At 68.9% G+C, this 49,011-nt stretch carries 42 protein-coding genes and 1 tRNA gene; 15 read left to right on the top strand and 28 right to left on the bottom strand.

Annotated elements, in window-relative coordinates:
* Positions 1–196: 196 nt before the first annotated feature.
* Both FFS52_RS18705 and metH read right to left on the bottom strand, forming a co-directional pair.
* Positions 197–964 carry a crotonase/enoyl-CoA hydratase family protein gene (locus FFS52_RS18705; RefSeq protein WP_137810578.1) on the bottom strand — a complete coding sequence of 256 codons (768 nt, stop codon included), beginning with the start codon at positions 962–964 and terminating at the stop codon, positions 197–199.
* Positions 965–1,002: 38 nt separating this feature from the next.
* Positions 1,003–4,593 (bottom strand): methionine synthase, encoded by a 3,591-nt coding sequence (gene metH / locus FFS52_RS18700; protein WP_137810577.1) that lies wholly within the window; start codon positions 4,591–4,593, stop codon positions 1,003–1,005.
* 51 nt (positions 4,594–4,644) lie between these two features.
* On the opposite strand from metH, the gene FFS52_RS18695 reads away from it, so the two are divergent.
* Positions 4,645–5,523, top strand: a complete 879-nt coding sequence (locus FFS52_RS18695) for a PAC2 family protein (RefSeq protein WP_058250418.1) — start codon at positions 4,645–4,647, stop codon at positions 5,521–5,523.
* A 28-nt stretch (positions 5,524–5,551) separates the two neighbouring features.
* Here the strand turns inward: FFS52_RS18695 and FFS52_RS18690 are convergent, their stop codons facing one another.
* From FFS52_RS18690 to FFS52_RS18665, 6 genes are all read right to left on the bottom strand, one after another.
* Positions 5,552–5,860 (bottom strand): hypothetical protein, encoded by a 309-nt coding sequence (locus tag FFS52_RS18690; protein ID WP_058250417.1) that lies wholly within the window; start codon positions 5,858–5,860, stop codon positions 5,552–5,554.
* Between the two features lie 54 nt (positions 5,861–5,914).
* Entirely contained in the window at positions 5,915–7,168 is a 1,254-nt protein-coding gene (gene mshC / locus FFS52_RS18685) for a cysteine--1-D-myo-inosityl 2-amino-2-deoxy-alpha-D-glucopyranoside ligase (RefSeq protein WP_137810576.1), read from the bottom strand.
* Positions 7,169–7,234: 66 nt separating this feature from the next.
* Positions 7,235–8,089: an SCO1664 family protein gene (locus tag FFS52_RS18680; RefSeq protein ID WP_137810575.1), complete on the bottom strand. Its 855-nt coding sequence runs from the start codon at positions 8,087–8,089 to the stop codon at positions 7,235–7,237.
* On the bottom strand, positions 8,061–8,795 hold the full coding sequence (locus FFS52_RS18675) for a DUF3090 domain-containing protein (RefSeq protein WP_065632197.1): 735 nt from the start codon (positions 8,793–8,795) through the stop codon (positions 8,061–8,063). Before FFS52_RS18675 ends, FFS52_RS18680 begins: the two co-directional genes overlap by 29 nt.
* A 25-nt stretch (positions 8,796–8,820) precedes the next feature.
* A complete protein-coding gene (locus FFS52_RS18670; RefSeq protein ID WP_137810574.1) occupies positions 8,821–9,582 on the bottom strand; it encodes an MSMEG_4193 family putative phosphomutase in 762 nt (253 codons plus the stop codon).
* A gap of 67 nt (positions 9,583–9,649) precedes the next feature.
* Positions 9,650–10,492, bottom strand: coding sequence for an undecaprenyl-diphosphate phosphatase (locus FFS52_RS18665; protein ID WP_058250412.1), 843 nt, complete (start codon positions 10,490–10,492; stop codon positions 9,650–9,652).
* Positions 10,493–10,698: 206 nt separating this feature from the next.
* Between FFS52_RS18665 and FFS52_RS18660 the strand changes: the two genes are divergently transcribed.
* The 3 genes from FFS52_RS18660 to FFS52_RS18650 are packed head-to-tail and all read left to right on the top strand — an operon-like array spanning position 10,699 to position 13,184.
* Positions 10,699–11,673 (top strand): hypothetical protein, encoded by a 975-nt coding sequence (locus tag FFS52_RS18660; RefSeq protein ID WP_249358712.1) that lies wholly within the window; start codon positions 10,699–10,701, stop codon positions 11,671–11,673.
* A gap of 33 nt (positions 11,674–11,706) precedes the next feature.
* Positions 11,707–12,054 carry a DUF5703 family protein gene (locus FFS52_RS18655; protein WP_058250410.1) on the top strand — a complete coding sequence of 116 codons (348 nt, stop codon included), beginning with the start codon at positions 11,707–11,709 and terminating at the stop codon, positions 12,052–12,054.
* Positions 12,048–13,184 carry a quinone-dependent dihydroorotate dehydrogenase gene (locus FFS52_RS18650; RefSeq protein WP_137810572.1) on the top strand — a complete coding sequence of 379 codons (1,137 nt, stop codon included), beginning with the start codon at positions 12,048–12,050 and terminating at the stop codon, positions 13,182–13,184. Before FFS52_RS18655 ends, FFS52_RS18650 begins: the two co-directional genes overlap by 7 nt.
* 54 nt (positions 13,185–13,238) lie before the next feature.
* On the opposite strand, the gene FFS52_RS18645 is transcribed toward FFS52_RS18650, so the two are convergent.
* Together FFS52_RS18645 and FFS52_RS18640 are read right to left on the bottom strand one after the other, a co-directional pair.
* Entirely contained in the window at positions 13,239–13,784 is a 546-nt protein-coding gene (locus FFS52_RS18645) for a YbhB/YbcL family Raf kinase inhibitor-like protein (protein WP_137810571.1), read from the bottom strand.
* Between the two features lie 106 nt (positions 13,785–13,890).
* Entirely contained in the window at positions 13,891–15,225 is a 1,335-nt protein-coding gene (locus FFS52_RS18640) for a M20/M25/M40 family metallo-hydrolase (RefSeq protein ID WP_137810570.1), read from the bottom strand.
* A 120-nt stretch (positions 15,226–15,345) separates the two neighbouring features.
* On the opposite strand from FFS52_RS18640, the gene FFS52_RS18635 reads away from it, so the two are divergent.
* Positions 15,346–15,434, top strand: a tRNA-Leu gene (locus FFS52_RS18635).
* A 66-nt stretch (positions 15,435–15,500) separates the two neighbouring features.
* On the opposite strand, the gene FFS52_RS18630 is transcribed toward FFS52_RS18635, so the two are convergent.
* Both FFS52_RS18630 and FFS52_RS18625 read right to left on the bottom strand, forming a co-directional pair.
* On the bottom strand, positions 15,501–16,430 hold the full coding sequence (locus FFS52_RS18630; protein WP_065632191.1) for a mechanosensitive ion channel domain-containing protein: 930 nt from the start codon (positions 16,428–16,430) through the stop codon (positions 15,501–15,503).
* Positions 16,431–16,523: 93 nt separating this feature from the next.
* Positions 16,524–17,786 (bottom strand): M23 family metallopeptidase, encoded by a 1,263-nt coding sequence (locus tag FFS52_RS18625; RefSeq protein WP_137810569.1) that lies wholly within the window; start codon positions 17,784–17,786, stop codon positions 16,524–16,526.
* A 112-nt stretch (positions 17,787–17,898) separates the two neighbouring features.
* Here FFS52_RS18625 and FFS52_RS18620 point away from each other — a divergent pair, with 112 nt between their 5' ends.
* Both FFS52_RS18620 and FFS52_RS18615 read left to right on the top strand, forming a co-directional pair.
* Positions 17,899–18,969, top strand: a complete 1,071-nt coding sequence (locus FFS52_RS18620; RefSeq protein ID WP_137810568.1) for a nucleoside hydrolase — start codon at positions 17,899–17,901, stop codon at positions 18,967–18,969.
* A gap of 4 nt (positions 18,970–18,973) precedes the next feature.
* The gene (locus tag FFS52_RS18615; protein WP_137810567.1) at positions 18,974–19,924 is read left to right on the top strand and encodes an LLM class F420-dependent oxidoreductase; all 951 of its coding nucleotides are present in this window, start codon (positions 18,974–18,976) and stop codon (positions 19,922–19,924) included.
* A gap of 144 nt (positions 19,925–20,068) precedes the next feature.
* Here FFS52_RS18615 and meaB read toward each other — a convergent pair whose 3' ends face one another.
* From meaB to FFS52_RS18600, 3 genes are read right to left on the bottom strand one after another with little or no spacing between them, the layout of a single operon-like run.
* A complete protein-coding gene (gene meaB / locus FFS52_RS18610) occupies positions 20,069–21,067 on the bottom strand; it encodes a methylmalonyl Co-A mutase-associated GTPase MeaB (protein WP_058250405.1) in 999 nt (332 codons plus the stop codon).
* Positions 21,067–23,343: a methylmalonyl-CoA mutase gene (scpA, locus tag FFS52_RS18605; RefSeq protein WP_137810566.1), complete on the bottom strand. Its 2,277-nt coding sequence runs from the start codon at positions 23,341–23,343 to the stop codon at positions 21,067–21,069. The genes meaB and scpA overlap by 1 nt, the downstream gene beginning before the upstream one ends.
* Entirely contained in the window at positions 23,340–25,286 is a 1,947-nt protein-coding gene (locus FFS52_RS18600; protein WP_137810565.1) for a methylmalonyl-CoA mutase family protein, read from the bottom strand. Before FFS52_RS18600 ends, scpA begins: the two co-directional genes overlap by 4 nt.
* Positions 25,287–25,431: 145 nt before the next feature.
* Between FFS52_RS18600 and FFS52_RS18595 the strand changes: the two genes are divergently transcribed.
* From FFS52_RS18595 to FFS52_RS18585, 3 genes are all read left to right on the top strand, one after another.
* Positions 25,432–26,214, top strand: coding sequence for a TVP38/TMEM64 family protein (locus tag FFS52_RS18595; RefSeq protein ID WP_058250402.1), 783 nt, complete (start codon positions 25,432–25,434; stop codon positions 26,212–26,214).
* A gap of 82 nt (positions 26,215–26,296) precedes the next feature.
* A complete protein-coding gene (locus FFS52_RS18590) occupies positions 26,297–26,902 on the top strand; it encodes a hypothetical protein (RefSeq protein WP_137810564.1) in 606 nt (201 codons plus the stop codon).
* Positions 26,899–27,537 carry a hypothetical protein gene (locus FFS52_RS18585; protein WP_137810563.1) on the top strand — a complete coding sequence of 213 codons (639 nt, stop codon included), beginning with the start codon at positions 26,899–26,901 and terminating at the stop codon, positions 27,535–27,537. Before FFS52_RS18590 ends, FFS52_RS18585 begins: the two co-directional genes overlap by 4 nt.
* Positions 27,538–27,544: 7 nt before the next feature.
* Here the strand turns inward: FFS52_RS18585 and FFS52_RS18580 are convergent, their stop codons facing one another.
* The 3 genes from FFS52_RS18580 to FFS52_RS18570 form a co-directional block, all read right to left on the bottom strand.
* Positions 27,545–28,777 carry an SPFH domain-containing protein gene (locus FFS52_RS18580; protein ID WP_065632229.1) on the bottom strand — a complete coding sequence of 411 codons (1,233 nt, stop codon included), beginning with the start codon at positions 28,775–28,777 and terminating at the stop codon, positions 27,545–27,547.
* A 44-nt stretch (positions 28,778–28,821) separates the two neighbouring features.
* Complete coding sequence (locus FFS52_RS18575; RefSeq protein WP_065632182.1) at positions 28,822–29,250, bottom strand: NfeD family protein; 429 nt, start codon at positions 29,248–29,250, stop codon at positions 28,822–28,824.
* Between the two features lie 82 nt (positions 29,251–29,332).
* Positions 29,333–30,160, bottom strand: a complete 828-nt coding sequence (locus FFS52_RS18570) for a DUF3097 domain-containing protein (RefSeq protein WP_137810562.1) — start codon at positions 30,158–30,160, stop codon at positions 29,333–29,335.
* A gap of 149 nt (positions 30,161–30,309) precedes the next feature.
* On the opposite strand from FFS52_RS18570, the gene FFS52_RS18565 reads away from it, so the two are divergent.
* Entirely contained in the window at positions 30,310–31,164 is an 855-nt protein-coding gene (locus FFS52_RS18565; protein ID WP_137810561.1) for a serine/threonine protein kinase, read from the top strand.
* Between the two features lie 26 nt (positions 31,165–31,190).
* On the opposite strand, the gene FFS52_RS18560 is transcribed toward FFS52_RS18565, so the two are convergent.
* The 9 genes from FFS52_RS18560 to FFS52_RS18520 form a co-directional block, all read right to left on the bottom strand.
* Positions 31,191–31,715 (bottom strand): hypothetical protein, encoded by a 525-nt coding sequence (locus FFS52_RS18560; RefSeq protein WP_349291570.1) that lies wholly within the window; start codon positions 31,713–31,715, stop codon positions 31,191–31,193.
* A 410-nt stretch (positions 31,716–32,125) separates the two neighbouring features.
* Positions 32,126–33,265 (bottom strand): ferrochelatase, encoded by a 1,140-nt coding sequence (locus tag FFS52_RS18555; protein WP_137810559.1) that lies wholly within the window; start codon positions 33,263–33,265, stop codon positions 32,126–32,128.
* A complete protein-coding gene (gene inhA, locus FFS52_RS18550) occupies positions 33,262–34,101 on the bottom strand; it encodes an NADH-dependent enoyl-ACP reductase InhA (RefSeq protein WP_137810558.1) in 840 nt (279 codons plus the stop codon). The genes FFS52_RS18555 and inhA overlap by 4 nt, the downstream gene beginning before the upstream one ends.
* A 93-nt stretch (positions 34,102–34,194) precedes the next feature.
* Complete coding sequence (gene fabG1 / locus FFS52_RS18545) at positions 34,195–34,929, bottom strand: 3-oxoacyl-ACP reductase FabG1 (RefSeq protein ID WP_058250394.1); 735 nt, start codon at positions 34,927–34,929, stop codon at positions 34,195–34,197.
* 87 nt (positions 34,930–35,016) lie between these two features.
* On the bottom strand, positions 35,017–35,985 hold the full coding sequence (locus tag FFS52_RS18540; protein WP_137810557.1) for a VWA domain-containing protein: 969 nt from the start codon (positions 35,983–35,985) through the stop codon (positions 35,017–35,019).
* A gap of 4 nt (positions 35,986–35,989) precedes the next feature.
* Positions 35,990–36,928, bottom strand: a complete 939-nt coding sequence (locus tag FFS52_RS18535) for a DUF58 domain-containing protein (RefSeq protein ID WP_137810556.1) — start codon at positions 36,926–36,928, stop codon at positions 35,990–35,992.
* The gene (locus tag FFS52_RS18530; RefSeq protein WP_137810555.1) at positions 36,918–38,117 is read right to left on the bottom strand and encodes a MoxR family ATPase; all 1,200 of its coding nucleotides are present in this window, start codon (positions 38,115–38,117) and stop codon (positions 36,918–36,920) included. The genes FFS52_RS18535 and FFS52_RS18530 overlap by 11 nt, the downstream gene beginning before the upstream one ends.
* A gap of 184 nt (positions 38,118–38,301) precedes the next feature.
* The gene (locus FFS52_RS18525; protein WP_137810554.1) at positions 38,302–39,816 is read right to left on the bottom strand and encodes an NlpC/P60 family protein; all 1,515 of its coding nucleotides are present in this window, start codon (positions 39,814–39,816) and stop codon (positions 38,302–38,304) included.
* 371 nt (positions 39,817–40,187) lie between these two features.
* The gene (locus FFS52_RS18520) at positions 40,188–40,799 is read right to left on the bottom strand and encodes a DUF6676 family protein (RefSeq protein ID WP_137810580.1); all 612 of its coding nucleotides are present in this window, start codon (positions 40,797–40,799) and stop codon (positions 40,188–40,190) included.
* A gap of 380 nt (positions 40,800–41,179) precedes the next feature.
* Between FFS52_RS18520 and FFS52_RS18515 the strand changes: the two genes are divergently transcribed.
* Positions 41,180–43,981, top strand: a complete 2,802-nt coding sequence (locus tag FFS52_RS18515; protein ID WP_137810553.1) for an aconitate hydratase — start codon at positions 41,180–41,182, stop codon at positions 43,979–43,981.
* 15 nt (positions 43,982–43,996) lie between these two features.
* Positions 43,997–44,563, top strand: coding sequence for a TetR/AcrR family transcriptional regulator (locus FFS52_RS18510; protein ID WP_058250388.1), 567 nt, complete (start codon positions 43,997–43,999; stop codon positions 44,561–44,563).
* 2 nt (positions 44,564–44,565) lie between these two features.
* Here the strand turns inward: FFS52_RS18510 and FFS52_RS18505 are convergent, their stop codons facing one another.
* On the bottom strand, positions 44,566–45,438 hold the full coding sequence (locus tag FFS52_RS18505; protein ID WP_137810552.1) for a hypothetical protein: 873 nt from the start codon (positions 45,436–45,438) through the stop codon (positions 44,566–44,568).
* A gap of 195 nt (positions 45,439–45,633) precedes the next feature.
* On the opposite strand from FFS52_RS18505, the gene FFS52_RS18500 reads away from it, so the two are divergent.
* Positions 45,634–47,199, top strand: coding sequence for a GMC oxidoreductase (locus FFS52_RS18500; protein ID WP_137810579.1), 1,566 nt, complete (start codon positions 45,634–45,636; stop codon positions 47,197–47,199).
* 112 nt (positions 47,200–47,311) lie between these two features.
* Complete coding sequence (locus tag FFS52_RS18495) at positions 47,312–48,874, top strand: AMP-binding protein (protein WP_137810551.1); 1,563 nt, start codon at positions 47,312–47,314, stop codon at positions 48,872–48,874.
* Positions 48,875–49,011 lie beyond the last annotated feature (137 nt).

Below are 49,011 nucleotides of genomic sequence, written 5' to 3'. Positions count from 1 at the left end.
AAACCCCACCATCATCCATCCCGCAGCCACCACCGGCCGCCGGGCCACACCCCCACGCCCACACCCATCACAGGACCCTGTTGACACAAACCCTCATAGGCTGCTCAGGGAGCAGGGGCAGGGCGTTCTTTCGGATCCGGGAGCAGGGCTGGTGAGTAGCTTGGCGCGTCGAGACGTTCCGCATTCGTCGGTTCGCCTAACAGCCCACGCCCTCCCCGTGCCGACCCGCCCGACCGGCGAATCTGCTTGCGCCGGCCAGGGTGTCGGTGGCGAGCGAGACCATGCCGTGTCGGAGTTCGTTGGCGATGGCCGCGTCCGTGTCCAGGCCGTCCTGTTCGAGGACCGACATCCGGTCCTCGCGCATGCACGTCTGCGGGAACGCGGCGATCTCGGCGGCCAGCGCGATCGCGGCCGGTAGCGCGGTCCCGGACGGGACGACGCGATTGGCGAGCCCGATCGACAGGGCCTCACTGGCGGGTACCGCCCGGCCGGTCAGCACGAGGTCCATTGCCCGGCTCTCACCGATCAGGCGCGGAAGTCGAACGGTCCCACCGTCGATCAGCGGGACGCCCCAGCGCCGGCAGAACACCCCGAAGACGGCGTCGTCGTCGACCACACGCAGGTCCGCCCACAGCGCCAGCTCCAGTCCGCCGGCCACGGCGTGCCCGGAGATCGCCGCGATGACCGGCTTGGACAACGTCATCCGCGTCGGACCCATGGGGCCGTCACCGTCGGGTGCCACCCGATTCGGGTCACCGTCCGAGATGGCCTTGAGATCGGCTCCGGCGCAGAAGGTCCCGCCTTCGCCGTAGAGCACCGCGACCGACACCGAGTCGTCGGCGTCGAACCGCCGGAAGGCATCCGCCAGCGCATCGGCCGTCGCCCGGTCGACGGCGTTGCGACGATCCGGCCGGTCGATCCCGATGATCCGCACCGGCCCCTCGGACCGCTCCAGAACCGTCATCGCCTGTCCCCCGTCCCTCGATCCGGTGGCGAAGTGCGTCAGGTGTTGAAGTACTTCGCCTCCGGATGATGCAACACGAACGCGTCGGTCGACTGCTCGGGATGCAACTGCAACTCCTCGGACAGTTCGACGCCGATCCGTCCCGGCTCGAGCAACTCCATCATCTTCGCGCGGTCCTCGAGGTCGGGGCAGGCGCCGTAACCGAACGAGAAACGCGCGCCGCGGTATTCGAGGTCGAAGAAGCCCTGGGCGTTCTCCGGGTCCTCGCTGGCCATCGTGCGGTCGCCGAACGCGAGTTCGCTGCGCACCCGCTGGTGCCAGTATTCGGCGAGCGCCTCGGTCAGCTGCACGCCGATGCCGTGCACCTCGAGGTAGTCGCGGTAGGCGTTGTCGGCGAACAGCTTGTTGGCGAAGTCGGCGATCGGCTGTCCCATGGTGACGAGCTGGAACGGCAGCACGTCGACCTTGCCGGCCGCCTTCGCGTCAGCGCGGGACCTGATGAAGTCCGCGATGCACAGGAACCGCGACCGCTGCTGACGCGGGAACGTGAAGCTGAACCGCACCGGCGCGTCGGGTTCCGGCTCGGTGAGCACGTGGACGGTGTCGCCGTCGCTGACCGCCGGGTAGTACCCGTAGACCACCGCGGCGTGCTGCAGGATGTTCTCGGTCGACAGGCGATCGATCCAGTACCGCAGTCGCGGGCGGCCCTCGGTCTCGACGAGGTCCTCATACGACGGCCCGTCACCACCGCGGGCGCCCCGAAGACCCCACTGACCCAGGAACAGCGCGCGCTCGTCGAGGAGCTGCATGTAGTCCGCGATCGGGACGCCCTTGACGATCCTCGACCCCCAGAACGGCGGGGTCGGGATCTCGTTGTCGGCGGCCACATCCGAGCGGGCCGGTACCTCGACGGGTTCCTCGGCGGCCTTGCGCTTGGCCGCGATGCGCTTCGATCGCTCATGGCGGGCCTTGCGTTCGGCGGCCTTCTCCGCCGCGGCTTTCGCCTCGTCGCTGTCCGGGTCGGGTCCCCCGCCACGCTTGGTCGCCATGATGTCGTCCATCAGGCGCAGACCCTCGAAAGCGTCACGCGCATAGTGCACGTCGCCCTCGTAGGTCTCGGAGAGATCGTTCTCGACGTAGGAGCGGGTGAGTGCGGCGCCGCCCAGCAGCACCGGGTACTCGTCGGCGAGCCCACGGGAGTTGATCTCCTCGAGGTTCTCCTTCATCACCACGGTCGACTTGACCAGCAGCCCGGACATCCCGATGACGTCCGCCCGCTTGTCCGCGGCGACGTCGAGGATGGTCGCGATCGGCTGTTTGATGCCGATGTTGACGACCTCGTAGCCGTTGTTGGACAGGATGATGTCGACGAGGTTCTTGCCGATGTCGTGCACGTCGCCCTTGACGGTGGCGAGGACGATGCGTCCCTTGCCGTCCTCGCCGGTGGCCTCCATGTGCGGCTCGAGATGCGCCACCGCGGTCTTCATCACCTCGGCGGACTGCAGCACGAACGGCAACTGCATCTGGCCCGAACCGAAGAGTTCGCCGACGGTCTTCATCCCGGCCAGCAGCGTGTCGTTGATGATCGTCAGCGGCGGGACCTGGGTCATCGCCTCGTCGAGGTCGTCGGTCAGACCGTTGCGCTCACCGTCGACGATCCGGCGCTCCAGGCGCTCGAACAGCGGCAGCTTCGCCAGTTCCTGGGCCCGCGACTCACGCGCCGAGGCGGCCGAGACACCCTCGAACAGCTCCATGAGCTTCTGCAGCGGGTCGTAACCCTCACGTCGACGGTCGTAGACGAGGTCGAGGGCGACCTCGCGGTGCTCCTCCGGGATCCGGGCCATCGGCAGGATCTTCGACGCGTGCACGATCGCGGTGTCGAGGCCGGCCTGTACGCACTCGTGCAGGAAGACCGAGTTGAGCACCTGTCGCGCAGCGGGATTGAGCCCGAAGGAGATGTTCGAGATGCCCAGCGTGAAGTGCACGTCGGGGTGGGCCTCGTGCAGCCGGCGGATGGCCTCGATGGTCTCGATGCCGTCGCGTCGGACTTCTTCCTGACCCGTCGAGATCGGGAAGGTCAGCGTGTCGAGGATGATGTCTTCTTCGGCGAGTCCCCAGTTGCCGGTGATGTCGGCGATCAGCCGCTCGGCCACCCGGACCTTCCAGTCCGCGGTACGCGCCTGCCCCTCCTCGTCGATGGTGAGCGCGACGACCGCCGCCCCGTGTTCGACGACGAGCTGCATGATCTTGGTGAACCGCGAATCCGGTCCGTCGCCGTCCTCGTAGTTGACCGAGTTCACCGCGCAGCGCCCGCCCAGCGACTCCAGACCGGCTCGGATGACCTCCGGCTCGGTGGAGTCGAGCATGATCGGCAGCGTCGACGAGGTGGCGAACCGGGTGGCGAGAGCCGTCATGTCGGCGGCACCGTCGCGACCGACGTAGTCGACGTTGAGGTCGAGCATGTGCGCGCCGTCGCGGGTCTGGTCCTTCGCGATGTCGAGGCACTTCTGGTAGTCCTCGGCGATCATCGCCTCGCGGAAGGCCTTGGAGCCGTTGGTGTTCGTGCGCTCACCGATCACCAGGAAGCTGGCGTCCTGGTCGAAGGGCACCGCGGAGTACAGCGACGACGTCTCCGACTCGTGTTCCGGGGTCCGGGTCGCCGGGGTCACCTCGGACACCGCGTCCGCGACCTGCCGGATGTGTTCGGGTGTCGTGCCGCAACAGCCGCCGACGAACTGCAGGCCGAACTCGCCCACGAACTGCGACATGGCCTGCGCGAGTTCCTCGGGCGTCAGCGGGTACTCGGCGCCGTTGGCACCGAGGACCGGCAGACCGGCATTGGGCATCACCGACACCGGGATGCGCGCGTGCTTGGAGAGGTACCGCAGGTGCTCGCTCATCTCGGCGGGACCGGTGGCGCAGTTCAGGCCGATCAGATCGATACCGAGCGGCTCCAGCGCTGTCAGCGCGGCACCGATCTCCGAGCCGAGGAGCATCGTGCCGGTCGTCTCGACCGTGACGTGGGAGATGATCGGGATCCTGCGGCCCACCCGCTCCATCGCACGGCGGGCGGCCACCACCGCCGATTTCACCTGCAGCAGATCCTGCGAGGTCTCGATCAGGATCGCGTCGGCACCGCCCTCGAGCATGCCGATGACGCATTCCAGGTAGGCGTCGCGGATGTCCGCATACGTGGTGTGGCCGAGGCTGGGCAGCTTGGTGCCCGGCCCGATCGAACCCAGGACGAAACGGTCGGTGCCGTCGGCCGAGGGACCCATCTCGTCGGCGACGTCGCGCGCGATCGTCGTTCCCTTGTACGACAGCTCCCGGATCCGGTCCGCGATGTCGTAATCGCCCAGATTCGAGAGGTTGCACCCGAAGGTGTTGGTCTCCACGGCGTCGGCGCCGGCCTCGAAGTACGCACGGTGGATGCCCTCGAGGACGTCGGGCCGGGTGTCGTTGAGGATCTCGTTGCAACCCTCGAGGCCACGGAAGTCGTCGAGCGTCAGATCCGCGGCCTGCAGCATGGTGCCCATCGCCCCGTCGCCGATCAGTACCCGACGCGACATCGCCGACAGAAATGTCGTGTCGAAATCGCGTGGATCGGTTCCGGAGAAGTCAGGGGACATGGTTGACAGCGTAGTTCGCCCTCTCTGCGTGTTCGGTCGTAGGCTGGATCGGTGAACGCTGAGCAGACGTCGAACCTTCCCCAGCTGCGCAGACCCATTCTGCTCGCGGCCTTCGAGGGGTGGAACGACGCCGGGGACGCCGCCAGCAGCGCTGTCGAGCACCTGGCACTCGAATGGGACGCCCGACCCCTCGCCGACATCGACTCCGATGAATACTACGACTTCCAGGTCAATCGCCCCACCGTGAATCAGATCGACGGGGTCACGCGCCGGATCGACTGGCCGACGACGTCCATCTCGTACTGCAGCCCGCGGGGCGCCGACCGCGACATCGTGCTGGTCCGCGGCATCGAACCCAACATGCGGTGGCGGGCGTTCTGCGCCGAGATCGTCGACCTCGCGCAAGAGCTCGGTGTCGAGACCACGGTGATGCTGGGCGCGTTGCTCGCCGACACCCCGCACACCCGCCCGGTGCCGGTGACCGGCGCGGCCTACAGCAGCGAGTCCGCGGCCCGGTACAACCTCGCGGAGAGTCGCTACGAGGGACCGACCGGCATCACCGGCGTGCTCCAGGATCTCTTCGTCCAGGCGGGTCTGCCGGCCGTCTCGTTCTGGGCGGCCGTCCCCCACTACGTGTCGACGCCGCCGAACCCGAAGGCCACGGTGGCGCTGCTGACCCGGGTCGAGGAGGTCCTCGACATCGAGGTGCCGCTCGGCACCCTCCCCGAGCAGGCGGAGGAATGGGAACGCGCGGTCACCGAGATGACGGAAGACGACGAGGAGATCGCCGACTACGTGCGCGGGCTCGAGGAGCGCGGGGACGCCGAGGTCGACACCGACGAGGTCATGGCGAAGATCGACGGCGACGCGCTGGCCGCGGAGTTCGAGCGGTATCTCAAGCGTCGCGGCCAGGGCCCGTTCGGACCCTGAACCAGGCGTCCGGCCGGAATCCGGGTCGTCAGCCGATCTTCTCGATGGACACCACGGGGGTGGTGATCCGCCACGTGCGGACGTCGGGATCGTCGGCGGCGCGCACCCAGAATTGCGCGGACTCCCCCAGGCGACAGGACTTCACCCCGAGCAGCGGGATGTCCTCGGAGTCGCGTCGGAGCCTGCTGACCGTCCAGTCCTCGTTCTCGGTGCCGCCGACCCCGGGGGCCCGGAGCAGCGTCATCTCGGTGAAATCCAGCAGGTAGGTCGACGTCCGGGTGACGACGGTGTACACCCCGGCGTCGGTCTCGGGTCGGATCTCTTGCACGCGCGCCACGTCAGCACTCTACCCAGACGTCGGCGCGCGGACATCCGGGCGTGGGGACAACGCCTATCGGACGTCGGGGACGAGCGGGATTCCCAGCAGCGCGTCGACCGCGGCCGCGAGTTCGGCGGGCGCCGTCGTCGACGAACCGATTCCGTTGCGCACATCCGCGCACCAACCGTCCACTGCGGCAAGCGCTTTGGGGGTGTCGAGATCGTCGGCGAGATGCTGGCGGAGCCGCGCGATGACCGGTTCGGCGTCGGGTCCGGCGCCGGCGCCGAGCGCCGCACGCCAGCGACCGAGGCGTTCGACGGCCGTGTCCAGGACCGCGTCCGTCCACATCCGGTCACCGCGGTAGTGGTCGGCGAGCAGTGCGAGTCGGATGGCCGCGGGGTCCACGCCCTCGCGACGCAGGACCGACACGAACACGAGATTGCCACGACTCTTCGACATCTTCTCGCCGTCGAGCCCGACCATCCCGGTGTGCACGTAGTGCCGGGCGAACCGCCGCGAGCCGGTGAGGGCCTCCCCGTGGGCCGCCGAGTACTCGTGGTGCGGATAGATGAGATCGTTACCGCCGCCCTGGATGTCGAACTCGATCCCGAGCCGGTTCAGCGCGATCGCCGAACACTCGATGTGCCAGCCCGGCCGGCCCGGACCGAACGGCGACTCCCACGACGGCTCACCCGGACGTTCGGCGCGCCACAGCAGCGCGTCGAGCGGATCGCGCTTACCGGGACGATCGGGATCGCCGCCGCGCTCGGCGAAGAACCGTTCCATGGTCTCGCGGTCGTATCCCGACTCGTAGCCGAACTGTTCGGTGGCATCGGCGCGGAAATAGACGTCCGGGAACTGCGCGTCGTCGACGGTGTAGGCGGCCCCGGAGGCCAGCAGCTTGCCGACGACCTCGACGACCTCGTTGACCGACTCGACCGCGCCGATGTAATCGCGCGGGGGCAGGACGCGCAGAGCGGTCATGTCGTCGCGGAACAGCTGCGTCTCCCGCGCCCCGAGATCACGCCAGTCGACGCCGTCCCGGTCCGCCCGTTCGAACAGCGGGTCGTCGACGTCGGTGACGTTCTGCACGTAGTGGACCTCGTGGCCCTGATCGCGCAGGATCCGGTTGACCTGGTCGAAGGTCACATAGGTGGCGGCGTGCCCCAGGTGGGTCGCGTCGTAGGGGGTGATGCCGCACACGTACATGGTCGCGGTGGCCCCGGGGGCGACGGGACGGACCGCACGGTCGGCGGTGTCGTAGAGACGGAGGGCGGGTCCACTGCCCGGTACGGCGGGGAGTTCGAGATCGGGCCACATCTGCATGCGTCCACTGTATTGCCCACCGCGCGCAGGCCCTTCACGGCCTCGTCCGGGACGGAGCGCACTCGCTCAGAACGGCGGCCACGGGATGGGCCGGTGACCGGGCGGGTGCGGCATGGTCGCGCTCTCGGCGACCACGATCGCGCGGATCGCGAGCGACTCGATCTCGTCGGGCGTGATGTGTTCGGCGAGCTGTGCGCGCAGCGCCGAGCCGTCGGTCGCCAGGCGTTCGGCGAGTTCGGCGACATCGGCGACGAGGTGCCCGGGTACCGGTTCGCCCGCCCAGCCCCACAGCACCGTGCGCAGCTTGTCCTCCTCGTGCAGGCAGATGCCGTGGTCGATCCCGTAGACGGTGCCGTCCAGACCTTCCAGGACGTGACCGCCCTTGCGGTCGGCGTTGTTGAGGATGACGTCGAGCACCGACATGCGCTGTAACCGCGGGTCGTCGGCGTGCACCAGCACGACGGGGTCGCCGTACGGGTCGTAGGCCTGCAGGACCGCGAGGTAGCCGGTGGGTACCGCGCCCACCGGGCACAGGTCGACCAGGTCGACCCGCGGTTCGGTCTCCGGGATCGGGTGATCGGTGTTGTCGGGTGTATCGACCCAGCGCTGCACCATCCCGGGCCCGAGCGGCCCGTCGCGGTGCACCGTGGTCGGGATCGTGTCCCACCCCAGCGCCTCCGAGATCAGATACGACGCCACTTCCCGTCCGGCGAGCGTGCCGTCGGGGAAGTCCCACAGCGGCACCTCACCGCGCACCGGTTTGTACACACAGCGCACCGAGGTCCGGTCGTCGAGCACCGCATCGCACACGAGCGTCGCGTTGCTGGCCGAGGGGATCCGGCCGAGGATGGTGAGTTCGCCGTCGCGGAGGACGTGGTCGACCGCGGGCTCGTCAGTCACGTGCGGAAGAGCCGGCGTCACCGGGCTCGTCGGGGTCGTCCGGGTCACCGGACGGCGGGGTGTCCCCCGCCTGACCGAAGGGGTCGTCATCAACCGCCAGGCCCGGATCATTCTGTGCGGCAAGGCTGTTGAAGACATCGGGGTCGATGAAGTCGAGGGATTTGCTCAACTCCGCGGCCCGTTTGTACCCGTTGGTCCGGATACACAGGTGACCTTCGGGATCGAGCGGTTCGCTGCACAGCGGGCACGGCTGTCGTCCCGCGGATATCACCCTCGACGAACGGGCGGCGAACTCACGGGCCGCCGCGGTCGTCAGGAAGACCCGCACCGCGTCCGGGCCCTCGTCGGTGTCGTCGAGGACCACGCTCTCGTCGAACTCCCCCTCGGTGATGGCGAGCAACTCGACCACCACCGCCTCGGATTCGGCGTCCCAGCCGAGACCCATGGTGCCGACCCGGAACTCGGCGTCGACCGGCATCACCAGCGGACTCAGGTCACCGACCCGGTCGGTCTCCGGCGGGATCGGCGTGCCGAAGCGTCGGTGGATCTCGTCGAGCAGGGCACCGATCCGGTCGGCGAGGATCTGGACCTGCTGCTTCTCCAGCATCACGCTGATGATGCGGGCCTCGTGGACCGCCTGGAGGTAGAACGTGCGGTCACCGGGCTGCCCGATCGTGCCCGCCACGAAGCGGTCCGGGCTCCGGAACACGTGAATCGCTCGAGACATCACACCTCCTTCGTCGTCTGGTTCATTATCCCGATGTCGCCGGGATCGTCGCGGCACCGTTGGCGGACGGCGCGACATCCGCGCCCGTGTCGCCGCCCACCACCGCGTCGTCGGACGGTCGCTGCCCGTCCTGCGCCGGCGGCGGGGGCTTCGGGATGGACAGCAACTCGGTCGCATTCACCGTATGGACATACGGACGCGACGGCGTGTAGCGGATCACGCTGATCGACGCCGGTTCGACGACGATGCGCTGGAAGGCGTCGAGGTGGCTGCCCATGGCGTCGGCGATGATCGACTTGATCACGTCACCGTGCGAGCAGGCGATCCACACCCCCGAACCGTCCGGGCCGCCGTGGACGCGGTCCAGTTCGCGGATGGCGCGTACGGCCCGTGCCTGCACATCGGCGAGTCCCTCCCCGTCGGGGAAGATCGCGGCCGACGGCTGCCGCTGCACGACCTTCCACAGCGGTTCGGTCAACAATTCCGAGATCGGACGCCCGGTCCACCCGCCGTAGTCGACCTCGGCGAGATCGTCGACGACGATCTCGGGTGGCGCCTGCCCATCGGCGGCCAGCGCCGCCAGCAGTGGCTGGACGGTCTCGGCGCACCTTTCGAGCGGCGAACGCGCCACCGCGCGAATGGACCCGAGATGGTCGCCGAGCCGACGAACCAGATCATCGGCCTGGGCGCGCCCGCGGTCGTCGAGGTGGACGCCGGCGCTGCGACCGGCGAGCACCCCTGAGGTGTTCGCCGTCGAACGGCCGTGCCGGAGAAGGATCACGGTCATCCCACAACCATAGGCACCGGCCCGGCGGGACCGCACGGCGCGACCGCCCGGCGCCGCGGCCGTGGCATCAGGTCGCCGAGACGACGCCGGTCGACAACAGGATGATCAGCGTGACGCCCAGCACGATGCGATAGGCGCCGAACCAGTTCATGGAGTGCGCGCTGACGAACTTGAGCAGCCAGGCGATCGCGGCATAACCGACGACGAACGCGACCAGCGTCGCGACGAGCAGCTGGGGCCCGCTGGCCTCCATGCCCTCCCCGCTCGGGTTGAACGCGTCCGGGAGGCTGAACAGGCCGGATGCGGTGACCGCGGGGATGGCCAGCAGGAACGAGAAGCGGAAGGCGGCTTCGCGTTCGAGTCCGAGGAACAGGCCGGCACTCGCGGTCGCACCGGAGCGCGACACGCCCGGGATCAGCGCCAGACATTGGGCGCCACCCATCACGAGGCCGTCCCGCAGGGTGAGCTGTTCGAGGTTCCGCTGCTTCTGCCCGTAGCGCTCGGCCAGCCAGAACACGCCGGCGAACACGATCAGCATGATGGCGACGAGCCACAGATTGCGTCCGGTGGTGCGGATCTCGTCCTTGAACAGGAAACCGATCAGGCCGATCGGGATGGTCGCGAAGATCACGTACCAGCCGATCCGGTAGTCGACGTTCCGCTCGTCGGCATGACGGAGCCCGCGGAACCACGCGGTGATGATGCGGACGATGTCGCGGGCGAAGAAGACGAGGACCGCGGCCTCGGTGCCGAGCTGCGTGACCGCGGTGAAGGAGGCCCCGGCGTCCTCGCCGAACATCAGTTCGGAGGCGATCCGGAGATGCCCGGACGACGAGATCGGCAGGAACTCGGTGAGGCCCTGCAACGCCCCGAGGACGATCGACTGGGTCCACGTCATGGTGTCGGTCACGGCGCCCGATGCTACTTGGGACCGCCGCAGCCGACCCGACACGACGACACGGCCCCGACCCGCCTGAGCGGCGCGCGGAAGCGGTCGCGCAAGATGGGGACATGCTCTTCCCGCGACCTTCACGCCCAAGTCACCAGCCCCACACGGGCGTGTCGCGGCTACGGGGTCCGATCGCGGCCACGGCGGCACTGGTCATCGGTGTGGGCATGATCACCGCGTGCGGCTCCGACGACGGCACCCCCGACGTACCGACCGTCGTGCCCGCGACCGCGCCGGAGGCGCCCGCGAATTCGACGACGGCTCCCGCGGGCACCGTCGTGCCCGCCCCGGCCGGGGCGCGTGCGCTCGCCGCGTCGGGTGGCAGCGTCGCCGTCCTCTCGGCCGACGGCAACCAGATCCTCCGCTACGACGCCGGGGCGCTGACGACCCCGCCGCAGACGATCGCGGTCCCGGGCCTCACCGCCCTGGCCGCCGGCGACGACGGCGGGTTCGTCGGCGCGGGCCCGGGTGCGCTCGTCGTCGTCGATGCCGACGGGCGGGTCCGCACGGGCGACCTCGAGTCCGACCAGCCGACGGCGATCGCCCGGACCACGGCCGGGCTGCTCGTCGTCGGCACGGCCGATGGACGAGTCCTCGTGTACGACAACGATTTCGCGAAGAAGCACGACGTCGATCGCTTCGTACGGGTGGACTCGGTGACGGCCGCGCCCGAGTCTGCGGAAGGCCTCGACGGCCAGGTCGTCGTCCTCGATCGGGCGCAGTCGTCGGTGACCCCCGTCGACCCCGAATCCGGTGAACTGGGGCCGGCGCTGCGTGCGGGCAACGGGGCCACCAACTCGACCGTCGACGAGTTCGGACGCGTGCTGGTCGCCAACACCCGTGACGGCGAGATCCTCGGCTTCTTCGGATCACCGCTGGTGATGCGTTTTCGCTACCCGGTGGCCGGCGGACCGTACGCCGTAGACTACGACGACACCCGAGACCTGCTCTGGGTTTCGACGACCGGCGACAACGAGGTGGTGGCATTTGACCTGGCAGACGGTGAACCCACCGAGGTCCGGCGGTTCGCCTCGGTCGTACAGCCCGACCGCATCGTGGTCGACGGATCGGGCACCGTCTACGTGCTCTCGGCGCGGAACGGCGGACTCCAGGTGGTTCCCGACGACGGGCGGGCCGAATGAACCCCGGCGCCGGGAGCGAAGCGAGCGGGCCGAATGAATACTGACCGGCGTCCGCACGCTCGTAGTGCGCGTACTGCTGCGCGCCTCGGTTCGCGCTATCCCGACGGGTGGGAGGTCACCTCGGAGGATGTCGAGTGCATCCTGCTGCGTCTTCCCCCTGACGTCACCCGGGTGACCGCCTCGATGCGGTTGGCCCTCGAGGCGGAGTTCGGCGGTTGGGAGCTGTCCCGGGTGCGGCTCTACTCCGACGGAACCCGCAAGGTGCTGCTCAAACGGCGCCGGCCGCCGCGAGGTTCACGCGGGCCCGACACCGCCGACCCGACCGGCGACCGGTCCACCGGATTCGACGACAACGACCCACGGAGCGCCCGCGCATGCTGATGTCCCGCAGCACCACCCGAGTACTTCCCGTGCTCAACCGGTGGTGCTATCCCCTAGTGCGCTCGATCATGTTCCGCGTCGATCCGGAGCGAATCCATCACATCGTGTTCTCGGTGCTGCGCGTCGTCGGGCGGTTTTCGCCGTTGGCGTTCCTGACCGCGAGGCTGTTGGCCCGGCATGATCCGATCCTGCGGACGCGGGTGTTCGGCGTCGACTTCCCCGCCCCGATCGGTCTGGCGGCCGGGTTCGACAAGACGGCCGGCGCGGTGAACACCTGGGGTCAGCTCGGCTTCGGGTTCGCCGAGATCGGCACGATCACCGGCCAGGGGCAGCCCGGGAATCCGACGCCGCGATTGTTCCGGCTGCCCGCGGACCGTGCGCTGATCAATCGGATGGGCTTCAACAATCCCGGTGCCGAGGTGGCCGCACAGCACCTGACCGAGGTACGACGGGGGCCGGTGTCGGTCCCCATCGGAGCCAACATCGGCAAGACCAAGGTCGTCCCGGTCGAGGACGCCATCGACGACTACCGGCGTTCGGCGGAACTGCTCGGACCGCTCGCGGATTTCGTCGTGGTCAACGTGAGTTCGCCGAACACCCCGGGACTGCGTGATCTGCAGGCCGTCGACTCACTGCGACCGATCCTGGCCGCGGTGCTCGCCGCCGTGGACGTCCCGGTGCTGGTGAAGATCGCCCCCGACCTCGTCGACGACGACGTCGACGCCGTGGCGGACCTGGCCGTGGAGCTCGGCCTGGCCGGGATCGTCGCCACCAACACCACGATCGGCCGCGAGGGTCTGCGCACCGCGTCGCACGAGGTCGACGAGATCGGTGCCGGTGGGCTGTCCGGGCCGCCGGTCGCCGCTCGGTCGCTGACGGTGCTGCGTCGCCTCTACGACCGCGTCGGCGGACGTGTCGCGCTCGTCAGCGTGGGCGGCATCGAGACCGTCGACCAGGCCTGGGAGCGGATCTGCGCCGGTGCCGACCTGTTGCAGGTCTACACCGGCTTCATCTACGGCGGCCCGGTGTGGCTCGCCGAACTCCATGCCGGACTCGCCCGGCGCGCCCGGGACGGTGGCTTCGCCTCGATCTCCGACGCGGTCGGTTGCGCGGCCCGCAACCAGCCCTGACGGCCACCGATCGCCCCGCACGCAGGCGCACCGGGCGATCGGCCGTGCGTGAACTCAGACGTTCTCGGCTGGTTGCTCGTAGGTGCCGACGAGGGTCGCACGCGCGATCGCATGCGAGAACAGGTTGAAACCCAGGTAGGCCGGTGTCGCGTTCTCCGGCAGCCCGAGCGATTCGGTGTCCACGGCGTGCACGACGACGAAATAGCGGTGCGCTCCGTGTCCGGGAGGCGGTGCGGCACCGATGTAGCGGCGTAGCGAAGCGTCGTTGGTGAGGGTGACCGCGCCGTCGGGGAGCCCGGACCCGTCGTCGTCGCCGGCGCCCTCGGGCAGGCTCGTGACCGAGGCGGGGATGTCGGCGACGGCCCAGTGCCAGAACCCGGCGGCGGTCGGAGCGTCGGGGTCATAGACGGTGACGGCGAAACTCTTGGTCTCGGCGGGGAAGCCGGACCAGCTCAGCTGCGGGGAGAGGTCCTCGCCACCCGCACCCATGATCCCGCTCACCTGCCCGTTGGCGAGTGCGGCCCCGTCGGTGAAGCTCTCCGAGGTCAGGGTGAAACCGGGAAGGCTCGGCAGCGGGGAGTACGGGTCGAATGACGACATGTGTTCACCTTTCTCACGTTTCGCGCGTCGGAAGAGTGCCGGTCACCCTCCGAACCGGTGCGCCCGGATCGGCGGGAAGGCCGTGCCGCCCACTGTAGTGGTGTGCTCAGCTGTGCCGCAGAAAGTGCTCGAAGACCTTGGTGCCGAACAAAACCGAATCGACGGGCACTCGCTCGTCGACGCCGTGGAACAGGGCCGCGAAGTCGAGTTCGGGCGGCAACCGCAACGGCGCGAACCCGAAGCACCGGATGCCCAGCTTCGCGAACGCCTTGGCGTCGGTGCCGCCGGAGAGCATGTACGGCACCGTCTTTCCCTGCGGATCGTGCTCGAGGACGGCGGCGTTCATCGCATCCACCAGGTCACCGTCGAAGGTCGTCTCGTAGGAATCGAGATGGGTGATCCACTCCCGCCGCACGTTGGGGCCGATGAGTTCGTCGATCTCCTTCTCGAACGCGGCCTGCCGCCCGGGGAGCACGCGGCAGTCGATGACCGCCTCGGCCTTCTGCGGGATGACGTTGGCCTTGTAGCCGGCCTTGAGCATCGTGGGATTGGCGGTGTCACGCAGGGTCGCGCCGATGATCCGCGCGAGGTTGCCCAGCTTGAACAGCGACGTCTCCAGGTCGGGGGCCTCGGGACTCAGGTCCAGGCCCGTCTCCGCACTGACCTCGGCCAGGAACTGGCTGACCGATTCCGTCATCACCAGGGGGAACGTGTGCCGACCGATCCGGGCGACCGCCTCGGCGACCTCGGTGACGGCGTTCTCGTCGTGCAGGAACGATCCGTGCCCGGCCCGCGCCTCGGCGGTGAGCCGCATCCACGCGAGCCCCTTCTCGGCCGTCTCGACCAGATAGAGACGTTTCTGCGTGCCGTCGGGCCGGTCGACGGTGAGCGAGAAGCCGCCGACCTCGCCGACGGCCTCGGTGATGCCCTCGAACAGGTCGGGCCGGTTCTCGACGAGCCAGTGCGCGCCCCACGCCCCGCCGGCCTCCTCGTCGGCGAGGAACGCGAACACCAGCTCCCGGGGCGGCACGGTGCCGTCTCGTTTGAACTGACGCGCGAGCGCCAGGGCCATTCCGGCCATGTCTTTCATGTCGACCGCGCCGCGGCCCCAGATGTAGCCGTCCTTGATGGCACCGGAGAACGGATGCACGCTCCAGTCGGCCGGTTCGGCGGGCACGACGTCGAGGTGGGCGTGGATCAGCAGCGCGCCGCGATCGGAGTCGGGCGGGCCGGCAAGGCGCGCGAACACGTTGCCGCGGCCGGGACGGCCGGACTCGACGTACTGCGTGGTGTAGCCCACCTCCTCGAGCTGCTGGGCCACCCACTTGGCGCACTCCTCCTCGCCCTTGGTGGTCTCGGGCTCGCCCGTGTTGGAGGTGTCGAAACGGATCAATTGGCTGACCAGATCGACCACTTCGTCGGTCGCAGACTGTGAAGACACCCCTCACTCCTACGGGATTTGGGATACTCGGGCAACCTCGGTTAGGGTTATCCCGCTGCAGCGAGACGGGGTCGAGAGACCACCGGCGGGAGATCGCCGGACGCTCACCGCGGCACGCAGGTCCGAGTGGCGGAATGGCAGACGCGCTAGCTTGAGGTGCTAGTGTCCTATTAACGGACGTGGGGGTTCAAGTCCCCCCTCGGACACCAGAACAACGAGAAGAACCCCGGCTCACCGCCGGGGTTCTTCTCGTTGTGCCGCAGGCGATCTCCGCGTCAGGGTGCGACCGAATCCGCGAGCGCCGCCCACGCCCGCGAGTACGGCAGATCGATCGAGTTCTCCACGAAGGCCCGCAGGATCGCCCGACGCAGTCGCCGCTGCACCGCCCACTGGCCGTTCGGTTTGGTCTTCACCGTCAGACGCAGGACGACCTGATCCGACGACACCTCCTGGACGCCGAGCATCTCGATCTGGCCGAGGATGTCGGTCGAGTCCTCCTCCACCGCGGTGCGGGCCGCCTCGTCGGCCACCTGCTGCGCCTTGTCGATGTCGGCGCCGGGCGCCACCGGGACGTCGACGCGCGCGACCGCGAACTCCTGGCTCATGTTGCCCACGCGGGCGATCTCGCCGTTGCGGACGTACCAGAGGGTGCCGTCGATGTCGCGCAGGGTGGTGACGCGCAGCCCCACCGATTCGACCTCGCCCACGGCCTCGCCGAGATCGACGATGTCACCCACGCCGTACTGGTCCTCGAGCAGCATGAAGACGCCGGTCACGAAGTCGCGCACCAGGTTCTGCGCACCGAAACCGATGGCGAGGCCGACGATGCCGGCCGAGGCGATGAACGGCGCGATGTTGACGCCGAGGACGCTCAGGACCGACAGCACCACCCAGACGAGCAGCACGATCGACACCGTCGACTTGAGCACCGACCCGATCGTCGCGGCCCGCTGTGCACGGCGTGCGGCGATCTGGGCGTTGCGCTCGGTGGAGGCCGACTTCGACCGCAGTCCGCGCATGAGAGCGGAGCCGCGGCCCGGCTCCCCGCCGGCGGTCCGTGGCCGGGTGGCGCGGTCGATGGCACGGTGGATCACGAAGCGGACGATCAACGCCACGGCCACGTAGGCGACGATGCGAGCGGGGTTCTCGATCAGCCATTCGCGGTTCGTTTCCGTCCATTCGAAGGCAGAGTCCTGAATCGACATGGGTCCGACCGTACGGATGATGAGATCGTTGTCCAGTCGTGACCGACCCCGTGTTGTGTGGCGGGTGCGAGGCGGTGACGCCGGAAACCGTTGTCAGCCTGCGGTGAACGTGACGATGTTCTGATCGAGGATCATCTGCTTCTCGTGTGTGCTCTCCGTCACGCCGGGGGCGAGCCGCAACAGCACCACGGTGGCCTCCGAGGCGTCGAACGCCGCGGTGTCGACCACCCGGCCGGTGATCGTGAACTCCTCGGTCACGCTGGGCACACCCTGCGAGCCGAGGAACTCCGGCCCGTTCATGACGTGGACGTGCAGGTGCGGCGCCACCGAGTTCCCGGTGTTGCCGACCTTGCCGATGACCTCACCCCGGCGCACCCGGTCGCCAGGGGCGAAGCGGACCGACCCGGGTTGCATATGCGCATAGTTCACGTAGAAGCCGTCGCCGATGTCGAGGACGAGGTTGTTGCCGTCGGCGTCGCCGATGGCCAGATCCGGCGGGAACGTCCCCGGTGTCTGCTCCGGCAGGTCGTTGCGGCTGGCGACCACCGTGCCGTCGGCGACGGCGAGCACGTCATCGCCGAAGATCCGGTAGCTCGCCGGATTCTTCGCGTCGCCGACGAAGATCCGGCCATCGGCACCGGCCTGCTCCCAGTCCACCGCGTACCGCTGGGCGAGGACCGGTGACCCGTTCAGGGGTAGAAGCGCGCGTGTGTGCCGGACGGCGTCGCAGCACGCGTCGGCGGCGATGTAGTGCTCACCGAGCAGGGGTGGTCCCAGGACCGGGACGGTCGAATCGCCCACCGTGACGGGCGCGAGGCGTTCGTCGACATCCCGCATACCCGGTGGCGCCGCGTCGGCACGCACGGCGATCTCGTGGATCAGCTGCTTCGGCGCATTCCCGGAGAAGGTCACGTGGAGGAAGAGGACGCCGTTCTGTCCCGGCGCCAGAACGTCGGAGTACCCCTCGGGTGCGCCCGGACCGGGCGGCACCGACGGGGCGCCGGTGGGCTTGAGCCGACCGCGGACCCCGTTTTCGTCGAGGGTGAGCAGCGGTTCGCGGTCGGTGGTGGCGTCGAGCACCTCGACTCCGGCGACCGTCACCGGTGTGCGCATGTAGTTGGTCAGCGAGATCTCATAGACGAGGTGGTTGTCGCCGTCGGAACCGGCGAACGGTGTCGGCGCGAACATCACCGACCCGACCACCGGTGTGACGACGGGAGCCGACGGCGTACCGCTCGCGCCGGCCGAACCACTCGTCGAGGAAGCCTCGGGCTCGGCGCTGTTCGCGCCGCACGCGCTCACCAGGAGGACCGCACCGGCACCCAGGGCGGCCAGCGTGTGTCGTGTCGGGGCCATCGGTTCCTCCGGGGCTCATCGAGCCGACGACGGTCCGCCCCGGCTGCCGTGAGCCTAGGGTCCCGACGGGGTGGTGGACCCGCGTTCGCAGCGGACCCGGCACAATTGTGCGGTGACCCAGCGCCTGTTCTTCGACTGCGACACCGGCATCGACGACTCACTCGCGCTGATCTATCTGCTCGCGCGCACCGACGTCGACCTCGTCGGAGTGGCCTCCACGGCCGGCAATGTGCCCGTCGATGTCGTGACGGCCAACAATCTCTCGTGGCTCGAGCTGTGCGGACGCCCCGAGGTGCCCGTCCACACCGGCCCGGCCACTCCCCTCGTCGCCGCGCTGATGACCACCGAGGACACCCACGGTCCGCTGGGCGTCGGACACGCCGAACTGCCGACCCCGACCACGACGCCGAGCCATCTCGACGCCGCCGACGCCTGGATCGAGGCGTCGCAGGCGCACGCCGGCGAACTCGTCGGCCTGGTGACCGGCCCCCTCACGTCCCTGGCGACCGCGATCCGACGCGACCCGGACCTGCCGGCGCGCCTGCGGCGCCTGGTCATCATGGGCGGCGCCTTCCACACCCACGGCAACACGACGCCCACCTCGGAGTGGAATGTGGCCGTCGACCCGGAAGCAGCGGCCGAGGTGTTCACCGCCTTCGGCACCGCGGGCGCCCCGGAACCGATCGTCTGCGCGCTCGACCTCACCGAGTCGGTCGTCCTGACACCCGATCACGTGGTCCGACTCGCCGCCGCGGCCGGCAGCACACCCGTCGAGTGCCCGGACCCGACCGACGAACGCGGACTCCGTTCGGTCGCCGACAACGAGATCATCCGGCATCTCGTCGACGCCCTGCGGTTCTATTTCGAGTTCCACGACGATCACGACGAGGGTTACATCGCCCACCTGCACGACCCGTTCGCCGCACTGGTCGCGCTGGCCCCCGACACGGTCGAGACCCGCCCGGCGCGCGTCGACGTCGAACTCGCCGGGACGCTGACGCGGGGCATGACCGTGGCCGACGAACGCGCGATGACCGCACCCGGACCCAACGCCCACATCGCGACCTCCACCGACGTCGACGCCGTGTTCGACGAATTGATCGAGACGATCGGCGCGTTCGCGCGCAGTCGCGCACCCGAAATCGTCGGCACCGCGCCGGAGGAGTCCACCGGACTACTCTGAACGGGTGACTCGACTCGGTTACCAGATCCCGAACTTCACCTACCCCGGCGGCGCCGCCGACCAGTTGTTCCCCACCGTGGTCGCGCAGGCGCAAGAGGCCGAGAACTCCGGTTTCGACACCGTCTTCGTGATGGACCACTTCTATCAGTTGCCGATGCTCGGTGAGCCCGACGATCCGATGATCGAGTGCTACACCCTGCTCGCGGCACTCGCCCAGCACACCTCGAAGGTCCGTCTGTCGTCGCTCGTCACCGGCAACACCTACCGCAACCCGACGCTGCTCGCGAAGACGGTCACGGCTCTCGACGTGGTGTCGGGTGGTCGGGCCCAGCTCGGCATCGGTGCGGGATGGTATGAGCTGGAACATGATTCGCTCGGGTATGAGTTCGGGACGTTCACCGACCGGTTCGAGCGCCTCGAGGAGGCGCTGCAGATCATCCTCGGCATGCTCGCCGGGGAGGCTCCCAGCCTCGACGGTGACCGCTATCGGGTCACCAACGCTCTCAATGTGCCTGCGCCGCTATCGAAGATCCCCGTGATGATCGGCGGCGGCGGCGAGCGCAAGACGTTGCGGATGGTCGCGCAGTACGCCGACGAATCGAACCTGCTGTGCACACCCGCCGACATCCCCCGCAAACTCGACGCCCTCGCCGAACACTGCGAACGACTCGGCCGGGACCGCTCGGAGATCACCGTGACCGTCCAGACGTCGGCCTGCGTGGCGCCGACCGCCGCCGAGGCGACCGCGGAGCTGGAGGCCTACCTGGAGCGCACACCGGCGGCCGAGTCACGCCGCGGATCGACGATCGTCGGGGATCCCGACGAGGTGGCCGCCCGCTACGCCGAGCTGCTCGCGACCGGTGTCGACGGTGTCACGGTGAACGCTCCCGCCAACGGCCATGTGCCGGGGCGGGTCTCGCTACTCGGCGAGACGCTGGCACCGCTGTTGGCCTGATGCTCTAACCCCGGGGCGCCGGGCCGCACCAGATGTCCGCGCCGCCGCCGGGATTGACGTCGCATGCGACCTCAGTCCGTTGACGCGACCTCGATCGAGGTCGCACGGACGGATCGAGATCGCATGCGACCTCGATCGGTGCACTCAGCGCTCGTCGAACGCGTCCACGATCCGTTGCGCGGCGAGGGCCGGGGTCAGCGACCCGTCCCGGAGCTGCTGCTCCACGTCGCCGCGGATCCCGCGCACGGCGGGTGAGTCACCGAGCCGGGACAACACGATGTCGTTAACCATCGCCCAGGTCCAGTCGATCTGTTGCTGGTTGCGGCGGGCGGTGAACTCTCCTGCCGCGGTGAGGGTCTCGTTGTGGCGTACCACGGTCTTCCAGAACTCGTCGACGCCGGTGTTCTCGATCGCGCTCATGGTCAGCACCGGCGGCATCCACAGCGCATCGTGCGGGTAGATCAGCTTCAGCGCGTTCTTCAACTCGCGTGCCGCGCTCTTCGCCTCGTTGAGGTGTTTGCCGTCGGCCTTGTTCACCACGACCACGTCGGCGAGTTCGAGAACACCCTTCTTGATGCCCTGCAACGAATCCCCGGTGCGGGCCAGGGTGAGGAACGTGAACGTGTCGACCATGTTCGCGACCGTCACCTCGGACTGCCCGACGCCCACCGTCTCGACCAGCACGACGTCGAAGCCGGCCGCCTCGACGAGCACGATGCTCTCGCGGGTGGCCTTGGCCACGCCGCCGAGCGTGCCCGACGTCGGCGACGGCCGGATGTAGGCGTTCTCGGCCGTCGACAGCCGGCCCATTCGGGTCTTGTCGCCGAGGATCGAGCCCCGCGTGCGCGTCGAACTGGGGTCGACGGCGAGCACCGCCACCTTGTGGCCCAGCTCCAGCAGGTGCATGCCGAGCGCCTCGATCGTCGTCGACTTGCCCACCCCGGGGACGCCGGTGATGCCGACGCGGAACGACTTGCCCGCGTGCGGCGTCAGCTTCAGCAACAGCTCCTGGGCGGCGGCCCGGTGATCGGCGCGCTTGGACTCGACGAGCGTGATCGCACGCGCCAGATCGGCGCGGCGATCGGCCAGGACAGCGTCGGCCAGCGCGTCGACGTCGATGGGACGTCGCGGTTGGACCGCCATCAGTTCGCGGTCGCCCCGGGCAGTTCCAGGCCGAGGGTGTCGGCGAGCTTGCCGATGAGTTCCACGGCCGAGTCGGCGATGACCGATCCGGGCGGGAAGATCGCGGCGGCGCCGGCCTCGTACAGTTCGGCGAAGTCGCCGGGCGGGATCACGCCGCCGACGACCACCATGATGTCCTCGCGGCCGACCTCACGCAGCGCCTCCCGCAGGGCCGGGACCAGCGTCAGGTGCCCGGCGGCCAGCGACGACACACCCACCACGTGCACGTCGTTGTCGGCGGCCTGCGCGGCCACCTCCTCCGGCGTGGCGAACAGCGGGCCCACGTCGACGTCGAAGCCGAGGTCGGCGAACGCGGTCGCGATCACCTTCTGGCCGCGGTCGTGGCCGTCCTGACCCATCTTCGCGACCAGGACACGCGGCTGGCGGCCCTCCGCCTCGGCGAACTGGCGCACGGCCTCGATCGCCGCGTCGATGTTGCTCACCTCGCCCGCCTCATGTCGGTACACCCCGCTGATCGTCTTGATCTCCGCCTGATGGCGACCATAGACCTTCTCGAGTGCCTCGGAGATCTCACCGACCGTCGCCTGGTGCCGTGCTGCCTCGATGGCCAGCGCCATCAGGTTGTTCTCCAGGCCACCCTCCGACGACGCGGCCGCGCGGGTGAGATCGGCCAGGGCCGCCTCGACCGCAGCCGAATCGCGTTGTCCGCGAAGCCGGTCCAGCTTCTCCAGCTGCTCGGCGCGCACCTTCGAGTTCTCGACCTTGAGGACCTCGATCTCCTCGTCGTCGGCGACCTGGTACTTGTTCACGCCCACCAACGGCTGCTGGCCGGAGTCGATACGCGCCTGGGTGCGTGCCGCGGCCTCCTCGATGCGCAGCTTCGGCAGGCCCTCGTTGATGGCCTGCGTCATGCCGCCGGCCTCTTCGACCTCGCGGATGTGCTTGCGCGCCTTCTGCGCCAGCTGATGCGTGAGCCACTCGACGTAGTTCGAACCGGCCCACGGATCGATCGGACGGGTGGTGCCCGACTCCTGCTGCAGGAGTAGCTGGGTGTTGCGCGCGATGCGGGCCGAGAAGTCGGTCGGCAGCGCGATGGCCTCGTCGAGGGCGTTGGTGTGCAGCGACTGGGTGTGACCCTGCGTGGCGGCCATCGCCTCGACGCAGGTGCGGGCCACGTTGTTGAACACGTCCTGGGCGGTCAGCGACCAGCCCGAGGTCTGCGAATGTGTGCGCAGCGACAGTGATTTCGCGTTCTTCGGACCGAACTCGGCGACGAGCTCACTCCACAGCAGACGCGCCGCACGCAGCTTCGCGACCTCCATGAAGAAGTTCATGCCGATGCCCCAGAAGAACGACAGTCGCGGGGCGAACTTGTCGATGTCCAGGCCGGCCTCGAGTCCGGCGCGGATGTACTCGACGCCGTCGGCGAGCGTGTAGGCCAGCTCCAGATCGGCCGTCGCCCCGGCCTCCTGGATGTGATAGCCGGAGATCGAGATCGAGTTGAACTTCGGCATCTTCTGGCTGGTGTACTCGAAGATGTTGGAGATGATCCGCATCGACGGCTTCGGCGGATAGATGTAGGTGTTGCGGACCATGAACTCTTTGAGGATGTCGTTCTGGATGGTCCCGGCCAGCTTCTCCGGCGGCACACCCTGCTCCTCGGCGGCCACGACGTAGAGCGCGAGGATCGGCAGCACCGCGCCGTTCATCGTCATCGACACCGACACGCTGCCGAGGTCGATCCCGTCGAAGAGCTGACGCATGTCGAGGATCGAGTCGATCGCCACACCGGCCATGCCGACGTCACCGGCGACGCGCGGATGGTCGGAGTCGTAGCCGCGGTGGGTCGCGAGGTCGAATGCGACCGACAGTCCCTTCTGGCCGGCCGCGAGGTTGCGACGGTAGAAGGCGTTGGATTCGGCTGCGGTCGAGAAGCCGGCGTACTGGCGGATGGTCCACGGCTGGTTGACGTACATCGTCGGGTACGGGCCCCGGATGAACGGTGCGGCACCGGGAACGGAGTCGAGCGGGTACGGATGTTCGGCATCGTCGAGGACGGCGTCGCGCTCGGCGCGCGTGTACACCGGCGTGACGTCGATCTGCTCCGGGGTGCTCCAGGTGACCTGGTCCACCGAATAGCCGTGCGCCGAGGCGAGTTCCTCGGCGACCGCGGCCGCGGCACCATCGGCGGTCGTCGCACCGGTGTCGTCCGATGTCAGACCGATTCCGGCGAAGTTCGGAATCGTCTGTGTCAGATCGGGTTCGGTCTGGGTCATGCCGTTGCTCCCGCCGTCTTCGGGGATGTCGAGACCAGCTGGTCGAGAAGGTCGCCGAGGGTGCTCACCGCATCGATGCCGACTCGCAGCGAACCGTCGGGACGGTCGTCGCCCTCGGGCCATTCCTTGTCCGGTCCGGCGAGGAGCACCGTCGACAGACCGGCCGCGCGAGCGGCCGCGAGTGCGGCGGGCCCCTCCTCCGCATAGCGCGCCTTGGTTCCGCAGAGGACCGCGATCGGGGTGTTCGCCCCGGCCACCGCGTCGCCGACCTTGTCCGCGGTCAGCGGGCCCGGGTTGACGACGGTGATGCCACCGGCACCCAGGAAGTTCGCGACGAACGTGGTGCGGCCGTTGTGTTCGGCGACACTGCCGAGCGGGATGAGCAGGATCGACGGCCGTTCACCGTGCTCGGCGAGCACGACGTCGGACCGGTCCCGCAGTTCCTCGAAGGCGCGTCCGATCCGCGCGAGGCGCGGCGTACCGGTGACGACGTCGGTGACCGCGGAGGCCGGGGCCCCGGTCGTCTCCGACAGTGCGCGCTCGTCGATGTTGGGGAACTCGTTGACGCCGGTGACCGAGATGCGGCGATGCGCGACCTCGGTGTCGCGGCGAGCGAGGGAGGCGTCGACCTTCTCGGCGATCCAGCCCGTGTCGAGCGCGACACGGTAACCGCCGGCGGCCTCGACCTCGGTGAACACCGTCCAGGCGTTCGTGGCGAGATCGTCGGTCAGGGACTCGACGAACCACGACCCGCCGGCCGGATCGAGGACGCGTCCGATGTTGGACTCCTCGAGCAGCAGCAGCTGGGTGTTACGGGCGATGCGTCGTGAGAAGGACGCGCTCGAGGTGCGCTTGTCCGCCGGGATGGTCGCGTCGTAGCCCAGGACGGTCAGCTGGTCGGCGCCGCCGACCCCGGCGCCGAACGCCGCGATGGTGCTGCGCAGCATGTTCACCCACGGGTCCCGCTGGGAGTACATCGACAGATCGGTCACGCCGTGGGTCAGCGCTCCGCCGACCTCGGGTGCGCCGACGACTTCGGCCACCCGAGCCCAGATCTTGCGCAGCGCACGGAATTTCGCGATCGTGGCGAATTGGTCGTCGTCGGCGGAGACGCCGAAGGTGATCTGACGCAGCGCGGCCTCGGGTGAGAGGCCGGCCGCGGTGAGATCACGGAGGTGGGCGACCGCGGCCGCCACCGTGAGTGCGAGTTCGAGGCCGTTGTCGGCACCGGCGGTGGCGAAGTCGCTGCCGTCCACCCGGAAGGTACGGACCCCGTCGGGCAGCCCGGATGCGGCGAGGGCCGTGGCCTCATCGGGATCGACGGTCGCCCGGCCCGAGAACGCGGCCGTCAGCGGCGACAGGCCGAAGGAGTGGACGGTGGCCGCCGTCGGAGCGGCGGCGACCGGAGCGGCCTGGGCCTTTTCCTTCAGGCCGAGCAGTTCGCGGGCCGCCGCGATGCCCTCGGTGCCCGCATCGAGCGTCACCGGCACCAGATCGAGGTAGACGCCGCGCAGCGCCGTCGCGAGGTCGGCGACCCCCAGCCCGTCACCGGGCCTGCTCACCGAGAGCCAGAGACCGCTCGTCCCGTTGGCCATCGCCTCCAGGATGAGCTCGTTGAGGTCCGCCGCCGGCGTCGCGTCGTCGCCGAACCGTTCCGTGACGCGCCAGCCGGTGGTGACGTCACGCGCGGGGTCGGCGCCGCGGACGAACGGGAAGCGACCGGGGACACCGGGCTCGGCGAGTTCGTCGCGACGTGTGTAGAGCGGCCGGATGGTCAGCCCGTCGGCGGTGTCGGTCGAGAGCAGCGCCTCGGGTGTGTCGGGCAGCTCGTCGACGTCGACGCGTCGCGACTTCGCCAGAACGGCCGCGGCGGCCGTCGACCACGCCTGGTAGGCGTCGTCGAGTTCTGACTCGGGTTTGGGCTGGTCAGTTTGCTGTGGCATGTGGGGAAGCACACCTCCGTGAATGCACTGTGATGAGCGCGTACACGACACTAGCCGATCGCTCGCTCGGCTCGGCGTCGAGGTCGGCGTGACGTGGCGCACTCGGGGACCCGGTACACCGCTGGGCCCAGCGTAGAGTGTCCGGGTGCCCGATCGATCCGCTGTCAGCGAGGATGTCGCCGGCCCGACCGCGGCCGACGCGGAGATCGCGGACGCGGCGAGCGCCGGAGACGGTCACCCGCCGACGTCGGGCCGTCGTCGGGCCGATCGACGGATCCTGCGCCGGGCTCTCGTCGCCGCCGTGCTCCTCGCCGCCGTCCTGGCCGCGTCCTACTTCGTCCCGCTGCCCTCGATCTCGAGCGTCCGCGACTGGGGCGCGGATCTGGGACCGGCCTTCGTGTGGTTGTTCTTCCTCGCCTACGCGGTCGTCACCATCGCCCCGATCCCGCGGTCGACGTTCACGGTGATGTCCGGGATCTTCTTCGGACCGCTGGTCGGTTTCGCGGGGGCGATGATCGCCTCGTCGGTGGCGGCGGTGGCAGCCTTCGTCCTGGTCCGCAGGGTCGGACGCGACCGCGTGCAGCCGTACCTGAAGGCACCGGTGGTCCGTGCCGTCGAGTACCGGCTCGAGCGTCGTGGCTGGTTGGCGGTCGGGTCGCTGCGGTTCATCGCGGCATGCCCGTTCTCGGTGGCGAACTACTGCTCGGCTCTGTCCTCGGTGCGTCTCGCGCCGTACGCGATTGCCAGCATCCTCGGTATGGCCCCCGGCACCGCGGCGGTGGTCATGCTGGGCGATTCCCTGACCGGTGACACGCATCCCCTCCAGCTCGCGGTCACCGGTGGCCTCTTTGCGATCGGCATCGCCGGTCTGGTGCTCGACTCCCGCCTGCCGGTCTCGTCGTCGAACGCGACAAGCGCAGCGACTTGATCCCCGAGGATCAAGTCACCCAGCGCGATCCCATCCAGCCAGGGGGCTTGATTCACCGCGATCAAGTGCATAGCCTTGAATGATGTTCGTACTCACCGTCGACCAACGCGGGAGTCGCCGCGACATCGACCGGGTGGACGCCATCCTCACCGCTCTCGCGACGGTCCAGACCGTACGGGCCTTCGAACGTACCGCGGGCGACGAGATCCAGGGAGTCCTCGCCGATCCGGTGACGGCCGCCCGACTGGCCGTCGAACTCACCGCCGAGGGTCACTGGAGTGTCGGCATCGGCACCGGACCGGTCGATGAACCTCTCCCCCCGTCCACCCGGGCCGGTCGCGGGCCCGCCTTCGTCCACGCTCGCGACGCCGTCGAGGCCGCCAAACGACAGCGGGTCCCCCTCTGTGTCCGCGGCCCGGAAACTCGCTGGTCCCGTCACGCCCAGACGGCCGGCCGTCTCATCGCCGATGTGATCACCGCCCGCAGTGCCGCCGGCCGGGAGGCGGTGGAGCTGATGCGCCGCGGCCTCACCCAGGTCGAGGCCGCCGCCGAACTCGACATCACGCCACAGGCCATGAGTCAGCGGCTGCGGACCGCGGCGTGGGATCTGGAATCCGATTCCCTCGGCCTCGTCGCCGACGCGCTCGCCGAGGCCGACCGACACAACCCGTCCGGAGGATCGGCATGACCACCGCAGCGATCACCCTTCTTCTCCTGACCGCACTGGCGACGCCGACCTGGGCGCTCGCGACGCGAGAGAAGCGCAACCACGCGCCGGTGTCCGTCGTACGCAGACTCGACGTCATCGGAGCCGTCGTCCTGCTGGTCCTGGCCGGGGTGACCGCCGTCCTCGCCGCCGTGGCCGCGCCCGCCAGCGGCTTCCTCGCCTCGGCCGTCCCGGTCGTCGCCGCGCTCGCGGCGGTCACCGGCGGCGGACCCGTGGTCCGGACGGTCCTCGTCGCCGGCGGTGTCGGCCAGCACCCGGGGCCCGGACCCGATCCGGAGGGGTCGCCGGATGACGGATCCGGGGACGACACCGACGCGCCCGACTCCCCGGCGCCCGCCCCGGCCGACCCGGCCGACCCGGCCGAAGCCGGGCCGTTGCGCGGCGGCCGGGTGATCGGATACCTCGAACGCCTCGCGGTCGTCACCACGTTGATGGCGGGGTGGCCCGAAGGCCTCGCGATCATCCTGGCCGTGAAGAGCCTCGCCCGCTACCCCGAGCTGCGCGCCCCGCATGCGGCCGAGCAGTTCATCATGGGCACCTTCGCCTCGGTGATGTGGGCGGTCGGCATGGCGGGCGTCGAGCACCTCATCCGCTGAGCCGTTCTCAGGTCGTGGGCTCGGCCGGCCCCGGCTCCTCGGGCTGTACGGGCTGGGACCACGCACCATCGGTGAGCTCGGCCGGCTCGGACCCCACCGGCGACGCATGGCGCGACGCGCGCGACGCACGAGCGGTGATCTCGGGCGCGACCGGGGTGCGGGCCACCGCCTCCGCCTCGGCGACGGCCTGGGCGACCTTGGGATCGGAGGCCATCGAGAACCAGTCCTCGGTCTCCGAGTCGTCGATCGGCGAGGGCGGCGAGTCGGCCGGCTCGTACCGGAACACGCCGTCGTCTCCCTGGACACCGAAGGATTTCGCGAAACCCTGGAGGGCCGAACCGAAGTCGGACGGCACCACCCACACCTTGCTGCCCTCGCCCTTGGCCATCTCGGGCAACTGCTGCAGATACTGGTAGGCCAGGAGTTCCGGGGTCGGCTTGGCCGCCTTGATCGCCGCGAAGGTCTTCTCGATCGCCTTCGCCTCACCCTGGGCGTTGAGGTACGACGCGGCGCGGTCGCCCTGCGCCCGCAGGATGCGCGACTGCCGATCCGCCTCGGCCGCGAGGATCGCGGCCTGCTTGGCACCCTCGGCGGCGAGGATCTGCGACTGCTTGTTTCCCTCGGCGGTCTTGATCGCCGACTCGCGCTGGCCCTCGGCCGAGAGGATCGTCGCCCGCTTCTCGCGGTCGGCCTTCATCTGCTTCTCCATCGACTCCTGGATCGACGGCGGCGGCATGATCGACTTCAGCTCGACGCGCGCGACCCGGAGGCCCCAGCGGCCGGTCGCCTCGTCGAGGACTCCGCGCAGCTGGCCGTTGATGGAATCGCGGGAGGTCAGGGTCTCCTCGAGCGTCATCCCGCCGACCACGTTGCGCAGCGTCGTGATCGTCAGCTGCTCGACGCCGGCGATGTAGTCGTCGATCTCGTACACGGCGGCCCGGGGATTGGTGACCTGGAAGTAGACGACGGTGTCGATGGACAGCGTCAGGTTGTCCTCGGTGATCACCGGCTGGGGCGGGAACGACACCACTCGTTCACGAACGTCGACGCGGGCGCGGATGCGGTCGATGAACGGCAACAGCAGGGTGAGCTGGCCGGAGACGGTGCGGGTGTAGCGGCCCAGTCGCTCGATGACCGCGGCCTCCGCCTGCGGGATGAGCGCGACGGACTTGACCAGCATAACCACCACGAGCAACACGAGCAGAACGATGACGGTCAGGCCGAAGATCTCGTACTCCATGGTCACCTTCCAGCGTTGTCGTTCGGCGGTGTCGCGGCGGCCGCTCAGGCGCGCCACACCACCGCGGTCGCGCCGTCGATCTCCACGACGGTCACGTGGGTTCCGGGTTCGAGCACCTGGGTCGGGTCCATCGTGCGGGCCGACCACACGTCGCCGCCGATCTTGACGCGTCCGTCACGGGCGTCGACCTGTTCGGTCACCACCGCCGGCCGACCCTCGAGCGCCTCGGTGTTCATCAGGACCGCCGGACGGTTCAGCATGTGCTTACGGGCGATCGGACGGACCGCAACCAGCAGCAGCACCGAGACGAGCGCGAAGACCAGTCCCTCGACCCACAGCGGCGTCTCGAACGCGAAATCGACACCGGCGGCCGCGAATGCGCCCCCGGCGAGCATGAGCAGGACGAGTTCGCCACCGAACATCTCCGCGACCACCAGGACGATCGCGGCCGCCAACCACAGCAGGGCGCTCATGGGTCCAGTCTGCCAGAGATGTCCGCACCGCCTTCGGCGCTCACGACGCGGGTGGGCCCCGGTGGGCGTCAGGCCGTGTGCGTCACCTGGGCTCTTCGGCCGCGGTCACGAAGTCGATGAGTTCTTCCACCGACCGCAGCAGATCGACCTCGAGATCCCGGAAACTGCTCACCCCGCCCAGCACCCGGCGCCAGCCGTCACGAGGGTCCCCCCAGCCGAGCTCGGCACACACCCCGGTCTTCCAGTCGGTGCCCCGCGGGATGTGCGGCCACGCCGGGATCTTCACCGACGCCGGCTTCACCGCCTCCCAGACGTCGATGTAGGGATGCCCGCACACGAGGACGTGCTCCCCGACCTCGGCGGTGAGATGTGCTTCTTTGGAACCCGCCACCAGATGGTCGACGAGGACACCGGCCCGGCGATGAGGTGCCGGCTGAAATTCATCGAGTGCCGCCTCGAGGTTGTCGAGGCCGTCGAGGCTGACGACGACCACGCCCTCCGCGCGGAGGTCGTCACCCCATACGCGCTCGAGGAGTGTCGCGTCGTGCACGCCCTCGACGAAGATCCGGCTGGCGCGCGCGGTCCGCGCGCGGGCACGAGGGGCGGCTCGCGATCCCGACGCCGTCATGGCCGGCTGCTGGGGGCCTCTGGTGCGCGGCCGCACGAGCGTCACCGGCCGACCGTCGATGAGGAACGCGCCGGGGTGCATCAGGAACACCCGCGTCTGACCTCGCCGGTCCTCCAGCCGGACGAGATCGCCGGCGTAGCTCTTCTCGAGCCCGACGACCGCACCGCAGAAGCCGGTGGCGCCGTCCTCGACGACCAGATCGCGATCCGCGGCGACCTCCGCGGGACGCGGCTTCGCCCGACGGGGCTGGGAGAGCACATCGCGTCCGTAGCGGTCATCCATCGCACACCACCATCTCTCGATCGGTCATCTCGTGATCACGCCGCCGCGATGGACAGGTCGGGCGGCGCACACACCGTATGCCCCGCGGGCCCGCCCGCGGGGTTGCCACGCCCGGCTCCCACCGGCCTCGCCGGTATCCTGGCTTCTTGATGAAACGCAGCCGCCTGCTCTCCGCCACCGTCGCGTGGCCGACGTGTGCCCTCGGCGCGTGGTCGGCCGCCTGGCTCACCGGCCGGTGCTCCCCCGACGACGTGATCGAAGCCCTGGCGGAATCCGCCGACCGGCACCTCCTGCACTGGCCCGACGGCGGGGTCGCCGGGGCCGAACAGAATTCGCCCGCAACGGGTTCGGCGAACGGGGTGCTCGATCTGCTCGCGCTGCTGCGACCCGCTCGACGCCTCGTCGTCCGCCTTCCCTCCACGGGTGATCCGCAGGGACTCCCACCGCATGTCGCGACGTCGGCCGCACTCGGCGCGGGCGAGGTGCTGCTCGTCGACGACGCGGCGGGCGCCGGCACGCTCGCGCTCGTACCGGAGTTCGCCGCCGACACCGCCGATCCACCGTTCGTCACGTGCACGTGGTCGGCCTACCGCTACGACGCGACCCTCGACCTCGGTCATCTCGTATCCGCGGGACCCAGTGCCGGTGATCTGGAATACGAGCTGCGGCAAGCAGTTCGAGAGGCGACCACGATCATCGGCGGGCTCGGCGGACGCCGGTCGGCCGACGCGAGCGACCTCCGTACGGAACTCGCGGCGCTCACCTCGAGGCATCGGGTCGCCCTGCCCCCGCACCTCCTCGACGCGCGCTCCACCCGCCTGATCGACACGGCGGCACAGGTCGAGGCGATCGTCGACCTCGCTGGAGCACGCAGCGTGGAGATCGGCGACAGTGCGGGACAATGGGATTCCGGCGACGCGACCCTCCGCGGTCTACAGGTGCTGACACGGACGGCACGCGCGGCCGCGGTCAACCGCACGATCATCGAACTGCTGGGCCGCTGAGTCCCCGGGGCATCACCCCCGGAACGTCACACCCGAAGCCGCGGCGGACGTTCGGACACGACGCCGTACAGATCGAGTCCGTTCCGCTGTTCTGTGGCGAACAACGTCGCCCCCCATTCGTGGACGAACCAGTCCCGCAGCCGAGCGGAGCCGGTCCAGGCGTAGTACGGCCGGGCCGCAGAGACACAGAACCGTTCCACCTCGCGCATCATGCGAACGAGGGCGTCGCCGCCACGGGCTTCGGGAACAACCGCCGCGATCCGCACATCGACGGCGTCCGATGCCGGGGAGGCCAATTGTGGGCTGGTGAGGAACACGATCAGCCGCTCGCGAAGCCCGGGAATTGCCGCGACCCGGACGAAATCAGCCGGGACGAGCGGCGGTTCGCCGTCGGGCGACAATTCGACATCGTGGGGATGCCAGATCAGAATTCCGACGAGATGCTCGTTCTGGAAGGAACCCAATACGCAGCCGGCGTTGAGATAAGGCCGCACCAAGATCTCGGCCAACCATTCCCGCAGCGTGAGATCCGGGAGGTGGTCACCCAACACCCATCGATACAACGGAATGTCCTCGACCGCTCGTGCGAGTAGCTGCGTAGCAGGTCGGAGATCAACTGGGATGAGTAGTCGTTCCGCGGTCAACACTGTTGATACACGCGCACAAAGGAGAGATCACGCCGCTGTGGGCTACGTCGTCAACGCAGCCCACAGCGGAAACGGATCTCAGTTGACGGGCTCGCTGCTACCGTCCGCGGAGCCGGTGGAAAGTGCCTTCAGAATCGGTCCGAGGAAATCGATCTCGAGCCTCAGTGGTCCTTCTGCCATGGAAATTTCTCTCTCACGTTCGCACCCCGATTCAGATGCGCGTGCCACGAGAGTTTCATTTCGACTGAGGCGCAGATCACATTATGGACCGTTCCTATATCAAATCGTTACGAAGGCAAACAAAGCCAGTGAATCTACGCGCGGTCAGATGGCCTCGCCGCAGATCTAGGCCGCGCCGCGGGCACACAGCACCGGTCTCGACAGGTGCTGCCGTTGTCTCCGCATCCCATCGCCGACAGGTCGCCCAAGCCCCCGGCGTAGGCCTCCACGAATTCGCCGATCATCGAGATGAACCGCGGATCGGGACCCACGGTGTCGGCGCGGACATAGTCCAGGCCGAGGCGCTCGGCGACCTCCGCGGCCTCGTTGTCGAGATCCCAGATCACCTCGAGATGGTCGGAGATGAACCCGACCGGGTAGACGACCACCCGTCGAACACCCTCCGCGGCAAGGCTCTCCAGATGGTCACAGATGTCCGGCTCCAGCCACGGGATCTGCGGTGGACCCGACCGTGACTGCCAGACCTGATCGAAGTCGGCGACGCCGAGCTCGTCGGCGACCGCCTGCGACGCCGCCAGCACCTGGCGCGAGTACAGCTTCCCGCCGTCGGCCGCCGGACCCGACGCCTCATCGGCCGAGGTCGGGACCGAATGGGCGGTGAACACCAGCCGTGGCGGCTCCTCGCCGGGCCCGAGTGCGTCCAGAGCGCGGCTCACCGCGTCGGCCCCGGCCGCGACGAACGCCGGATGCGACCAGTACTGCGGGAGCTTGCGGAGCACCACCGCACCGTCGGGTTCGCGGCTCGTCGGTTCACGGTCGGCAAGCGCCGTCACCGCCCGGTCGATGTCCTCGTGATACTGCCGGCACCCCGAGTAGCCGCCCCACGCCGAGGTCGGGAACACGAGGATCCGGCGATGACCGGCGCGGTACATCTCGGCCAGGGTGTCCTCGACCATCGGGTGCCAGTTGCGGTTGCCGAAATACACCGGGAGGTCGACACCACGTCGGTCGAGCTCGGCACGCAGGGCATCGATCATCTCGAGGTTGAGCCGGTTGATCGGTGAGACGCCGCCGTAGTGCAGGTAGTGCTCGGCCACCGACTCGAGCCGTTCGCGCGGGATCCCCCGGCCGCGAGTGACGTTCTCCAGGAACGGCATCACGTCCTCGGGCCCGTCCGGTCCGCCGAACGACAGGAACAGGACGGCATCGAACGGAGCGGGATCGAACGGAGCGGGATCCACGGGCGCGGTGTCCCCCGGTGCTGGCGAACTCATGAGCCGGTGGTCATGCCCTCCGGGAACCAGGTGTTGTGGCTGGCGCCACCGTCGACGTAGACGATGGAACCGGTGGTCGCCGGCAGCCAGTCACTGAGGAGGGCACACACCGACTTCGCGACGACGGTGGGATCGTCGACGTCCCAGCCGATCGGGGACGCGCCGTCCCAGTACTCGTTGAGCATGTTGAGCTGCTTGGCGTCATCGGTCGCGGTACCCGCGATCGCCTTCGCGGCCAGGGTCTTGATCGGGCCGGCGGCCACCAGGTTCGACCGGATGTTCTTCGCGTTGCCCACTTCGCGCGCCACGTACCGGTTCACCGACTCGAGCGCGGCCTTCGCCACACCCATCCAGTTGTAGTACGGCATCGCGGTGCGGGGATCGAAGTCCATGCCCACGATGGAGCCGCCCTCGTTCATGGCGGGGAGCACGGCGCGGGCGAGCGAGGCGTAGCTCCACGCCGAGATCTCGAAGGCCTTGGCGGCGTCGGGGCCCGGCCCCTCCAGGAACGGCTTGGCTTCCGGACCCATCAGGGTGCGCGGTGCGAAAGCGATCGAGTGCATCACGCCGTCGATGCCCTGCGGCGCCAGCTCGGCGAGCTTCCCGGCGAGCGCGCCGAGATCGTCCTCGTTGGTGACGTCGAGCCCGATGGCCGGCGGCACCTCCTTCGGCAACCGCTTGGCGATCCGGTCGATCAACCGGAGCCGTTCCGGGATGCCGGTGATGAGGACCGTGGCGCCCTGCTCCTGCGCCATGGCGGCGGCGTGGAAGGCGATCGACGCATCGGTGATGATGCCCGTGATGAGGACGGTCTTCCCGTCCAGGATTCCGCTCACGAAGATGTGCTCCTGAGTTCGACGTTGATTGACGTGCCCTTACGACCGCGCTGTGCGGGTCAGTAGCCGTGCGACCGCGCTCGGCAGTTTGTTTCAGTGCCCCATGCCCATTCCGCCGTCGACGGGCAGGACCGCACCGGAGATGTAACCGCCCTCGTCGGAGGCGAGGAAGCTGATGGCCGCCGCGACGTCCTCGGGCTTGCCGGTTCGGCCGAGCGGGATCGCCTGCTTGGCCATGTCGATGTAGCGGTCCTCCATCGACGCGGTCATGTCCGTCTCGATGAACCCGGGCGCCACGACGTTCGCGGTGATGTTGCGCGAGCCGATCTCACGCGCGATCGAGCGCGCCATCCCGATCAGGCCCGCCTTCGAGGCCGCGTAGTTCACCTGGCCGGGGATGCCGGACATCGCGACCACCGAGCCGAGGAAGATCATCCGGCCCCACTTGGCGCGCTGCATCCCCTTGGTGGCGCGTTTGGCGCATCGGAACGCGCCGGTGAGGTTCGCGTCGAGGACCTTCTCGAAGGATTCCTCGGACAGTCGCATGAGGAGCATGTTCTCGGTGATCCCCGCGTTGGCGACGAGGATCTCGACGGGACCCTGATGCGCCTCGACCTCGGCGAAGGCGCGGTCGACCGACTCCGAGTCGGTGACATCGCACTTGACGCCGAACAGTCCGTCCGGGGCTCCGGAACCGCGGTGCGTCACCGCCACCCGGTGACCGTCGGCTGCCAGTCGCTGGGCCACGGCCAGGCCGATTCCGCGGTTGCCGCCGGTCACCAGGACCGAGCGGGAGGGATTCTGCGCTTCGTTGCTAGCTGCCGTCATGGGTGTTCAACTTATCCGTTCTCGTTGCGGGGGTGACACGCGGTCGGTGGGCGGGGCGCACGGCGGCACACCCCGGACACGTCCGCGTCAGGGCAGCCGGCGGTTGATGGCCAGCGCGGCGAACGCCGACACCAGCGCGAACAACGTACCGGCGATCAGCCACGGCTTCGAATTGTCCCCTCGACGGGTCTCGTAACCGATCTCGTCCTGGAGCTGCTCGTAGACCTTGTTCAACTCGTCGAGGCTGGCCGCGGTGAAGAAGTCGCCACCGGACAGGTTGGCGATCTTGCGCAGCGAGTCGTCGTCGACCGGCACCGGCACCCGGTCGCCCTCGAGTTCGACGGTGCCGGTCCGGGTACCGAAGGAGATCGTGGAGACCGGGATCTTCTCCTCCTTGGCCTTCCGGGCCGCGGTGAAGGCACCCCGCGGGTCGTCGGGGTCGTCCGGGACGGTCTCCTTACCATCGGAGAGCAGTACGATCCGCGCAGGTGGTGCGCCCTCGGTCCCGCCGAGCACCGCGTTCAACGTGCTGATCTGCTGCAGGGCCGCGAAGATGCCCTCCCCGGTTGCCGTCTTGTCGTCGAGCCGCAGTTTGTCCACCGCGACCTTGGTGGCGTTGTGATCCGGCGTCGGCGACACGAGGCTGGCGGCGGTACCGGCGAAGGAGATCAGTCCGAGGTTGATGCCCTCGGTCAGCTCGTCGGCGAACTTCTTCGCCGCCTCCTGCGCCGCGCGGATCCGCGACGGCGACACGTCGGTGGCGTTCATCGACCGCGACACGTCCATCACCAGGACGACGGTCGCCTTGTTGCGCGGCACCTTGCGATCGGCCTGCGGCCCGGACAGCGCGACCGTCAACAGGATCAGCGAGACGATCAGCAGTGCGATCGGCAGGTGCCGCAGACGACTACGGTCCGCGGGCGCGACCGACTTCAGCAGGTCCAGGTTCGCGAAGGTCAGCGCACGCTGCCGCCGCCGGCGCAGCATGTAGACGTACGCGGCGCCGAGCAGCGCCACGACCAGGAGCAGGAGCAACCACCAGGGACTGGACAGCATCGACCTACCCCACCCCCGCCGCGAGGCCGCGGCGGCGTTGCGCGACGAACTTGACGGTGTCGGCGATCCACTCCCGATCCGTGCGCAACGTCAGGATCGCGCCGCCACAGCTGCGCAGGGTGCGGTGGACCCGCTGCTGGTGTGCGCGCGCCGCGGCCGCGAAGTCGCGCCGGAGGTCGTCGGTGATCGTCACGTCGTGGAGCTCCCCGGACTCCGCGTCGGCCAGGGTGACCTCCCCGATCGCCGGGAGGTCGAGATCGCGGGGGTCGAGGACCTCGACCGCGAGGAGTTCGTGGTGTGCGCCGATGGCGCGCAGCGAGCGCTCCCAGTCGATGGGGCCGAGGAAGTCGCTGATGACGACGGCGAGGCCGCGACGGCGCTGGGGCCGTCGGAGCGCCTCGATCCCCGCCTTCAGGTCACCCCGGACGCCGGGCGAGCTGCGTCGCGTGGTGGCGATGGTCTTGAGGAGGTTCTGGGCGTGCGCGCGCCCGGCACGGGCCGGTACCCGCACCACGTCGTCACCGGTCACCACCAGCGCGCCGTGCCGGTTGCCACCGCCGGTCGTGAGGTGGACCAGAGCCGCGGCCGCGGCGACGGCCAGGTCGCGCTTGGTGCAGTCGACGGTGCCGAAGTCGAGGCTGGCCGAGGCGTCGACGACGAGCCAGGTCTCGAGTTCCCGGTCGGCGATCATCTGCCGGACATGCGGCTGGGTCGTGCGTGCGGTGACCGACCACTCCATCCGCCGGACGTCGTCGCCCGGCTGATAGGCCCGCGCCTCCCCTGGTTCCGAACCCGGCCCGGGGATCAGACCCAAGTGCTCGCCCTGGAGCACGCCGTCGAGTTTGCGCCGCACGGTGAGCTCGAGCATCTTCAGCGCCGCCGTCAGCTGCGCCTCGTCGAGCAGCCCGGCGCCGAGACGCGGTAGGTCCCGATTAGCCGCCATACTGAGGTGAATTCCGGTTCGCCGGGGCCGAATTCGGGTCCATCGGACCGGCGGACTGCGGGACCTGCTGTCCCGCATACCCATTCGGCCCGTGTCCGGGATTGGGCGCCTGCTGCTGTCCGGCCGGGTACTGCCCCTGCGGCACCGGCTGCGCGCCGACCTGCGGCAGTCCGACGGTCTGCAGGACGCGGGCGATGACCTGGTCGGCATCGATCTCGTCGGCCAGTGCGTCGTAGGACAGCACGAGGCGGTGCCGCAGCACGTCGGGCATGATCTCGACGACGTCCTGCGGGATCACGTAGTCGCGTCCGCGGACCAGCGCCAGGGCGCGGGCCGCGGCCACGATGCCCAGCGTCGCACGAGGCGACGCGCCGTAGGACAGCCACGACGCGACGTCGTTCAGGCCCAGCTCGGCCGGCCGGCGGGTGGCGTTGATGACCCGGACGACGTAGTCGACGAGCGCGTGGTGGACGAAGACGTTCGCCGCGGTCCGCTGCAGGCGCAGCATCGCGGCGGGGTCGAGGACCTGGGAGGCGGTCGGCGGGACGTTGCCCATCCGATAGACGATCTCGCGCTCCTCCTCCACCGACGGGTAGTCGACGAGGACCTTGAACAGGAAGCGGTCCCGCTGCGCCTCGGGCAGCGGGTAGACACCCTCGTTCTCGATCGGGTTCTGCGTCGCCATGACCAGGAACGGATCCGGCATCGAGTACGTCTTGCCGCCGATCGAGACGTGCCGCTCGGCCATCACCTCGAGCAGTGCCGACTGCACCTTCGCGGGTGCGCGGTTGATCTCGTCGGCGAGCAGGAAGTTCGCGACCACCGGGCCGAGCTCGGTGTCGAACTCCTCGCGGCCCTGACGGTAGATACGCGTACCGATCAGGTCGGTGGGCACGAGGTCAGGGGTGAACTGCACTCGCGAGAACGACCCGCCGACGACGCGGGCGAACGTCTCGACAGCGAGCGTCTTCGCGACACCCGGCACGCCCTCGAGCAAGATGTGTCCGCGCGCGAGGAGACCGACGAGAATGCGCTCGACGAGCTGATCCTGGCCGACGATGACGCGCTTGACCTCGTAGATGGCCCGCTCGAGCAGGGCGACGTCGGCGTCGCTCAGCACCGAGCCGTCCGCTCCTGCCGCCGCGGGATCCCCCGTGGCCGCCTTGCCGAGGGAGTGCGATTCGGTCAACCCGTGCTCCTGTTCCTCTGAACTGCTGTTCCGTCGAACCGCGAGGGCCCACGGGCGGCGCGAACGCGCAGCGCGCAGGCGTCGACCCCGCGTGTCTGTGCCAGCCTAGCCGTGCCGGCTGAAAAGGTGCCAAGAAGACTCGGCGGGTGTCGGTCGTTCACAGCGCCGCCGGAACCACCACGCCTCAGAGCAGACGGACCACGTTCGGCATCGCACCGTTGGTGCGCAGCGGGGACACCTTGACCACGTCACCCGACTGCGGTGCCTCGACCATCTTGTTGTCGCCGAGGTACAGCGCGACGTGCGCACTCGCGTTGGGGCCGTAGAAGATCATGTCGCCGCGTCGCATCTGTGACAGCGGGAACTGCGGCCCCGAGGTGTACTGGTAACCGGTGTAGTGCGGCAGTTCGATCCCGACGCCGGCGAACGCGTAGATCATCAGGCCGGAGCAGTCGAAACCGATCTTGTTGTAGTCGCCGTAGCTGTCGGCCACACCGCCGTCGCGGATTCCCTGCGTCGGGCCGTTCGCGTCGCCACCGCCCCATGCGTAGGGCACGTTCAGCTGCGAGAGCGCGCGATTGACGGCGATCTCGACGGCTTGCGGACCGCGCAGCCCGGGTCGGACGACGCCGCCCCCGCCCCCGCCGCCGCCGGAGGAACTGCCGAACAATGAGCCGAGGCTCCCCGAACCGAGCCGGGCACTGAGGGTGTCGCCACCGCTGCTGCCGGTGATGTCCGCACCGCCGATGCCGAGTTCGTTCAGCAACTCGGACTGGGGCAACTGCTGCTGCCCGACCAGACCGGCGAGGATCGACGAACCGACGTCGATGGCGAGGCGCGCAGCGGCCTCCGCCGCAACGGCCAGTGCCTGGTTGTCGGTGGCGGGCGTGGCCGGCAGCGCCTTGAGCGCCCCCTCGGCCGACGGATCCGTCGGGAACAGGTTCGACAGCAGATCGCTCGCCGACGGTCCCTCGACCGTCTTCTTCGGCACGTATCCGCGAACCGTGTTGAGGCGCTTCTGAACCCGGTCGCGTTCCCCGATCAGGGTGGCCTTCCGCTTCTGCTGCGAGGCGATGGCGGCCTTCGCCTCGGTGACCGCCGCCATGGCGTCGGTCTTGCGCTGTTCGGCACTCTTGGCCGCGAAGGACGCCTGCCGGCGGGTGGCCTCGACGGCGGCGAGTCGGTTGGCCTTCTGGTTGCGGGCCACCTGCAGCCGCCGGATCATCTCCTGCTGCTTCTTGCCGACCTGATCGAGCAGTTTCATGCGGTCGAGGACGCCCTGCGGGTCCTCGGAGGCAACGTAGTTCGACATCGAACCCTGCTCGGGCCCCTGCTGGTACGCCAGGCGGGCGAACCGGTCGAACTCCTTCTGCGCGTCGACGACGGCCTTGCTCGATCGGTCGAGTTCGGTGCGTGCTCCACGCGCGGCCACCGTGGCGAGGCGCTGCTGCGCGAGCGAGTTCTGGAAGTCGACGATCGATCGGTTCACGTTCTCCTGGCGGGACGCGAGCGCCTGGTCGAGGTCGGCGATGTCCTGGTTGACCGTCGCGATCCGATTGATCAGACCGGAGATGGGCGACTCGGGCGTCTTCTTGGGTGCCGCGTCGGCATGACCCGCGCCGACCGCGCAGACGAGTGCGACAGCAAGGGCCGCCGAGACGCGCGCCGGCCATGACGCACCAGTTCTTCCTCGCCTCACCTGGAACTCCTCGCGATTCGCGGGGATCTTCCGATCCCCGGTCCGGCGACCGTCGGGGTGTCTGAACCCGCGGCGATCACGCACTGCACTTCCGCCACATCGGACCCTGTAGAGAACACAGGCATCACACGCGACATCAGAACCGTACGTCACATCAACCACACGAGAAAACCGTGTTCGTGAATTACAAAGGCGTGATTACCTGCGAAAATGCCGTGAACTGGCGAAAGATCGAACGGTCATCAAGGTCTCGAATTGGCAACAGACCGGAAGACACGCCGAGAAGGGTCCCCGCCGCGCGAGAACAAGGTGCCAGGAGCCGGGTCCACCCGCCGCGTCGCCGGCCGGCCGAGGCGGCCCTGGCCTGTCTGCTACCGGCCGGAAGCGGTCGGCTCGTGGCGTGACGCCGACGAGTCGTCCGACTCCGCGGCGGTGGCCTGCACGGGTCCCAGCGGACCGGCGGTCAGGTTCTTGCGGGTGCGGACCTGCCGCAGCCGGGCGAGCACGGCTCCGCCCGCGACGACCAGGATCAGCAGGAGGCCCACGATCGTCCAGTCCACGTTGGGACCGGTCATCGTGTCGATCATCTGTCGCGCCGCACCCGCGGGGTCGGTGAGGGTCAGGCCGTCGGTGGCCTGTTCCTGCACCACCCGGCTGAACTCCGGCGACGAACTGCCGACCGAGTTGGGGCCGAGCACGATGACGGTGCCGCCGACCTGTTCCTGCAACTGGTTCGCGACGTCGCGGTAGAGAGTGAACCGGGGCTGGACCTGGTCGATGACCACGAAGCTGACGTCATGGCCCTTCGACTGGGCGTATTCGACGACCTCGAGCATGCCGGGCAACTGTTCGGGCGTCGCCCCCGCCACGCCGTCGTCGGCGATGTCCCGCGACAGCTCACCCATGTCGACCCCGACGAGTCCGGTGAGTTCGTTGTTCTCCGCGGGAGCTGCCAGCACCAGCGTCGTCGCCTGCGGACCCATCCGCCACCCCTGCCTCTCGAGATCACCCGGGGTTGCGTGCACGTTGACGGGCGGTATCGCGCCGGCGTCGAGTGTCTCCTCGCCGAACCCCGCCCTGCACCGTACGACACAATGGACTCGTCTGGGTATTCCGGTGTCGGCAGGTCCGATCCGGCGTGTCCCGGCCTGAGCTTGGTAACAGTACGTCCGTACTGTTAGACTGGACGACGTTGTCGCGGGTGGCCCTAGCGGACATCCGATGGTGCCGGTGCAGCCCGCCGGCGCAGAACGTCAGACGGCGCGGCCCGACCGCTCCGATCGACCAGCCCGCCCGACCGCAAGTGGATCACCGAGTAATCGCCGGCGCAGCCCGCCGGCACCTGAGGAGAGTGGATTTAGACGTGAGTATCAATTCCTTCGACGCCCGCGGCACGCTGGACGTCGGCGACAACAGCTACGAGATCTACCGTCTGAACGCGGTCGAGGGCACCGGCAAACTCCCCTACTCGTTGAAGGTCCTGGCGGAGAACCTGCTGCGCACCGAAGACGGCGCCAACATCACCAAGGAACACATCCAGGCGATCGCGAACTGGGATCCGAACGCGGACCCGAGCATCGAGATCCAGTTCACCCCCGCCCGCGTGATCATGCAGGACTTCACCGGCGTGCCCTGCATCGTCGACCTCACCACGATGCGTGACGCGGTCAAGGAACTCGGCGGCGACCCGGACAAGGTGAACCCCCTCGCGCCCGCTGAGATGGTCATCGACCACTCGGTCATCATCGAGGCCTTCGGCAACGCACAGGCCTTCGAGCGCAACGTCGAGATCGAGTACCAGCGCAACGAAGAGCGCTACAAGTTCCTCCGCTGGGGCCAGGGCGCCTTCGACGACTTCCGCGTCGTGCCGCCCGGTACCGGCATCGTCCACCAGGTCAACATCGAGCACCTCGCGCGCTCGATCATGGTCCGCGACGGCGTGGCCTACCCCGACACCTGCATCGGCACCGATTCGCACACCACCATGGAGAACGGTCTCGGCGTCCTGGGCTGGGGCGTCGGCGGTATCGAGGCCGAGGCCGCGATGCTCGGTCAGCCGGTCTCGATGCTCATCCCGCGTGTCGTCGGCTTCAAGCTGACCGGCGCGGCCAAGCCCGGCGTGACCGCCACCGACGTGGTCCTCACCATCACCGAGATGCTGCGCAAGCACGGCGTCGTGGGCAAGTTCGTCGAGTTCTACGGCAACGGCGTCGGCGAGGTCCCCCTGGCCAACCGCGCCACCATCGGCAACATGAGCCCCGAGTTCGGTTCCACCTGTGCGATGTTCCCCATCGACGAGGAGACCGTGAAGTACCTGCGGCTCACCGGCCGCAGCGAGGAGACGCTCGCGCTCGTCGAGGCCTATGCCAAGGAACAGGGCATGTGGCTGGAGAAGGACGCCGAGGAGGCCGTCTACTCCGAGTACCTCGAACTCGATCTCGCCGACGTGGTGCCCTCGATCGCCGGCCCGAAGCGTCCGCAGGACCGCATCGAGCTGTGGGACGCCAAGAACGCGTTCCGCAAGGACATCCACAACTACGTCGAGAACGGCAACTCGGCCCCGCAGACGAAGCTCGACGAGGCCGTCGAGGAGACCTTCCCGGCCTCCGATCCCGCGACCCTCTCCTTCGCCGACGATGGCGCCGAGCCGCTGCACTCCGCCGCGAACAACGCCGAGGGCCGCCCGACCAAGCCGGTCCGGGTCGACTCCGAGGAGCGCGGCTCGATGATCCTCGACCACGGCATCGTGACCATCGCGTCGATCACCAGCTGCACCAACACGTCCAACCCGTCGGTCATGCTCGGTGCGGCGCTGCTCGCCAAGAAGGCCGTCGAGAAGGGCCTGACGTCCAAGCCGTGGGTCAAGACCTCGATGGCACCCGGTTCGCAGGTCGTCACCGGCTACTACGACAAGTCCGGCCTGTGGCCGTACCTGGAGAAGCTCGGCTTCTACCTCGTCGGCTACGGCTGCACCACCTGCATCGGCAACTCCGGCCCGCTGCCGGAGGAGATCTCCAAGGCGATCAACGACAACGATCTGACCGCCACCGCGGTGCTCTCGGGCAACCGCAACTTCGAGGGTCGCATCAACCCCGACGTGAAGATGAACTACCTCGCGTCGCCGCCGCTGGTCATCGCCTACGCACTGGCCGGCACGATGGACTTCGACTTCGAGACCGACGCCCTGGGCCAGGACACCGACGGCAACGACGTGTTCCTCAAGGACATCTGGCCGTCCAACGAGGAGATCGAGGCGACCATCGCCTCGTCGATCTCGCCGGAGCAGTACGCCTCCGACTACGCCGACGTCTTCAAGGGCGACGAGCGCTGGCAGAACCTGCCGACGCCGTCGGGCAAGACCTTCGAGTGGGACGACGAGTCGACCTACGTGCGCAAGCCTCCGTACTTCGAGGGCATGCAGCGTGAGCCGGCACCGGTCACCGACATCAAGGGCGCTCGCGTCCTCGCGAAGCTCGGCGACTCGGTGACCACCGACCACATCTCCCCCGCGTCGACGATCAAGCCCGGCACCCCCGCCGCGCAGTACCTCGACGCCAACGGCGTGGCTCGCAAGGACTACAACTCGCTGGGCGCCCGTCGCGGCAACCACGAGGTGATGATCCGGTCGACCTTCGGCAACATCCGCCTGCAGAACCAGCTGCTGGACGGTGTGACCGGCGGTTACACCCGCGACTTCACCCAGGAGGGTGCACCGCAGTCGTTCATCTACGACGCCGCGCAGAATTACGCCGAGCAGAACATCCCGCTCGTCGTGCTCGGCGGCAAGGAGTACGGCACCGGATCGTCGCGTGACTGGGCGGCCAAGGGCACCAGCCTCCTCGGCGTGAAGGCCGTCATCACCGAGAGCTTCGAGCGCATCCACCGCTCGAACCTCATCGGCATGGGCGTCATCCCGCTGCAGTTCCCCGAGGGCGAGTCGCACAAGTCGCTGGGCCTCGACGGCACCGAGACCTACGACATCGCGGGCATCGAGGAGCTCAACAACGGGACGACGCCGTCTACCGTGCACGTCACCGCCACCAAGGAAGACGGCTCGACGGTGGAGTTCGATGCCAAGGTCCGCATCGACACCCCGGGTGAGGCCGACTACTACCGCAACGGAGGCATCCTGCAGTACGTGCTGCGCAACATGATCAAGAGCTGACAGGAGGCACTCGACGTGCCCAAGGTCAGCGATGACCGGCTTGCCGCGCGTCGTCGGGAGATTCTCGACGGCGCGCGGCATTGCTTCGCGGAGTACGGATACGACGGCGCGACCGTCAAACGGATCGAAGAGTCCACCGGCTTGTCCCGGGGTGCGATCTTCCACCATTACCGGGACAAAGAGGCGCTGTTCCTCGCGCTCGCGCGGGAAGATGCCGAGCGCATGGCCGACGTGGCGGCCGAGCAGGGCCTGGTGCAGGTCATGCGCGACATGCTCACGCGGCCTCAGGATTTCGACTGGCTCGGCACGCGCTTGGAGATCGCGCGGAAACTACGGACAGACAACGGATTTCGTGCGGAGTGGGTGTCCTACGCGGCCGAAGTCGAGCAGGCGACACTCAGCCGGCTGGAGCGGGGTCGGCAGGCGGGGCGCCTGCGCGACGACGTCCCGACCGACGTTCTGCTCAACTACCTCGACCTCGTGCTCGACGGCCTGATCACGCGGTTGGCCACCGGCCAGCCCACCGACGATCTGCACGCGGTGCTCGACCTCGTCGAGGAGTCCGTGCGCGCACACGACTGACCTCAGTCCGGGGCCAGCAGGGACACGACCTCGTCGATCGAACGGTTCGCCGACAACCGGTAGGCCCGCACCGCCTCATCGCCGGTCAGCTGGACGACGGGATCGCCTCTCGTACCTCTCGTCGTCCAGCGTGGCGATCCGGCCACCCCTGATCCCATCGGCCGCAGCTCCGGCACCGGCAGACGGGGGTCGTTCGGGACCGGCGTGAGTCCCTGCACCTGTCGCATACGCATTCCGACGGCCGCGACCAGCCAGCACTCGGCGACGCCGACGGGTCGGATCGACGACAGGACCTGATTCGCCCCGTCGAAGGTCATGGTCATGGTGTCGGCGCGCTGTACCCGCCACATCGAGCCGACCAGGTCGAACCGTGCCATCCGGTCGTTGTGCAGATCGAACTCCACACCGAAGCCGCGCAGCGCCGCGGTGCACTCGACGGTCAGATACCTTGTCGCCGAACCGCGTTCGCGACGACGCTCGTCCTCCTCGCGTCGCCGATCACCGATCGGGCGGTACTCGCGTTCGAGGGCGCCCCGGTCCGCCGCGGCCCCCTCGGCGAGGCGCCGATGCAGCCACGCCGGGTCGATCTGCAGGAAGTACCGGTAATGAATCCGGCACGGTACGTCGTCCGCGGTCACCGGTCCGTCTCCGACGAGCATCTGCACACCGTGGTCGGCCGACCAGACGGCGGCGACCCGGCCGCCGACGTCGGCCACCCAGGACCATCCCCGAGCACGGATTTCGGGCGCCGCCGCGGCGAGAACGACACTCAGCGCCGTACCCGGCTCCACCAGGAGTGAATGTGCGTGGGAAGCGACGTCATCCCCCATCGCCACGCTGTCGCGGTCCACCTCGATCTGCAGCGCAGCCGTCACACCCCGGAGCCTAACGTCCCGCGCCGCCGGCCGACTCGCCGATCGCGCACCGCGATTGCCGGGTCGGATCAAGCCGGCCATGATCCATCCCACATAGTTGCCAGAGCTAAGGAGTTCCTAACCTTACTTAGCTCGCGCTAAGGTTCCCGAGTGAATCTCGACAAACCCGGTCCCGCCGTCTCTCGCCGGACCCTCATGCGCTCCGCGGCCGGCGTCGGCGCCCTCGCCGCGCTCGGCGCGACCGTCACCCCGGCCCAGGCGGCACCGGGGCAGACCGCGATCGTCATCGGCACCGGCTTCGGCGGCGCGGTGGCGGCACGTCGCCTCGGCGAGGCCGGCTATACGACAACGGTTTTCGAACGCGGGCGCCGGTGGCCGATCCGGCCGGACGGCAACACCTTCGCCACGACGACCAACCCGGACAAGCGCGCCGCGTGGTTCGGCAGCCCCGCCGGGGCGAGTGCAGCGAGCGGCCTCCCGGTCGAGCCGTACCCCGGCGTCCTCGACCATGTGATGGGCAACGGCGTCGAGGCCGTGTACGGCGCGGGCGTCGGCGGTGGGTCGCTCGTGTTCGGCTCCTTCACGCCCGTCCCCCGCCGACAGGACTTCGAGCACATCTTCCCGGCGGCCGCCGACTACGCGCAGCTCGCCCAGACCTACTTCCCGCGCGCGAAGGCCGGGCTCGGCGTCTCGCCGCTGCCCGCGGACATCCTCGCGCACCCCAAGTACGTCGGGGCCCGGTCCTGGCTGAAGGTGATCGAGCGCTACGGCGCGTCACCGCACTTCTTCGACTTCGCCATCGACTGGGACATCGTCCGCGACGAACTGGCCGGCCGGGCCACCCCGTCGGTGACCGCGGGCGAACTGAGCTACGGCGTCAACAGCGGCGCCAAGAGGTCTCTCGACCGCAGCTACCTGCTCGCCGCCGAACGGACCGGCAACGTCACCGTCAAGCCGATGAACGAGGTCTTCGACATCCGGCCTCGCTCGCGCCGCGCCGGATTCGTCGTCACCGCACGGGTTCTCGACGAGCAGGGCCGCACGGTACGCACCGTGACCACCGAGGCCGATCACCTCTTCATGGCCGCGGGCTCCTTCCACACCACCCGTCTGCTCGTCGAAGCGCGTGCGCAGGGGCGCCTGCCGCGATTGTCACCGCGCATCGGTGACGGCTTCGGCGTGAACGGCGACTTCCTCACCATCCGGGCGAACCCCCGCGAAGATTTCGGCGCCGTCCAGGGCGGACCGGGCTACGCACGGATCTACGAGGACAACCTGCCCGGCGGACCGGTCTCGATGGTCTATCAGGCCACCCCGCTGCCGGCACCGCTCGGCAAGGCCGCGACCACCCACCTCGTGCAGGCCCACACCGACGAACGCGGCACGATCGACTACGACCATCGCACCCGGCGGGCGCAGCTGAACTACCCCCACCCCGCCGACCGCAACGATCTCGACCGCCGGAGCAACGCCTTCATCAAGCGTTTCCACGAACGCACCGAGGGCCGTTTCGGCTTCGCCGCCAACGGAACCCACGTGTCGTCTCGCGCGCTCGGATTCGGTTCCGCGAGTACCTATCACGGGCTCGGCGGCGTCGTCATGGGTGCCGCGGCCGACACCGACGGCGCAATCCGGGGCTACGACAACCTGTGGGTCGTCGACGGTTCCTTCGTACCCGGGGCAGTCGGCCTGGTGAATCCCGCGCTGACCATCACCGCGCTCGCGGAGCGAACCATGGACAGGTTTCTCGCGACGCACTGAGGAACTGCGAAATCGGACACGACGCTAGGGTACTGTGACTCGCAACACCCCGAACGAGCGTTAGATACGGTCGTTCGGGGTGGCCATCCCTTCGTCACGAGGAGCGTCACTCTTGTTTCCTGGAGTCTTCGCGAAATCCACCCCCGACAAGCCGGCCGTCATCCGGGCCGCCACCGGCGAGGTACTGACCTACCGACAACTGGACGAGAACTCGACCCGGCTCGCCAACTACCTCGACTCCCTCGGACTCCGACGCGGCGACAACATCGCCGTGGTCTCCGCCAACGACTTCCACGTCTTCGAGGTGTACTGGGCGGCCCTGCGCAGCGGTCTGTACGTGACCGCGGTCAACCACCACCTCACCGCGGCGGAGACCAACTACATTCTCTCCGACTGCAACGCGCAGGTCCTGTTCGCCGGCGCCTCGGTCGTCGAGGCCGTGTCGGCCGCCGGCGAGATCGAGGCCCTTGCCGGCCCGGGTCGCCGCATCGTGTGGGGTGGCGATCTCGACGGCTTCGAGAATTACGACAAGGTCCTGGCCAATGCGTCGGCAGAGCCCCGCACCGACCAGCCGCGCGGCACCGACATGCTCTACTCCTCCGGGACCACCGGCCGTCCGAAGGGCATCAAGACACCGATGCCCGAAGGGCAGGTCGACCAGGTGCCCGACGCCTACACCGCGATCTTCGCACCCATGTACGGCTACGACGACTCCGCGGTCTACCTGTCCCCCGCACCGCTGTATCACGCAGCGCCGCTGCGCTATTGCGGGATGACCAACTCGGTCGGCGGGACCGTGGTCATGATGGACCGGTTCGATCCCGAAGCGGCCCTCGCCGCCATCGAGAAGTACCGCGTGACCCACAGCCAGTGGGTGCCCACCATGTTCATCCGGATGCTCAAGCTGCCCGCCGACGTCCGCTCGAAGTACGACGTCGGCAGCATGAAGATCGCCGTCCACGCGGCCGCGCCCTGCCCCGTCGAGGTGAAGCGGGCGATGATCGAGTGGTGGGGCCCGGTCATCCACGAGTACTACGCATCGACCGAGGCCGCCGGCGCGACGTTCATCGGCCCGCAGGAGGCGCTCGATCATCCCGGCTCGGTGGGCAAGCCGCTGCTCGGCGTGGTCCACATCTGCGACGAGGACGGCAAGGAACTCCCGATCGGTGAGGTCGGCCAGGTCTTCTTCGAACGCGAGGACGTGGCGTTCCAGTACCACAACGACCCGGACAAGACCCGCAAGGCCCAGCACCCCGAACACGAGAACTGGTCCACCACAGGGGATGTCGGGTACGTCGACGACGAGGGATATCTGTATCTGACCGACCGCAAGGCGTTCATGATCATCTCCGGCGGCGTCAACATCTACCCGCAGGAGGCCGAGAACGTCCTCATCAATCACCCGGCGGTGTTCGACGTCGCGGTGATCGGTGTCCCCGACCCCGACCTCGGCGAGGTCGCGAAGGCCTGCGTACAGCTCGCCGACGGCCACGAACCCACCGACCGGCTCGCCGAGCAGCTGATCGCGTTCACCACCGAGAACATCGCGGCCTACAAGGCGCCCCGGTCGGTCGACTTCGTCGACGACCTGCCGCGCACGCCCACCGGGAAGCTCGTGAAAGGCGATCTGCGCAAGCGGTATTGGCCGGAGACACCGAGCCCGTCAGCTGGTTGAGCCGCCCCACCGCTGGTCGAGCCGCCCCACCGCTGGTTTCAGTGTCAGGGTTGTCTAGCCACTTCGGTGGTGGTTGGGTTCTGACCATCAGGCATCTGGCTCTACCGCTGGTTACCGCCCCTGGCTGTATTGGGCTG

The organism is Gordonia sp. ALPHA1B1 (genome assembly GCF_005502615.1).
In the GTDB taxonomy this organism is placed as follows: domain Bacteria; phylum Actinomycetota; class Actinomycetes; order Mycobacteriales; family Mycobacteriaceae; genus Gordonia; species Gordonia hongkongensis.
This window is presented reverse-complemented; position numbering and strand designations above follow the sequence as displayed.

Excerpts from the sequence above, each read along its gene's own strand:
- meaB (WP_058250405.1), bottom strand. The coding sequence starts at position 21,067 with ATGGCGGTCCAACCGCGACGTCCCATCGACGTCGACGCGCTGGCCGAC.
- fabG1 (WP_058250394.1), bottom strand. The coding sequence starts at position 34,929 with ATGACGGCAGCTAGCAACGAAGCGCAGAATCCCTCCCGCTCGGTCCTG.
- FFS52_RS18645 (WP_137810571.1), bottom strand. The coding sequence starts at position 13,784 with ATGTCGTCATTCGACCCGTACTCCCCGCTGCCGAGCCTTCCCGGTTTC.
- FFS52_RS18670 (WP_137810574.1), bottom strand. The coding sequence starts at position 9,582 with ATGACCGTGATCCTTCTCCGGCACGGCCGTTCGACGGCGAACACCTCA.
- FFS52_RS18565 (WP_137810561.1), top strand. The coding sequence starts at position 30,310 with ATGAAACGCAGCCGCCTGCTCTCCGCCACCGTCGCGTGGCCGACGTGT.
- FFS52_RS18600 (WP_137810565.1), bottom strand. The coding sequence starts at position 25,286 with ATGCCACAGCAAACTGACCAGCCCAAACCCGAGTCAGAACTCGACGAC.
- FFS52_RS18535 (WP_137810556.1), bottom strand. The coding sequence starts at position 36,928 with ATGGCGGCTAATCGGGACCTACCGCGTCTCGGCGCCGGGCTGCTCGAC.
- FFS52_RS18575 (WP_065632182.1), bottom strand. The coding sequence starts at position 29,250 with ATGAGCGCCCTGCTGTGGTTGGCGGCCGCGATCGTCCTGGTGGTCGCG.
- mshC (WP_137810576.1), bottom strand. The coding sequence starts at position 7,168 with ATGCAGATGTGGCCCGATCTCGAACTCCCCGCCGTACCGGGCAGTGGA.
- FFS52_RS18540 (WP_137810557.1), bottom strand. The coding sequence starts at position 35,985 with ATGCTGTCCAGTCCCTGGTGGTTGCTCCTGCTCCTGGTCGTGGCGCTG.
- FFS52_RS18660 (WP_249358712.1), top strand. The coding sequence starts at position 10,699 with ATGATCACCGCGTGCGGCTCCGACGACGGCACCCCCGACGTACCGACC.
- FFS52_RS18625 (WP_137810569.1), bottom strand. The coding sequence starts at position 17,786 with ATGGCCCCGACACGACACACGCTGGCCGCCCTGGGTGCCGGTGCGGTC.
- FFS52_RS18675 (WP_065632197.1), bottom strand. The coding sequence starts at position 8,795 with ATGTCTCGAGCGATTCACGTGTTCCGGAGCCCGGACCGCTTCGTGGCG.
- FFS52_RS18555 (WP_137810559.1), bottom strand. The coding sequence starts at position 33,265 with ATGAGTTCGCCAGCACCGGGGGACACCGCGCCCGTGGATCCCGCTCCG.
- FFS52_RS18570 (WP_137810562.1), bottom strand. The coding sequence starts at position 30,160 with ATGGATGACCGCTACGGACGCGATGTGCTCTCCCAGCCCCGTCGGGCG.
- FFS52_RS18580 (WP_065632229.1), bottom strand. The coding sequence starts at position 28,777 with ATGGAGTACGAGATCTTCGGCCTGACCGTCATCGTTCTGCTCGTGTTG.
- FFS52_RS18655 (WP_058250410.1), top strand. The coding sequence starts at position 11,707 with ATGAATACTGACCGGCGTCCGCACGCTCGTAGTGCGCGTACTGCTGCG.
- FFS52_RS18650 (WP_137810572.1), top strand. The coding sequence starts at position 12,048 with ATGCTGATGTCCCGCAGCACCACCCGAGTACTTCCCGTGCTCAACCGG.
- metH (WP_137810577.1), bottom strand. The coding sequence starts at position 4,593 with ATGTCCCCTGACTTCTCCGGAACCGATCCACGCGATTTCGACACGACA.
- scpA (WP_137810566.1), bottom strand. The coding sequence starts at position 23,343 with ATGACCCAGACCGAACCCGATCTGACACAGACGATTCCGAACTTCGCC.
- FFS52_RS18630 (WP_065632191.1), bottom strand. The coding sequence starts at position 16,430 with ATGTCGATTCAGGACTCTGCCTTCGAATGGACGGAAACGAACCGCGAA.
- FFS52_RS18705 (WP_137810578.1), bottom strand. The coding sequence starts at position 964 with ATGACGGTTCTGGAGCGGTCCGAGGGGCCGGTGCGGATCATCGGGATC.
- FFS52_RS18585 (WP_137810563.1), top strand. The coding sequence starts at position 26,899 with ATGACCACCGCAGCGATCACCCTTCTTCTCCTGACCGCACTGGCGACG.
- FFS52_RS18520 (WP_137810580.1), bottom strand. The coding sequence starts at position 40,799 with ATGGGTCCGCAGGCGACGACGCTGGTGCTGGCAGCTCCCGCGGAGAAC.
- FFS52_RS18590 (WP_137810564.1), top strand. The coding sequence starts at position 26,297 with ATGTTCGTACTCACCGTCGACCAACGCGGGAGTCGCCGCGACATCGAC.
- FFS52_RS18500 (WP_137810579.1), top strand. The coding sequence starts at position 45,634 with ATGCGCTCCGCGGCCGGCGTCGGCGCCCTCGCCGCGCTCGGCGCGACC.